Raw genomic sequence first — 57,671 nt, 5'->3', positions numbered from 1 at the left:
GGAATTTATTTTAAGGATTTGCTCTGAAAAAGTATCTGTCATAGGTCCTTAAAAAATAAGTATATTTAGACCTGTCTAACTTATTGATAATTAATGCTTAAGTATTATACGTCATTCTTGTTTTTTTTCGCCGTAGTAATTTTTCCATTGTGGTCACAAACTACCACGCTTACTAGTGATACCTATTTTAAACAGTACGAACAGATTAGTGATTCCATGGCATCTGTGTTTCCTGAAAATGATATAAAAACGTATCGACGCGTCTCGTTTTCTGATGCTGAAATGCAGCGCTATTTATCACTTCATTTTAAACGTTTAGATCTCTTAAATCATATTGAAGGGCATGCCAAATTCGTTTTAGACAGTTATTTGCATTCTGGCAATTGGTTTAGAGAAGTGGGTTTCCCGAAGGAATCTATAAAATCATATCTTGACTTTTTTAGGTATTATGAAGCTCATGAAACTGAACTAAGCCTCACAGAACGCAACAAATTTATGGAGATGCGTAGTTATGCCCGAAGTATACTTGCTGAAAATTATGCTAAGCTAGGTTTATTAGATAGTGCAGCAATTCAGCACAAAGTGAATATATTGTTTTCAAAGAACCTGAATTATATTTACCATCCATCGTCCATAAATAATTATGGCCTCTTTTTTTATTGGCACAAAAAGGATCTGGATTCTGCCATGTATTTCTTTAAACGTGCTTATGCACTTACAACGTCTAAATTCCCTAAGCACACTTTAAATGGGAGTATACGCGATAATGTTGCTGATATTTATACCGACCAAGAGGATTATGAAAAAGCCCAGGCCTTATATCAGCAAAATTTTGATTTTTTTAAAACAGCCATTAACGAAGAAACGTTAGAAAATGACATTCCAAGGTTAATTAGTGCAGGATCGCAATTGGTGACGACCAATACGCATTTAAACAAACTAGAGGCAGCACAGCGCACTTTGAATTTCTTAGACAGCATCATAAAGCTTCAAGAAAGCAATAATAATCTGAGCTCTAGTTCTAAATTAGAATATTTAAGAGCTAAAGAAGTACTCTTACGTGCTAAAACTAATATTCCAGCGGCATATACAACTGTTAAGCAAATTGAACATATTTCGGACAGTCTTCAAACGATATTGAATCATGCTGATAAAAAATGGCAAGAGGAATTGAATGATATTACGATAGATAAAATTGAATTAAATTTTAAAATCGACCGGATTCAAAAGGAAAACATGATTAAAAACCAACGTGCTAAACTTTGGTTTATAGGACTTTTGTCTTCGATTTTTATAATTGTCTTAGTTTCACTAATTATTAGTAGACGGCAGCACCTTATAAATGCTAAGAACAAACAATTATTGGCAGAACAACTCCTTGAAAACTCTGCCTTAAAGGTAGAACAGCTTAATTCTGAGATTAAATCTAAAGAACGTGATTTGTCTGATTTTGCCATTAAACTCACGCAAGATCAGGATTGGGCTAAATCGCTCGCCGACCAATTAGAAGTTATAAAACAAGCGAATTCAGAAGCGCGTCCGGAATTAATTAATGACCTTGATTTAGCCATTTCAAATAAAATAAGCGTTGATAGCGATACGCAAGAATTTTTTGAACGCTTAGATAAACTGAGCGATGCGTTTTACAGTAAATTGACAAAGCGCTATCCAAATTTAAGCAAAAACGAGATTAGACTGTGCTCGTTAATTCGATTAAAAATTGAAAGTCGAAGTATTGCGACCCTTCAAAATATCACCTTAGCGTCCTTAAACACCAGTCGCTATCGCCTAAGAAAAAAACTTGAACTCTCAGAAGAAACGGATTTGGATTTCTTTATTCAAAATCTATAAATTGTTTATTACTAGGTAATTATAATTCAAATTACGGAACTGTCTATTAAATGTCTATCGCCTGTACATCAGTGGTCTATATCGATTATGCGGTTGTGCCTTACTTAACTTTTACTTTAGCAGTGTTCTATTTATACAACGTGTTTATTTAGAATAATGCTATTACCACTTTAATTATTAAGTACCACTCTAAAACCGTATCACTTATGAAAACATGTCTTCTTGGTTTAATTTTTTTAGGACTTGCCAACCTTAGTTCAGCGCAAAATGATTTAGCAATGGAAACGTCTCAGTTTAACGACAAGGATTATACACCGCGTTCCATTTCAGTTCTCAACGAACAGTATTTAAATTTAGAACTTACCGCAGCACAACCTTTAGCGGTTTCTATTAAGAAATTACAAAAAGTAGCGGCCGATTTTGATGTCTCAAAAGATCCTGTTTATAGTAAGAACAAGTCTATGACGTACACTGTTAATTTTCAATCGAGCGACAATTCTATCACTGCCATTTATGATACTAAAGGTGTTATTTTGAGTTCTGAAGAATACTACGAAGATGTACGAATTCCATTAACAATAAGCAGTCAACTAGCAAAAGATTATCCAGGATGGGCGTTTCTTAATAGCAGCTGCACTGTTAATTATGAGCATACTAATGGAGCGGAGATTACTTACATTATAACCCTAAAGAAGGAAAATAAATCGAAATCTATTTCCCTAACGCTATAGATTAGATATCTTATTTTCTGAGTTGAAAACAGCCCTTTTATGGTGCTGTTTTCTTTTGTGGTAGAGACTTTTATGTCTTTTAGAGTCTTTTAAATAAGTGAGCTTCTCGATACAAAATTCCAAGAAAAAGGAATTTCACCCGAAGCGACAATTGTTACATATCGAGAACACCAACAACCAAAAACCATCAACCAAAAACTAACCAACTACAAATCCAACAAACGCGATCTCAAAATCTTCTGAATATCCATATTGTTTTTCTGAGGAATCAGGAAGGTATCTAAATCATCAATGTGGTTAATAGTCTCTTCTTTATCAACAAAACCATAACCTAAATAGTCGCCGTTTTTCACCATAACGAAGGCTTCCTCATTATCGTGTCTGCCTTTTTCTCTTACAATGATATCGCTCTTTTGATCTGACATATCATGAATAGCCTCAAGAACTCTGTTATTGTAATCTTCTACAGTTTCCTCATCTTTACAAATCCCTTTACAGTTTTTGATGTTGAAATGCGAACATTCCGAAACCGACTCTTGTAAATGGCAGTATTTAGGACATAAGTTATGCTTCTCACACATCTTTTCTAAATAGGCACGCACTTCTCTTATGCTAAATAATGTCACGATAGGATTAGGCACTAAACGGCTTTTATTACTAGCTAAATGTAGAATTCCTTTTCGGTCTTCATACGAGAATATGGCAAAGGATTGTATAGTGCGTTTCGCGACTTTATTGTACCTCGGAAAATGGTGCTTAATGGCGGCATCTTCCATAAGTAGTGCTATTAATTCGCTACCAGAACTTTCAAAATCGATATCGCGCGTTTCTCTCACCATATCTTGCGCCTTTTTTGTTTTACTATAAAAATGGCTAAGCACTCTTTTTTTAATGTTTATGGCTTTACCGACATAAATGACAATTCCTTTCTTATCCTTAAAATAATAGATGCCTGCGGTATCTGGCAAGGCTTCAAACGTTTCTTTAGGTAGGTTAGGAGGTAAGGTGGCTTCTTTAGAATTCTTGTTTAAAAATTCCTTAAAAACATCTGAAGCTTCAGGTTGTTGTAATAGTAATTCGAATAAAATAGTGGTGGCTTCGGCATCGCCTCTGGCTCTGTGTCTGCCCACCAAATTAATCTCTAAAGCACTACATAATTTCCCTAAACTGTAAGACCGATGTCCTGGTAATAAGCGTCGCGATAAACGAACCGTACAGAGTTTCTTTCTGTTGAATTCTAAACCAATTCTACTGAATTCCCCACTAATCACTTTATAATCGAAATTCACGTTATGCGCCACAAATATGGCTCCTTCAGTAATGTTTATAATATCGTCTGCAACCTCTGCAAACCGCGGAGCGTCAGCAACCATATGGTCATCGATCCCTGTGAGTGCTGTAATATGCTGTGGAATATAAGTTTCCGGATTTATTAGTGATGTAAACTCGTCTATTACGGTATCTCCGTTAAATTTAAAAATTGAAATCTCAGTCATGCGATTGCTTTGTCCTGTGGTTTCAACATCAATAATGGTGTAAATCATGCGTTTTTACCTTCTTTTATTTTTTGCATCAATTTATTAATGGATTGTGCTAATGGGTGTTTAAGACTTGCTGTAAATTTACAGTAGTAGATCAAAGTGATTTACTTTATTAACTTAAAAATACAGAAATTATGTCTAAACCATGGCAAGATAAAGCAAAAGGCAATTGGAATATTGCTAAAGGAAAATTAAAACAAAAATGGGGAGAACTTACTGACGATGATCTAGATTACCAAGAAGGTAAAGAAGATGAAGTTGTTGGCCGAATTCAGAAGAAAACAGGCGAAACAAAAGAAAACGTCAATAGTTTCTTAAACGATTTAAAGTTCTAAAACTCCCTCGTTTTAAAACAACAGAAAATCCTGATTAACGCAGGATTTTCTGCGCTCCGGGCCACACCTTATTCAGCTTGCTTCCAAACTTCCTTAAGAAACTGTAAATCATTGGTCATATTTTTAAAAACCTCTTCTTTACTGATGGTTAAAGTAGAATGCCCTTTTTCGGCACCACCTAAATCATATTCGAGATGTAGAGACACAGGCACATTGATTTTATATTTTTTTAATATTGAGAAATAGCGCTTAAAATCTACCATTCCTTCACCAAGTGGTACATTTATAAGCGTCCATTTTCCGTCTGTAAGGCCCCATTTAAAATCTTTAATCACTATAGTATTAATAAATGGTTTAATACGTTGCAAACCTAACTCCCAACTACCAGCGCCTTCAACAACCGCATGCCTAATATCATATTGACAACCTAGAAATTCACCCTTTGTAGCTTCTAAAATAGGGAGCAAATCCCAAACGGCTGCACCCACATGTTTACCCGAATGGTTTTGATAACCACCAATTAATCCTAATTCTTCGTTAAGTTGTTCTAAAGCTTTGGCTTGTTTGGCATAGTGTGCTTGACTCTCTTGTATGGATTGATTTTCTGGATATGTTAACCAATCGGTGCGATAATGCGTAAACCCTAATTGGCTTGCTGTTTCTAAAACCACTTTGTTTTTATCATCGTTAACATCCCAAACGTTTGTGGACATTAGTTGTGGTTGTAATCCATATGCTTTCATGGCTTCAACCGCTTTTGGTAAATCGTCTTTTACCTGTTCTGGAAGTACATGGCCTTTTCGTCTAACAGTTAAATCGAGTCCATCAAAACCCATGTTCGCAGCAGCTTCAGACATATCTCTATAATTTAAAAACTGTAAGTGTTTAGAAAACAAATGAACCTTAAGGTCATTTTCTGTTGCAGAATTTATTGGATCGAAAGCATTTTGAAACCCCAAAAAAGGCAATGCTGCGATTCCTAATGTTGAAAGTTTGGCAAAATCGCGTCTTGAAAAGGTATTAATTGGCTTACTCATCCTAGTGTATCATAATTGCTGTATGAAAGGTAACTATTTATATCTAAAGTTTCTAAAGTTGCAATTAGCATCGAATTACCGGAGATTTAATTTCATTTCAGAAAATTATAACGCTAATCAGTCAGCTTTAACACAAGCTTAACCTCGTTTAGTCGTGGAATTGTAAGTAATTCACTACATTATAAATACCTCAAATAATAGTCCCTCATAACTAATAAACTTTATCAAATCATATGATACCCCAAACAACATATAGTCTAAATAATACGAAAGGTCTATCATTATTTTAATGCACTTCTGAATTCATAAATACAGACTCCATTAACATAATAATTAAAATTTAACCATTTTAAAACCTATAGGATCATGAGAATTCAATTTAATACGACGCAACTTAACTCTAATAAAACCATACATATTACCGAAAGAGACACGGCTTATCTTACGGCGTTATTTGAATGTCGATTAGAGACCTACAAATTACATATTACCGATATAAACGTTCATTTATCTAATGAAAATTATGAAAGAGAAGGACGTTACGGCAATCACTGTTCATTAAGTACTAATATCACAGGAAAAAAGCTACAACCCATTAATTTTGAAGCTGATAATGACAATATTGTACTGGCGATAATACATGCCATTGATAAACTTACAGTTTTATTAATGGCACGACTCAAAGTAGGAGAAGATGCGCTACAAAATGATAAACGTGTTATTAAAATCCGAAAGCAACTTGCGCAAGTCCTTTTGCCTATGTAATGCTCTAACCATTAGTAAATTTTAGTGCTATCAACCGTACATCTAGGAATCTTCAATTACCTCTTTAAAGACCGTTGCATTGGCCGACTCAAAGTAATTCCGATTACATTCGTTGTGAAGCTTTGGGTTTGTTTTAAAGTAAAAGCTTAGCGATATCTTCCCAAGTAGCCACTCTGTTGTAGCCTGTATCATTCACATTATGAGGAGAATTAAACAATAATGTATCTCCTTGAAACTTCTCTAAATTATACGATCTATCATCAATAAGAACATCTCCATTTAAGATAAACTTATCTCCACACATAATACGGTGTTGCCACGTAATGAATGGCATATGCTCATCTAACCACTCGCTCTTTTCTAATAAGGAATTTGGAAACTGAGTTGCTGCCGTAGCAATATAAACTTCATGTCTATTATACAGCGCTTCCATGACCAATATACTATCTTCAATAGGTTTTAAATCTCTAAAAAAGCCAGGTTGTAACGCGTGTTGCCTAATACTTTCTTGGTGTGCTTTTGGGACATTATGCCATATTTCACCAGAAGAAATTTGCGACATGCGTAAGTCTTGCTGATGTTCTTTGTTATATAATTCTATGTGTTTGCCGTAAGTGTCGGCTAACACATCGTCCATGTCTACAAATATTGTCATTGGGTTGTTTTTTTGCGAAGGTCTAAATAATAGTGGGAAATGGCAAGGAGAGATGTTTTATTTAATGGTTAATTAATGTTTTGGTGAATTACGGTATTCCTTAAAAACTAATTATCAAAACTGTTCATGTTATAAAAGCAAAAAGCTCATAAATAAAGTATTTACAAGCTTTTCACAATGTTTACCAAAATGAGGGTTTTGGCTCACATACATTTTAGTTCGCTGAAGTCCCAGAAGCAGATATGGTTTGCAGTGCTTGAGAAATCATTTCTAAAGTGTCGTTATTTCCAGTTATACCATGTCTTTCTCCTATATAAAATGGATTATTATATATAATATTGACATCACCATCACTATTTTCATAAATCAACATTTTTTGGGGTAAGTCTAAAGCTATAGTTCTTAATTCTGACATTAACGGTGTTCCTAATGCTGGATTTCCAAAAATGATTAATTTCGTAGGCAATAACTCCATGGCAACACTTTGAGCATTAGCTTGATGATCTAACTCTGCGATAACTGACACGGCGTCTAAACTGTTTAAGGTATCTAAAATTAGATTATAGGTTGTATTGAAGTCGTTCGTGCTCGTCACAGAAATAATTCCGTCGTTTAATATGGGACTAGATGAATTTAACACAATATCTTTCTCTGTTGCGCTATTTACAATGGTAACAAGTGCATTGGCTATCATATCTGTTGTTGAAACATCGCTCAAACTATGTCTGTTAACTAAGTAGTCTACTGAATTGTATGCCACAATAGCATCTCCAATTTCATCAGTAAACACGGTAAGGCGTTGGGGTAAATCTAATCCGGCAGAACTATTATTTTGCATTAGTGGAGTTCCAAGTGTCGGATTTCCAAAATATACGGTACGTGTAAAATCTAATTCTAAACCGACGTTCTGAGCATTTTCAGAATGGTTAACTTCTGCAATAATACCAATGTTCTCGTTACTATTTAACTGAGAAACAATGTTGTCGTAAATACCAGAAGGAGACGCATCGGTTTCTACGTATCCAATACCTTCCGTATTTGGAGTATTATTTAGATTACTTTTAACGTCATCCTTGCAGGCCGAAACCAATAGTAACGTACTAAATAAGATGGAACTAAATTTAAATATTTTCATAATGATATGGTCTATTTTTGTGATGATCTAAGTTTTTGTTGCAGAGATGCTAGGCTATTTTACGTGCACGATTAACAGTTAGTCTTTTCCAGAACCTTTACTTAATCATCCAAATTTATCACCACATATTATATCATCTACTTCCTTCTTATTTCTAATCAATCTTTCTATGATAGTTCACATTAAAATTGATTCAAACTTAAGGGTTAAAACCTATAGCTCTTGACTTATAACAACAAAGTATTGATGCGTTTAAGAAAGGTTAAATCTATCTTAATTGCTATCTATTCGCCAAATTGGTGTTTGAAAATCGTAACTTTATACTTCAAATTAACACAAGTAAAACACCTATGAATACGCAACATTTATTAACTCCCTATCATAAAAATATCACTTTAAAAAACCGTGTTGTTATGGCACCTATGACGCGTAGTCGTGCGGATAACAAAGAAAAAGTCGCTACAGACGATTTACAAGGTTTATATTACGAACAGCGTGCTTCGGCAGGTTTAATTATAACAGAAGGTTCTCAGGTTTCTAAGGAAGCTGTGGGCTATATCAATACTCCTGGTATTCACTCTAAAGCGCAAGTGGACGGTTGGAAAAAGGTTACCGAACGTGTACACTCCAAAGGTGGTACTATTTTTATACAGTTATGGCATGTTGGCCGTATTTCGCATCCCGATTTTCATGATGGTGAATTGCCTGTTTCTGCATCAGCGATTAATCCTAAAGCTCAGTCTTATACTCCAAACGGATTTAAGGAAACCGTAACTCCAAAAGCGATGACGGCTGGAGATATTAAACGTACCGTTAACGATTTTAAAAATGCGGCTGCGAACGCTGTGGAAGCGGGTTTTGATGGCATTGAACTGCATTCGTCTAATGGGTATTTGTTTCAGCAGTTTTTTAATGGCTGTTCTAACACCAGAACTGATGACTATGGCGGCAATATTGAAAATAGAACACGTTTCTTTTTTGAAGTTTTAGACGCTATGAAAACCGTGATTCCACAAGAAAAAATTGGAGTGCGTTTTAATCCATCGTTACATGGCTTATTTGGCATTACGGTAGATGAAGAGACCATTCCGACGTTTGAATATATTATTAAAAAACTGAATGATTATAATTTGGCTTATGTGCATTTATCAGAACCGTTTACCGATGTTTCTAAGGTGCCCTTTGCTGTAACTGATATTGCTAAGCATTTTCGTCCGTTGTACAATGGAACATTGATGATTAATACTAATTTTGATCAGGATAAAGGGAATAAAGTGCTTGCTGATGGTGATGCGGATTTAGTGGCTTATGGTAAGCCTTTTGTTTCTAATCCGGATTTAGTAGAGCGTTTTGAACAGGATTTAGAATTAGCGGAATGGGATAAGGATACGTTTTATACTCCTGGGAAAAAGGGGTATACGGATTATCCGTTTGCTTCTGAGTAATTTTGGTTATTTTATTGATATTAGGATTGGCATTGTAGAGCTTTTGTTTTGCGATGCTTTTTTATTTGTTCTTTTAAGCTAATGTTTGTTTTAAAGAGCTTCGTCAGTTCGAGTGAATTTTACGATTGCAATGAGTGAAATTAGTATCGAGAACCTGTATTCTTATTTGTGTTTTAGTGTTGATCGTGGTTCTTATAATAATTCGATTAGAAGATTGGGATATTTGATCTGTTGATTTAATACGTTCATTTTTGAAGGACCAAAAACGAACCAAAATGTCCTTTACTGTCGAAGGTATTTTTAATAGCACTTTGGTGCTCTTAAAACCATAATAAAAATCCTAAATAGCTTCCAAGGCTTCAGCTATTTTTAACGGATTTTGATTATATATACTGCCGACAGCGATTCCGACGCTGTCGGAATTTGGGTGTTGCTTGTTTGCTTGTGGTTTGTTTTTTCTTTTTTGATATGTTCTTTTGTTGAAGATCGTCAGTTCGAGTGAATTTTGCGATTGCAATGAGTGAAATTAGTATCGAGAACCTGTGTTTTTATTTGTGTTTTAATGTTGATCGTGGTTCTTGTAATAATTCGATGAGAATATCGGGATATTTAATCTGTTGTTTTTCTGTGTTCATTTTGTCTTGACACAAAACGAACCAAAAAGTCAAAACGATTTGTTAGGAAATTACTCATGGGTTTTTATTGTTTAGGTTTGAATTCGTGAATGCTATCGCATTTGTCTGCGCGCCATTCGCTAATACATTAATAATTTGAGGTTTTTATAGACCTGTATTTTCAATACTTGATATTATAGATTAACTTTATTCTTAGCTCATTATTTCTGAAAATCGTTGGTTCCGACGCTGTCGGAATTTGGGTGTTGATGGTTTACTTATGGTTTGTTTTCTTCTTGTCTCTTTTCAATCTAACGAACCAAATAGCTATAATGTAAAAAATCAAAATCCTGAATAGCTATTATGATGTCTGCTATTGTAATGGATTTTGATTGTTTATGTTTTTATAATAGCTTAACCTTGTTTAGATTTTGGTCAGGCTTTTAAACTATTTGCTGTTTTCAATATCTAGCTCAAGGTTTTCATTATGATCACTTCCTAAGCTATAGTGCTGATTTTCTTCATCAGGCTTTCTATTATTAGATAATGGTTTTGAATTTTTACTACCAGGAATATCTAAATCTTTTGCGGCGAAATCGGGTTCGGTTTCACGGTTTCTTAAAAGTTTGTCATCACCATTGTCTTGCCTTAGGTTTCCAGATTTGTCTCCTAGAATCTTTTCGTCTTCTTTTGTAATATCTGAATTGTATTGTTCTTTTTTGTCTTCGCTTTTCATAACTTTTAATTTTTAAGATGTACTCAAATTTAGAAATTTCAAACAGTGGGTATTAACTGAGAAGAATAAAATCTTAATGTTTTTGCTAGCTTTAGAGGTTCTCGATACATTCCGACGGAAAAGTCGGAATACTCGAACTGACGTTTTACGATTGTTTATTAGGCTTAATCCTTTTTAAATCCAGTAATTATTGTCTGGACGTTTAATTTTTTCCAAATAGCTTCGGTATATGGTTTTGGGGATATTTTAAAAATTATAATAGTTTCTTCTGTTGCTTGGTTAAATATTTGCTGTCCTAAAATGTAAGTGGTTATGACTTTACCAGTATGAAAACCATCAAAGAACGTGAGTTGTGCTTCATATTCAGTTCCTTTTTCGGTTGTCATTGGTGCTTTAAATTCCGCTTCAGGCAAAGGAAACTCTTGTGCCCAATAATTTGGTTTCATCAGATGATCGAAGTAGTGGAGTAGGTTGTATTCTAACTCGTATAATGGAATCTCTTGGTTTGTTTTCACCCTCCATGTCATAATTATAGACCAAAAGTCGTCGTGATTTTCTTTAGACCATTCTGGTGCAAAAGTTAATTCTTCGTAACCTTCTAAAGTGAGTTTTGGTGCCCATTCTATTGGGAATTTTATGATTTCCTTTCCCCAAGTACTATCGGCTTGTATGATATATGCTTCTTGTTGTTCTTGACTGTGTACGGTGTGAAGTGTTAATAGCAGGAGAAATAAAAGCGTTTGTTTCATGATGTTTTATTTTTTCTAAAGTTATTGGAAATGCTTTTTAAAACGGCGTGCAGATTGTGAAAAAAGTGTGAAATTTTGATTTTGGTCGTTTTTCTATAGATTCTTGATACATCCCGAAGAAAACCTCGGGACATTCGAACTAACGTATTTTTAATGTCTGTTTTGAACATTCATTTTGCCTTGATGCAAAACGAACCAAAAAATCAAAACGATTTGTTAGGAGTTACTCATCCATTCTTATTGTTTAAATAGGTTTTCGTGAATGCTGCGCATTTGCTAAAGCTCCATTCGCTAATAGATTAATAATTTAAGGTTTTTATCAAATCTAAGTTTCCAATACTTGATTGTGTAAATAAACTTTATTTTTAGCTCATTATTTCTGAAAATCGTTGATTCCGACCGTGTCGGAATTTGGGTGTTGATTGCTTACTAACTATTTTCTTTCTTTCTTTCTTTCTTTCTTTCTTTCTTTCTTTCTTTCTTTCTTTCTTTCTTTCTTTCTTTCTTTCTTTCTTTCTTGGTATGCTCTTTTGGTTTTGAATACAAAGAGTTTAGTCACAGGTATTAGTTTAAAAACATGATTGATAATCTAAATCATTAAAAAATACTCATTTCAGAATGTGTCGTAACCGTTTCTAGTAATTTCATGCCTTTAAAAGAGTTTCCGTTAGGATTTAATTTTGGACTCCAAACGGCAATCGTAAAGTTATTAGGGTATAAGGCTACAATACCACCACCAACACCACTTTTTCCTGGCAGTCCCACTTTAAATGCAAATTCACCTGACTCGTCATAGAATCCACAAGTGAGCATTAAAGCATTGATTCGTTTTGCCTGACTGCTCGTTATGATCCGCTTACCATCGCTTAATTTTCTACCTCCATTGGCTAAAAACGAAAAGCTACGAGACACTTGTTCACAATTCATTTCTAAAGAGCACATATCGAAATAAAAATCTAACACTTCGGCTGGATCGTTTTTAATATTATCTAACGATTTTATAAAGTTACATAAGGCTACATTTCGGTAACCCGTAGCTTTTTCAGAATCAGCGATGTCATCAGAATAGTTTAGATCTGGAATATCACTTAAATCTCTAACAAACTCAAGAAACTCCTCACGTGCATTTTCTAAATGTGTGATTAAAATGTCGCAAATAACAATAGCTCCAGAATTAATGAATGGATTACGAGGAATGCCTTTATAAGTTTCTAGCAAAAGAAGCGAATCGAATTTTGTACCAGAAGGCTCAACGTCAATACGCGTCCAAATACGCTCTCCTAGAAACTTAACAGCTAACGAAAGTGACAAGACTTTAGCAATACTCTGAATTGAAAATTTCTCTAAGTGGTCTCCAATTCCGAAGTTATTACCATCTATTTTAGTGATGTGCACTCCAAACTTATCTGGATTTACATTTGCTAATTCGGGTATGTAAGTCGCTAGTTTTCCGTGGTCTTTAATTGGCTTAACGAACTTGTATGCGTTTTCTATAATTTGAGTGTAATCTGAATTCATTCGGTTTAATCGTTTAAAAAATTATAGCAAGTTAAGTTTTAAATTGGTATTACTAAACCCGTTTTTTATCACTACTTTATAGTTTTCACAATTTAATGAAGCATAACAACCAAGAGTCTGATTCAGTTGTCTTAATGTTAAATACTCCTTTTTAATTAGAATATAAAATTAGAAAAACTCCAACCATAATTCCTGCTAAGGGGACTAATTTTTTACGCTTATTCTGTTCTTTAAAGACTAAACCACCAACGACTACGGCAATTAATATCTGACTTCGTTTAATGGCAGATAACAACATAATTAAGGCATCAGGATCTTGCAAGGCTTTAAAATAGAAGTAATCTGCGGCTTGCAATAAAATACCGACGGCGATAATGGACCAACGGAATTTGAAGGCTTTTCGTTTTTCGGCATGAGGAAACCATGTAATCGATAGGATAATAAGTAGAATCAATATGGTGTAAAGGCAAAACCAGAATTGTAAGGTTTGCGGGTTGAGACTTAGATTTTGAATTAAGAATTTATCGTATAAACCACTGGACGCGCCTAAAAACGTCGCTCCGATAATGGCGAAAATCCATTTGTTGCGTTTAAAATTTATACCTTCTCTTTTACCGATTTTAGAGTAAAGCATTACTGAGAAAATGATGAGGAAAAAGCCAATCCACTGCAAAGGACTAGGTTGTTCTTGGTAAATTAAAATCGCACCAATAAAGGTAAAAAACGGTCCTGCAGAACGAATAGGTGTGACAATCGTAATCGGCAAGTGCTTTAACGCTTGGTAAGCTAATATCCAAGAACTCGCCATAATCGCTGATTTTATAACGATAAAACCATGGATTTGCCACGAAATCTTTTGAAAGTTATAACCGTGCTCAAGCGCGTAATCTGGATAAAAGATAGACAACCCATAAAACGCAGCGACAAATAAAAAGCCACTAGATACCGTACCTAAAAGGACAGGAAACACTTCGTTGCCTTGTACAGCATGTTTTTTACATAAGTTGTGTAATCCTAAAAAAAGAGCGGCTAATAAGCCTAAATACATCCACATACTGGACTATATATTTAAGTAGTTAATTGAAGGAAAGAAGTAAGGTTTATTTATTCAAACGTGTGACGAATCTCACCCGTTGCTGATGCTTTTAATAAAAGATTGAACTGTTTTATGCTGTCAAAATTTTCAGTGATAGCATCAGATACCGCAACGCCCGAAATACCAGTTTCTAAAATAGCGGTCACGTCATCTGTAGTGATATCGCCAAAACCTATAATTGGTTTTTCTGTTATTAAAGCATTACTGATAGCCGTATAGCCGTCCAAACCTAAAGCTTTAGTTGAACTATTTTTAGTCGATGATTTAAAAGGTTCTAAAATAATATAATCGCTATTTTTGGCGATTAACGATTCGCAATCTTCCAAAGTATTTGCCGTACCACCAATAATTTGCCAGCTGTATAAATCTGGTCTAACTACAGTAGGGCAGATGTCTGATTTTTCTAAATGCACACCTTCTGCTTTTACGTCTTTTGCTATTTTATAATTAGAATTAATGATTAATCGTGTTTGAAAATGAAAGGTAATTTCTCGAGCAGCTTTAGCTATTTCCAAATATTTAGCATCCGAAACATCCGTAAGATGTAATTGCACTAATTCCGCACCAGATGTACATGCCTTTTGAATGTTTTCTAAATGTGCTTCAGGAGTATTTCCTTGAGATATGTAATGAAGTTTAGATATAATCATGTAGTGGTGTCTTAATATTAGGCCTTCTCTTTAAATGCGGCGCAAAAATACAAATGTTTGGTGGTGTAGGTCATTAATATCGCATAGAAATAGAAAGCTTCTGAGATGCTTAAAACTCTGAATCTTAATTCAACATACAAACAGACTTATGCAAACAATTAAAAAAGCCTGCAAACATTACGTTATACAGGCTTTCCGCTATTAATCAACTAGGGTAATTATTTCAATGTTTCCAATAACTTTTCAGCTACTAATTCTGATGATGCCGGATTTTGACCTGTAATAAGATTGCCATCTTGTACAGCATAAGGTGCCCATTTATCTCCATTAGAGTAGAACGCTCCATTTTCAATCAACATATCTTCAAGTAACAATGGTACAACTTCGGTTAAACCAACTGCTGCTTCTTCTAAATTAGAAAATCCAGTCACTTTTTTTCCTTTTACTAAGGCTGTTCCATCTTCATTTTTAACGTCCTTCAATACAGCTGGTGCATGACAAACAAAAGCGATAGGTTTATTTTGGCGATCGAATTTTTCAATCAAGGCTACTGAATTGGCATCATTAGTTAAATCCCATAAAGGACCGTGACCACCTGGATAAAATACAGCATCAAAATCATCTGGATTCATATCTGCTAATACTTTGGTGTTTGCTATTTTATCTTTTGCATCAGCATCCTTGTTATAACGGTCAGTAGCTTCGGTTGCCGCATCTGGCGAATCACTACTTGGATCTACTGGTGCAGCTCCACCTTTTGGTGTCGCGATTGTAATGGTTGCTCCTTTATCTAATAACGTGTAATATGGACTTGCGAATTCTTCAACCCAAAATCCTGTTTTCTTTCCTGTATCTCCTAATTTATCGTGAGATGTTAATACGAATAATACCTTCATGTTCTTTTCTGTTTTTAATTCTTTTTGTCCTTCTGAAACGGTTTCAGAAGTTGTATTCTCTTTACAACTTGAGGCTGTAATTAAAGTTAGAATAACTACTATAGTTTGTAGTGTTTTCATTTTTATAAAATCTAATGTCTGTTTGAGTGTTGAAAAAATTGATCTTTATACATTCCGACGTCAACGTCGGGACACTCAAACGGACATTTAGTTAAAATTAATACGCCATTTTCACAATTTTCTCTACCTTATCTGGTGAAAGCGATTGGTGTTCACCTAATCCCAACCATCCACGATCAGTAAAACGTTTTGCTATTTTTTCAGCAGTACCTTCATAATCTTTAGTGTAATCTGATAACTTAGTATCAATACCTAATTGATGAAAGAAAGCTGTTGTTTTTTCAATCCCAGCATAAGCCTTATCGTCTGTGCTACCTTCGGTAACATTCCAAACACGCTCTGCGTATTGTGCTAGTTTTTCTTTCTTCGCTTCAAAATTAAACTTGTAATGACTTGGTGCAATTACCGCTAAAGTACGTGCGTGGTCAATACCAAACAATGCCGTTAATTCGTGTCCCATCGCATGAACAGCCCAGTCTGAAGGCACTCCTTTTTGGATTAAGCCGTTTAAAGCCATAGTACAACTCCACATAAAGTTAGAAGCGGCTTTATAATCTGTTGGATCTTTCATCACTATTGGCGCCACTTCAATTAAGGTTTGTAAAATGCTCTCTGCGAAACGATCTTGTAATAAGGCACCAACAGGGTACGTCATGTATTGTTCTAAAACATGTGTAAACGCATCTGTTAAACCGTTTGCTAACTGACGTTCTGGAATAGAGGTGATCACTTGAGGATCTAATATAGAGAACTCAGGAAATAAACCAGGTCCGCCCATCGCTAACTTCTCTTGTGTCTCAGCTCTTGTAACTACAGCACCAGAATTCATTTCAGATCCTGTAGCAGGAAGCGTTAAAACAGTTCCGAAAGGCATTCCTTTTTCAGTTCTAATATTTTGGGTTAAAATATCCCAAGGAGTCTCACCATCATAAACCGCAGCTGCTGATAAAAACTTAGTCCCATCAATTACTGATCCACCACCAACGGCTAATAAGTATGTAATGTTCTCATCTTTTATCACTTTTAATGCTTCCATTAACTTAGCGTATTCCGGATTTGCAGGAATACCTCCAAACTCAACAACATCTACTTTAGATAAGGCTGTTTTAACCTGATCGTAAATACCGTTTTTCTTGATACTTCCTCCACCATAAAGCAATAATACTTTGGCGTCTTTAGGAATTTCGTTTTCTAGTTTTTCTATCGTGTCCTTTCCAAAAATTATTTTGGTAGGGTTTTTAAATTCAAAGTTATTCATCTTTTTTTCTTTTTATCTTATTTATAATTCAACTACCATTTTCCCTTTGTTTTTACCTTCAAATAAATCGATAAAAGCACTCGGAATGTTATCAAAACCTTTAACTATGGTTTCTGAATAGGTTAGTTTGTCTTCTGCCAACCATGTTGATAATTGCTTCATAGCTTCTGGGAATTTGTCCGTATAATTAGAGACAATAAACCCTTGCATTAACGCACTGTTTTTTACTAAGAACGGTTGAACACTCAAGCTTTTTGGTGCCTCTGTATTGTTATAAACTGAAATAGCTCCACAAACAATGATTCGTGCCAATCTATTAATATTCACTAAAACCGCATCTGAAATTGGACCTCCAACATTATCAAAATAGATATCTACACCATTTGGTGCTGCTTCTGCAATGGCAGCTTTCATGTCTTTTGTGGTCTTATAATTGATACCAGCATCAAAACCAAACTTGCTTTTTAGAAGCTCTATTTTTTCATCTGTTCCGGCGATACCAATCACTTTCAGGCCTAGGATTTTTCCAATTTGTCCTACAACAGATCCAACGGCACCAGCTGCACCAGAAACGACTAATGTTTCGCCTGCTTTCGGTTTTCCAATTTCGGTTAATCCTGTGTAAGCTGTTAAACCTGTCATACCTAGAATACCCAAATAAGCAGATAATGGTGCTTTAGACGAATCAACTTTAGTTAATCCTTCAGCTTTAGAGACCTGTTTTGTTTGCCAGTTGAGCATGCCAGAGACAAAATCGCCAGCCTCAAACTTGTCGTTTTTAGATTCTAATACTTCAGCAATTACGCCAGACTGAATTGGCTTATCAAGTTGAAATGGTGGCACATATGATTTGGCATCACTCATTCGTCCTCGTAAATAAGGATCTACCGAAACATATTTAGTTTCTAATAGTAATTCTCCTTGGTTTACTGTGTTTTCAGATTCCTCTGTTTTAAATTCGAAATCTGACATTGAAGGTTTTCCTTCAGGTCTATTTTTTAATAAAATTGTCTTTGTCATGATTCTTTGTTTTTTAGTTAATTACAGTTACTAAATCTTCCATAGGTTTTCTCACCTTAACAAGATCTACTAGCCAATCTTCATTTTCTTTTCTGTAGCCAACAGGTAATAATACGGCACTACGTAATCCTTTTTCTCTAAGTCCTAAAATTTCATCAACTGCAGCCGGATCAAAACCTTCGAGTGGAGTGGTATCTACACCTTCAAAAGCCGCTGCAGTTATCGCTTGTGAAAATGCGATATATGCTTGCTTAGCGGCATGGTTAAAGTTTTCTTCCGCATCTTTTTGTGGATATGAGCTTAGTAGCATTTGGCGATAGTTTTCCCAACCTTCGTTTTTAAAACCACGAATCTCATTAGTTAAATCGAACATATAATTAATTCTGTCTTCAGTGTAAGTATCCCAAGCAGCGAAAACGAGTAGGTGAGAGCAGTCTGTAATTACCGACTGGTTCCATGCTACAGGTTTAATCTTTTCTTTTATATCTTGATTTGTAATCACCATAATTTCAAAAGGTTGTAAACCACTTGATGTTGGCGCCAAACGTGCTGCTTCTAAAATGCGTTGTATTTTTTCTTCTGGTACCACGTTTCCATTCATTGCTTTAGCGGCATATCTCCAATTTAATTTATCTAATAATTCCATATTTATAATTTCTTTTTTAAGCGTTGTTTCCTAATTTATTAATATCATCTGACGTTATAATCACATCAGCATAATGGTTTGTATTTGCTAAGTGTATCATAGCTTGCGCTATGGTTTCGGCATTCACTATTTTATATTTCTTTAATTTACCGATGAATAAAGGCTGAATTACTTTAAAAATCACCAATCCTATTTTTTCTAATCGTCTAGATTCTTGTCTATCACCACCAATTAAAGATGGTCTTAGAATAAATGTCTTTTTAAGCTGTTGCTTTAAGACGTTGTGTTCCATTTCTCCTTTCGTCTTATTGTAAAACACAGTACTATTTTTATTAGCTCCCATTGCTGAGACGACTAAAAAAGTAGGGATGTTATTTTCTTTTGAAAGCTTTGCAGCGGCAACCGGAATTCCGAAATCTATTTTCTTATAAAGTGTTTTGTCTGGTGTCTTTTTCGCCGTGGTACCAATACAACAATACACGTCGTCTGCTGTAAAGTCTTCTTTAAATTGGTTAAGCTCTAATAGATCGCCAATAAATTGTTTGACTTTATTTGGTAAACCTTTAATTTTTGAGCGTGAAAACAATTTAATGGTATCGTAACGGTCGTCTTCAATTAATTTTTGAAGTACTAAACCACCAGTTAAACCAGATGCGCCTAATATGATTGCTGTTTTTTTCATACTATTTACACATTTTTATACTGCTCCAAGCAGATTGATAGGCCTCTTCTAAATGTGCTTTATCTAAGGTAAATGATCCTCGTTTTTGAGTCATCATTAAAAAAGATAAAGGGTTGATAGCGTAAGCATATAATATATAATCTGAAAGCGGTTTTATAACCCCTTCTTTTTTACCACGTTCCCAAAGATCGAGTAGTGGTTGTAAGTGCTTAATACCTTCTTGTCTACTTTCCTCATCTATCATTGGAGTATTATCACACTGTGCTAAAAACATAGCATGCTCGCATTCGTTCAGTTTAAAATCGGCGATGCGTTTCCATATCATTTCAAAGCCTTCTTCAATGGGCATGTTAGGATCAAAATCGGCAAATGCATAATTGGTGTATTCCGCCTTAACATCTATATACGTTTGATTAACTAAGTCTTGTTTGTTTTCAAAGTATAAGTAAATGGTTGCCGGCGACACATTAGCCATTTTAGCAATCTTACTCATAGGAGTCGCATGAAACCCGTTGTTGTTAACCAACTCTATGGTTGCCTTAACGAGTGCATTACGTTTATCTATACTTTTTTGAAGTTTTGCCATTGTGTTTTAATTCTGATACAAATATACGGCAAAAATGAACGTTCATTCTTTTTTTTAACAAAGGTTTATGTTTAACCACTAAACAAGCACCAAAATATTCTAATAAGATGAGTGAGATCTGTTTAACCTAATCCGTTTTAGAGTTTACGTTAATTTTAGAATTGCTTCTGAATCCAATAAATAGAGTAGTAGACAATAATAGCAACACTAAATACCATGTATTAGATACCAAATCGATATACGTAATATTACCCTTCGCGAAACTTAAAATCATTAATACTTGCGCGCCATATGGTAAAAGTCCTTGTGTAATACAGGCAAACACATCTAAGATTGACGCTGTTTGTTTATTGTCCAGGCCATATTCATCATTAATAGATTTAGCTATAGATCCTGAAATAATAATCGAAACCGTATTGTTCGCAATAGCCGTATTAATGGTAGAAACTAAAGCTGCAATGCCGAATTGCGCTGTTTTCTGATTTCTAATCAATGTTTTAATTTTGACTAAAATAAATTCGATGCCTCCATTGAAAGCTACCAAAGCTGCTAAACCACCTGTTAATAAAGATAGCAGGAAAATTTCTGTCATGTTGGTAAAACCTGTATAGCTGATTCTTGTAAATTCAATGATTGAAAAATCCCCATAAAACACTCCTAGAATTCCCGCTGAAATCACCCCCAACATCAAGGTTGTAAAAACGTTAATACCTATTATAGATAAAACAATCACAATAACATAAGGAGCAATCTTTAATATGGAATACGAATAGGCGACGGTTTCTGTACCATCCGTTTGCAGACTTAAGCCTTGATAAATAAGAATTCCAATAGTTACAAGCGCTGCAGGTAAGGCAATCTTAATGTTGGCTTTAAATTTATCACTCATTTTACAGTCTAATGATTGGGTAGCTGCAATGGTCGTATCCGATATTACCGATAAATTATCACCAAACATGGAACCACCTAATAAGGCGCCACATAAAATACCCAAAGAGAAATCACCAGTGTCCGCAAATCCAATCACTATAGGTGCCAAAGCTACAATAGCACCAACGGAGGTTCCCGTTGAAACGGATAAAAAGGCAGCGATGATAAAAACTCCAAAATAAATGTATTGGCTATTAATGAGGTCTAATCCTAAATGAACAATCGTATCTACACTTCCCGTAGCTTTTGTGACGGCCGCAAATGCACCAGCCAGTAAATAAATTAAGCACATGGTGAGTATTTTAGGATCTCCACAACCTTCTAAAAGTGTGCTGATTTTAGAATTGATAGACTGCTTAAACATGAGAAATGCCACTAGGATTCCTGCAATAACAGCAATAGGAGCAGGTAAGGCATAAAAGTCATTTTGAATAATTCCAACGCTTAAAAACGTAATGATGAATACTAAAAATGGAAGTAAGGCTTTAAAACTTGGGGTAATCGGTTTAATTGACGACATGAATCTGTTTTTTGTCAGAATCGCAAAAAGTAGACAACAAGTAAATACGTGGGAATTAGTGTAACGTTTTTTCCAAAGTATTTGGCTTATCTTATTTAGCACCTTGCTCGTTACTGCAGGTTGCTATCTCTTTTTGAGATTCTTGATAATTAAGTGGGCAAACTTAAAAGGTTTTTAAATACTAAAACTTAAAATTGTGTTATTTTTTTAAACTAAACTTTAAGCTGTGTTTTTAAAATTAAATATTAATCAAGTAATTTTTATGATACATTTTTTTATAAATGTCTTTACTAAACATGTATAACTGTGCTGGTTTTTTAGACACGCCAACTTGTTTTTCATCTAAAGGAATGATGTATTTTTTATTAATCAGTTTTCGTCTGAAGTTACGATTGTCAATCTCTATTCCTAAGATGGATTCGTAAAGATCTTGCACGTCATTAATGGTGAATTTATCCGGAAGTAATTCGAATATAATAGGTTCAGCTAAACATTTTGTTTTTAAATCGTCATGCGCTTCTTCAATAATCTGTTGATGATCGAATCCTAATTCTGGTAATTCTCTAAGCGGAAACCACTTGGCCTCATACTTATTATTATCAACATCAACATCTTCTGTTTTTAACAAGAAGTAATACGCTATAGTAATCGTTCTAAGATTAAATTCTTGATTTTGAACCCAGATAAGATCTTTTTCATTTGATAAACGATCTGGATTTCCAAAGGCCTTAAACTGTTTTTTATACTGATTGGTCAAACCTGTTAGCTCCTTCAATACACGAGTTGCTGATTCATCTAAAGTTTCATCGTCATACACATGATATCCTGTAAGTACATAATCATCGACCAAGACATCCTTAGTCGTTTCGAACGATTCAGATGGAGAAGGTATTTTTCAATTTATAAAAGAAAATGGAGTTGCTGTTGATGATATTCAAATAGATTCAGAATTAAAAACAGGTGAAGTGGCCGTTTCATTAAATGATGAAGGTTCAGCTTCTTATACTATAAATTACCCAAGTGCTTGGGATCATATTCAATTGACAAAAAGCGCTAAGGCTATTACTTTAGCTTCAGATGCTTTTATATATGGAAGTCTGAGTGCAAGAGATCATAATACTAAACAAACGCTTTATTCCCTTTTAGAAATTGCTCCTTATAAAATTTTTGATGTTAATCTTAGAGCTCCATATTACACCAAGGAGGTTTTAAATCATTTAATGGAGTCTGCAGATTTTATTAAGTTTAATGATGATGAAATTATTGAAATAGTGACACATCTTATAATGAAAGCTGCAGATTTTAAAAAGTTCAGCAATCATGAAATTTCAGAAATCATAGATAAACGAAACTCAGATACTCAGAATTTAGAAGGCTGTATAAAATTTATTGCGCAGCAGACCAACACAAAATCAATTTGCGTCACATTGGGCTCAAAAGGAGCGATACTCTTTTATAACGACACGTTTTATTACAATAAGGGTCATAAAATCAATGTCGTAGATACCGTAGGTGCTGGGGATTCATTTTTAGCTGCTTTAACGGATAAATTACTCAAAGGAGAAGCACCACAAACCGCTATTGATTTTGCTTGCGTCGTTGGAGCTGTTGTAGCGAGTAGCGAAGGAGCTAATCCTAAACTGAACCCGAATGACATTGAGGTCTTATTAACTAAACATATAGATTGCTAAACTCTAGACCCCTAACTAGTAGCAATTTCAGAAAAGCTTTGTGATGTAATCATAAAGCTTTCTTTTTTGATTAAAAACAACCGATACTATGCCAAAAAGAAGCCTTATATAATTAGCCGTTTTCTATATAAAGTTTCAATTTTGTATCTTTTCAAACACAATAAAATAACAGCGATTAAATATTAAAAAAATAAAATTAGTTTAGAGATAAAGAATTAGTTTTGCGTTTTTTTTTGAAATCAAAATATTCCCTTAAATGGAAAACTTAATAACGTTTTGTATTACCGTATTTACCGGGTTTTTTGCGATAACCAATCCTATTTCTAATATGACGGTTTTTTTGTCACTTACTCAAGGTGCAGATAAAAAAACAAAAGATGACATAAATAAAAGAGCCAATATTATAGCCTTTATTATCGTCACCGTTTTTGTGCTTTTAGGAAAGTATATTTTTGAATTGTTTAATATTAGTATTCCAGCATTTAAGATTACAGGTGGTATCTTAATCTTCTATATTGGTTTTGAAATGTTACAATCCAAAAAGTCTGACGTCAAAAATATTAAACATGTTAATATTGATGAAAATATCGCTGTTTCACCATTAGCTATTCCAATTTTAGCAGGTCCCGGAACCATTGTTACAGCAATGAATTTTGTATCTAAAGTTGAAGTTTTACATATCATCTTAGTCATTGCCATATTTGGTTCCATGAGTCTAATAACCTATTATACATTTAAAATGAGTGACCTTATTGTAAAAGTCGTTGGCAATAATGTTATTTCTGTTATTGGAAAAATAATGGGTTTAATCATTGCCATTATAGGTACTGGTATGATTATTCAAGGGATTAAAATTTCTTTTAATTTAATCACAAGTTAATTCTCAAGTCGTCTCCATTTCGATGACATTATGATCCGTTTTTAACTCTAAATGGATAGTAATTTATAATAAATAATCACGATAACGTTTTCGTAACTACCTGCTTTGCAGTTTATTTCATCAAAATATTAAGATTTTGATATTAATAACATCATTTATTCTAAACAATAAGCAAAAACACTTCAGTTTTAGTAAAATAAGCTTCTTTTTTTGCGCTATTACTAAATATAACACCCTTAAAATAGAGATTTCATAAATCGTCGGTTCTTATTTTTATAAATAAAGACCAACTTCCCATACGATTATTTCTTGTAAGTCAACAACTACGCAACTCTTCGCGCTTTAGTGCTTCCCAACACAAAGAAAACGAATAATTATCGTCTCTTATAATATGATTTCTGTCATAAAATAGAAAACCGTCCTAAAGTAAATTTGTACAAGAAATAAAACAAACATCATGAATATATCACACATAGAGCATTTAGGAATTGCTGTCGAAAACTTAGAAGAAGCTATAGCATATTATGAACAGGTATTAGGTATGAAATGCTATTCTATAGAAGAGGTTGTCGATCAAAAAGTGAAGACAGCCTTTTTTTTGGTAGGTCATACAAAAATTGAATTACTAGAGAGCACATCTCCAGATGGCCCAATAGGAAAGTTTATTGCAAAAAAAGGACAAGGCATTCATCATATCGCATTCGCTGTAGACAATACGACAGAAGCTCTAAAAACCGTGGAAGAAAGAGGTGTCACTTTAATTGATAAAACATCCCGAAAAGGCGCAGAAGGGCTAGAGATTGGATTCTTACATCCAAAGTCAACCTTAGGTGTACTCACAGAACTGTGTTCACAACCAAAATAATTTGATATAATATTTAGATAAGTAAAGAAAATTATGGCAAATCAAGATAAAATTAACGAGCTCATAGAAAAAAGAGCAAAAGCGAAGTTGGGAGGCGGTGAAAAACGTATAGACTCACAACATGCTAAAGGAAAATTAACAGCTCGTGAACGCATAGACATTCTTTTAGACGACGATAGTTTCGAAGAATTCGACATGTTTGTGACGCACAGAACAAAATCATTTGGATTAGATAAACAAATATACCTCTCGGATGGTGTAGTGACTGGTCACGGTACAATTGACGGAAGAATAGTATACCTTTTTGCGCAAGACTTTACCGTTTTCGGTGGATCATTATCTGAAACTTACGCCTTAAAAATATGTAAGGTAATGGATATGGCGATGAAGATTGGTGTTCCTGTAATAGGATTGAATGATTCTGGTGGCGCTCGTATTCAAGAAGGTGTAAGATCTTTAGCGGGTTATGCTGAGATTTTCCAGCGAAACATAATGGCGTCTGGTGTTATTCCTCAAATTTCTTCCATTTTAGGACCTTGTGCAGGTGGCGCGGTATATTCTCCAGCATTGACGGACTTTACTATTATGACCGAAGAAACGAGCTATATGTTTGTTACAGGGCCAAAAGTTGTGAAATCGGTCACAGGCGAGGTCGTTACTGCAGAACAATTAGGTGGTGCTAAGATTCATTCAACACGATCTGGTGTGTCTCATTTCTTAGCGGCAAATGACGAAGAGAATTTAATGCTCATTCGTAAAATATTGAGTTATATGCCTTCTAATAATTTAGAAGAAGCACCAATTATTTCATGTAATGATCCTATAGATAGATTGGAAGATGCTTTAAATGAAATTATTCCAGAAAACCCTAACCAACCTTATGATATCGTTGATGTAATTTCAATCCTTACTGATAATGGAGAGTTTACTGAAGTGCATCGAAATTATGCAAGAAACATTTGTGTCGGCTTTGCAAGATTCAATGGGCGACCTGTAGGTATCGTAGCGAATCAGCCTAAATTTTATGCAGGTGTTTTGGATATTGATGCTTCTAGAAAAGCAGCCCGATTTGTGCGTTTTTGTGATGCCTTCAATATTCCTATCGTAACATTAGTTGACGTACCAGGATTTTTACCGGGAACAGGCCAAGAGTATGGCGGCATTATACTACATGGAGCTAAATTATTATTTGCTTATGGTGAAGCTACTGTACCTAAAGTGACTATTACGTTACGAAAATCTTATGGTGGAGCACACGATGTTATGAGCTGTAAACAACTAAGAGGTGATGTCAACTATGCATGGCCAACGGCAGAGATAGCCGTAATGGGAGCGAAGGGTGCTGTAGAAGTTTTAGAAGGATCTAATATTAGAAAAATAGAAGATGCCGACGAAAAACAAGATTACATTGACAAAAAAGAAGATGAGTACACAGAGCGATTTGCCAACCCATACCAAGCTGCTAAATATGGATTTATAGATGATGTTATTGAACCTAGAAATACAAGATTCAGAATCATTAGAGCTTTAGAATTACTTCAAAATAAAAAGGATGTAAATCCACCTAAAAAACACTCAAATATCCCACTATAATGACACAGATACTATTATACACAGATACCATCAGTGAAGGCTATGTTATTCTAATTACTGGTTTATTAATTGTTTTTGGAGCCTTAGTAACACTAGCATTGTTCTTTAATTACGGATTACCATTAATGCTATATGTCTACAAGATAATCACCAAAGGAAAAGACAAGAAGATTAGTGAAATTAAAGTAAAAGGAGATAGTGGTTTTACAGGAGAGATTTCAGCAGTTATCGGAGCGGCTGTTCATATGTATTTAAGCGAACAACACGACAACGAAAGTGGCATCTTAACCATAAAGCAAGTCAAAAAAGCATATTCGCCTTGGAGTTCAAAAATATATGGCATTCAAAATAGATTATAACACACAAAACAAGCTTGTTCAGTTTTTTCACTAAAAGAAATGGTTAATAGCGAACAGCATGTGGCCATAGAAAAACATTAAACATAAACCCATGAAAAATTATAAATTCAAAGTCAACGAAAACGGTTACTCGGTTAATATAAAATCACACGAAGATAATATTATCAACTTAGAGGTCAATGGCACATCTTACGAAGTCATTATGAGTACTGAAATTAAAAAAACCAAAACTCCTACTTTGGTGCGTTCAGCTTCAAAACAACCAGCAGCACCTTTACAAGTCACACCAAAATCTACAAAAACCAACATTGTAGCACCTATTCCAGGAGTCATCCTTTCTCTAAATGTAAAAGTTGGTGATACGATTAAAGAAAACGATTTATTATTAGTTCTAGAAGCTATGAAGATGGAAAACAACATCGTAGCCGAAAAATCTGGAGTCGTAGCCTCTATAAAAGTTGTAGTGGGACAACAAGTGTTGCAAGATGCTTTATTGATAGAGCTTGAATAACGTTGTGAATGCTATTCAACAAAGAAAACTAATCAGTATTTAAAATTAAAAAATGAAGAAATTAATAATAATATTTAGCACTATAGCTTTACTCGTTTTTATTAGACCAGTACTTGGCTTAGGCGCAAATATAAATACAGCCACTAATTCTTCAGTATCAACAACACAAGTTGATACTACTGAAGAAGAAAGTATTATCAACGAAGCCGTTGATGGTATAAAATCATTTTACAGTTATACAGGATTCGCAAATTCGTCTTCCGGAAATGTCATTATGATTATTATCGGAATTGTTTTTATCTACTTAGGTATTAAATACAATTACGAACCCTTATTATTAATCCCTATTGGAGCAGGTGTTATTTTAGGAAATATTCCTTTTGTTGCCGGAAACCAGACAGGTATTTATGAAACCGGATCTGTTTTAAACTACCTCTATTTTGGTGTTGTAAAAGGGATTTATCCACCACTAATTTTCTTAGGAATTGGTGCCATGACAGACTTTTCATCACTCATCGCCAATCCTAAATTAATGCTTTTAGGAGGTGCAGCACAAATTGGTGTATTCGCTACGTTTATGGGAGCTTTGTACCTCGGTTTTGCTCTTCCAGAAGCTGGTGCTATTGGAATCATTGGAGGTGCAGATGGACCCACAGCGATTTTCCTTTCGTCTAAATTAGCAAACGGAGTCAACCTACTTCCAGATGGTACAACAGTTAAAAACTTAATTGGCCCAATCGCCATTGCTGCGTATTCTTATATGGCATTAGTGCCTGTAATTCAGCCACCTTTAATGCGCTTGTTGATTTCAAAAAAAGATAGAAAAATCAAAATGAAACCACCAAGAGCGGTGACGCAAAAGGAGAAAATGATTTTTCCGGTAGTCGCTATGATTCTAACCTTGTTCATTTCGCCTAGTGCGTTACCGTTATTAGGAATGTTATTCTTTGGAAACTTATTAAAAGAATCTGGAAGAACTGAACGTTTAGCAGACACCGCAAGAACAAAATTAATTGACATTGTTACCATATTACTAGGTGTAACAGTTGGAGCTTCAACACAAGCCGATATTTTTATCACTAAAGATTCTATGTTAATTTTTGGACTCGGAGCCATATCATTTGTCATCGCGACAATGGGTGGTTTATTATTTGCTAGATTCATGAATCTATTCTTAAAAGGAGATAATAAAATCAACCCATTAATTGGTGCGGCTGGTGTTTCTGCAGTTCCAGATAGTGCGAGAGTCGTACATCATGAAGGTCTCAAATCAGACCCAACTAATTTTTTACTCATGCATGCCATGGCACCTAATGTTTCTGGTGTTATTGGATCTGCCATCGCAGCAGGTATTATTTTAAGCTTCTTGTCATAAGTATCATAAACCAACCTTAATTTTTAAATCTTAATAGCATGAAAATACCTAACATAATGACAGCCAATGAAGCTGTTAAGCTTATAAAATCTAACAATCGTGTATTAATACAAGGAGGTTCTGCCACTCCACAAGCCCTAGTAAAAGCTATGGTAGAGCGGGCTTCAGAATTAAAAAATGTTGAAATTGTTCATTTACACACCGAAGGAGAATGTGGATATACCCATCCAGATTTAAGAGAAAGCTTTCACACAAAAGCATTTTTCATTGGTGGAAATGTTAGAAAAATGGTAGGCAATACAGTCGATTATATTCCTATTTTTCTGAGCGATATTCCAAGTTTGTTTCGTGAAGGCTATATGGATTTAGATGTGGTATTGGTCAATGTATCTCCACCAGACAAGCATGGGTTTTGTTCCTTAGGAGTGTCTATAGACATTGTTAGTTCTGGCATCGAAAAAGGAAAAAAAATAATAGCTCAAATTAACCCTAAAATGCCACGAACGTTTGGAGATGCTTTGGTGCATTTAAACAGATTTGACGCTTGTGTTTTAGTCGATGAAGACATTTACGAAATGAAATTTGTGCCACCGAATAAGGAAGAACAAGCCATTGGTAAAAATATCGCGGAAATTATAGAGGATGGAGCCACACTTCAAATGGGAATTGGTGGTATTCCAAATGCCGTTTTAACCTATCTCACCAATCATAAAAACTTAGGTATTCATACTGAAATGTTCTCAGAAGGCATTGTAGACTTAGTAGAAAAAGGTATCGTGAATGGTTCTCAGAAAAAAGTAAACCCTTATAAAATAATTTCTGGTTTTGCTATGGGAACACGTCGTTTATACGATTTTATGGATGACAATCCAGAAATTGAAATGAATGATATTGCTTATGTTAATGACACGTCTATAATTCGTCAAAACCCTAAAGTAACAGCTATTAACTCTGCAATTGAAATTGATTTTACAGGCCAAGTTTGTGCAGATTCAATTGGCACAAGAATGTTCTCTGGTGTTGGTGGTCAGATGGACTTTATGCGCGGAGCAGCGCTATCTAAAGGAGGAAAACCTATTATAGCGATTACCTCAACAACGCTAAAAGGTGTTTCTAAAATTGTACCATCTTTAAAACCAGGAGCTGGAGTAGTAACAACGAGAGCACATGCAAGGTATGTTGCTACAGAATATGGTATTGCGGAATTATTTGGCAAAAGCTTAAAAGAACGTGCGCAATCATTAAGAGATATTGCACATCCTAACAGTAGAGAAGAATTAGATAAAGCTATTTTCGAAAGATTTGGAAGTAGTTTAATGGTAAAATAATTTGACTAATCAAACACATTATGAAAACTAAAAATAAACGGCTTTTTTCAGAATTTCAACCTGTTTCAACAGAACAGTGGATGGAAAGAGTGACAGCAGATTTAAAAGGTGCGGATTTTGATAAAAAGCTAGTCTGGAAAAACCTCAGCGGTATCAATATTCAACCTTGCTATAATAGTGAAGACAAAATCACACTGCTTAAAAACACAGGAGAGAATTCGCAGACATTAATCAATTATCGAACCGTTGCGGTTTGCTGTTCAGAAACAGGAAATGATTTAGCAAAAAAAGCCATTGAAGAAGGCATAAATGGTATCATTTTTCAAATTATTAGTGAGGTCAAAGTTGCAGAACTTTTAAAAGATATTGACCTAAATACCATTACCGTTTCCTTTGAACTGTATAATAATGCGATTGCATTCACCAAAGATTTAGTCGCGTCTGCAAAAAACAAAGACTTAAAAGGATACATTAACACAAGGATGATATCTAACTATGTGACAACAGGTTCGTTTGATGATAAAAACGTTGAGGTTGCCACAGAATTAATAAAACTAACAGCGGACTTCCCTAACTTTAAAGCACTCACCATATCTGGAACTGAATTTTTAGATTCAGGGGCGAACCAAGTCCAAGAGATTGCTTATACCTTAAATGCCCTAGTCTTTTTAACTGAAAAACTAAAAGCAAAAGGTGTTGCCGCTCAAGACATTTTTAACAACTTAAATGTTCTACTCGCCATAGGTTTAGAGTATTTTGTTGAAATAGGAAAGTTTAGAGCCTTCAACAATCTATTAGCTGAAGTTGCAGCTAAATATAGTGTAATAGATTTCTCTAATACCATAACCGCTAAAACATCGATTTGGAGTAAATCCATAACAGATGCAGAAACGAATTTATTGCGTTGTACCACAGAAGCCATGTCTGCCATCTTAGGTAATGTTGATGGAGTGCTAATTGATCCTTACGATAAAGAATTTAATAGTACTTCAGATTTTTCAACTCGTATTGCAGGTAACATTACAACCATATTACGAGAAGAATCCTACTTTGGTAAAGTCTCTAATCCGGTTGATGGCTCTTATTATATTGAAGAGGTAAGTACTAAAATTGCAGAAAAAGCTTTAGAGTTATTTAAAGCTATTGAAGCGGAAGGTGGGTTTTATAAGAGTTTTGAAAACGAAACCATTCAACAACAAATTGCTGAAATTCGACTTCAAAAACTAAAATTATTAAGCCAACGTCGTACAGCTATGGTTGGTATTAATAAATATCCTAACCTCATGGAAACCGTTGATGCAATACTGCTTTCTAAAGCAGATGCTGCAAATCCTAAAGTGTTAACTCCGAGAAGAGCATCTTTAGAAATTGAAGCGATGAGACGTGTCACCGAAGAATTAGTGGCAGAAACCAATGTACGACCAATTGTACAATTAGCGAGTTACGGTAATCTAACCATGCGAAAAGCAAGAGCAGCATTTGCTTACGACTTTATTGGGGTTAGTGGTTTTGACGTCCACCAAGAAGAGAGTTTTGAAAATGCAACTGTAGCAGCCTATGAAAGTGCAAAATCAAACTCACACGTCGTGGTGATTTGTAGTTCGGATGACGATTACGATGCCACAGCACTAGACTTTATAAACACATTTAGAGCGCTGAATAAAGACAAAGTATTATTGTTGGCTGGTGCTCCAAAAAATATGGACGAATTAACTGAAGCTGGTTTAGATGGTGTAGTTAATATGAGAACTGATGTTCTTGTGTCACTTTCTGCGATTCAGAATAAAGTTCAAAAAACCTTAAAATCTTTAGAAGTATGAAATCGCTTTGGCGATTCCATCTGACCATTGAAACCATTAAATAAAAACACATGAGACCCGATTTTTCAGATATAACATTAAATTCAACTGTTAAGCAAACAGTTGAAGCTTCAGAAAGCAAAGACATTTGGAATACACCTGAAGGTATTCCTGTAAAAAAACAGTTTACAAAAAAGGATATTGCCGCAGCAGAGCATTTAAGTTTTTGTGCTGGTGTACCTCCTTTTTTAAGAGGCCCTTACAGTGCGATGTATGCCATGCGTCCATGGACCATTCGTCAATACGCAGGTTTTTCAACCGCAGAAGAATCTAATGCATTTTACAGAAGAAACTTAGCTGCTGGTCAAAAAGGATTGTCTGTGGCTTTTGATTTAGCAACACACAGAGGTTACGATTCCGATCACCCTCGTGTTACTGGTGATGTTGGAAAAGCTGGTGTTGCCATAGATTCTATTTTAGATATGGAAATTTTGTTCGATCAAATTCCATTAGATAAAATGTCGGTATCTATGACAATGAATGGTGCTGTATTGCCCATTATGGCCTTTTATATTGCGGCTGCAAAAAAACAAGGAGTGCCATTAGATCAACTTTCAGGAACGATTCAAAATGACATCTTAAAAGAGTTTATGGTGCGTAATACGTACATCTATCCGCCGTTACCTTCTATGAAGATTATTGGAGATATTTTCGATTACACCACTAAAAACATGCCTAAGTTTAATTCTATTTCTATCAGTGGTTACCACATGCAAGAAGCTGGAGCTACAGCAGATATTGAATTGGCGTACACCTTAGCCGATGGCATGGAATACATTAGAACCGGTTTAAAATCAGGTTTAAAAATTGATGAATTCGCACCGCGATTATCATTCTTTTGGGCTGTTGGTATGAATCACTTTATGGAAATTGCAAAAATGCGTGCAGCACGTATGCTATGGGCAAAAATTATAAAATCATTTAATCCAACAAATCCAAAATCAATGGCTTTGCGTACGCATAGTCAGACCTCTGGTTGGAGTTTAAGTGAGCAAGATCCTTTTAATAATGTGGCTCGTACCTGTATTGAAGCGATGGCCGCAACTTTAGGAGGTACACAATCGTTACACACCAATGCTTTAGATGAAGCGATTGCGTTACCTACCGATTTCTCAGCAAGGATTGCACGTAACACCCAAATTTTTATTCAAGATGAAACGCAGATGACCAAATCTGTGGATCCTTGGGCTGGTTCTTATTATGTAGAATATTTAACTCAAGAAATCGCTAAAAAAGCGTGGACACTCATCGAAGAAGTAGAAGAACTTGGCGGTATGGCCAAAGCTATTGAAACCGGAGTTCCTAAACTGAGAATTGAAGAAGCGTCTGCACGTAAACAAGCACGATTAGATTCTGCTCAAGATATTTTAGTGGGTGTTAATAAATTTAAAACCACAGAAAAATCAAATATTGAAATTTTAGATATAGACAACACTGCGGTTAGAGAATCTCAAATTGCACGATTGAATAAGATGAAAGCGGATCGTAATTCAGATCTTGTTGCTGCTAATTTAAAAGCCTTAGAGAATTGTGCCGGAGGTGAAAAAGGCAACTTATTAGAACTCGCCGTTGAAGCGGCAGAAAACTTTGCCACTTTAGGTGAGATTTCAGATGCTTTAGAAGTACACTTCGGAAGACATAAAGCGGCTACTAAACTAATAAGTGGTGTTTATGGAAAAGAAGTTAATAACGATTCCATTTACGCAAGCGCTCAAAAGTTAGCAGATAAATTCGCGGAAATTGAAGGTCGAAGACCAAGAGTAATGATCGCAAAAATGGGGCAAGATGGTCACGATAGAGGGGCAAAAGTTGTAGCGTCTAGTTTTGCTGATTTAGGGTTTGATGTCGATATGGGATCTTTATTCCAAACACCCGAAGAAGTCGCAAAACAAGCGATTGAAAATGATGTGCATTTTGTGGGAGCATCGAGTTTAGCTGCTGGTCACAAAACGCTGATTCCGCAGTTAATTGGCGAATTAGAAAAATTAGGTCGACCAGATATAATGGTGTTTGCCGGAGGTGTAATTCCTGCTCAAGATTATGACTTTTTATTAGAACGGAAAGTGGTTGCTATTTTTGGTCCTGGTACGGTGATCTCAGAAGCAGCGATTACAATTATGGAAAAATATTTAGAACAGGAATAGAAAACTTGGTTAGTATATTGAAGAAAAGGCCCAAGCATAAATGTGTTTGGGCTTTTTTTTAACAATTCGTTAAAACAGTCCGTGAATATCCACGTCATTCCCCGGAAAAACGAAAACAACAAATAACATCTTACTGATTTACCAATTTCATACAATTCTACGAATATCCGCGTCATCTGCGTCATCCGCGGGAAAACCAAAACAATAAATAATACACTTACTAATTTACCATTTTCATACAAATGATTTAATTCCGCGAATATCCTCACCACATTCGGGAAAACAAAAACAGCAAATTATCAATACGCTTTCCAAATGGTAGTAGCAGTTGCGCAAACTTTATCACTGCCTTTAACCTTTATAGTATGCTGAAATGCATTTTTAGTTTCTAGTTCCTTTGTTAAAGATGTTACAGTATCTCCAAACTGTGCTTCCGCAATAAAACGGCCATCAATACGATGAAGAAAATGGGTATTTACAATCGCTTCAGGAATAGATTCAATAACCCATTGTAAATACCGAATATTATTAACGTGCTTATTCATATCCGTATCAAACCGATTAACTTGAAAGTGCCCTTTATAATCGGTATCTTCTACAGCATTTATTTTTGACTTAATATTGATATCTATTGAACTTTCATTAAACGAAGACCACTTTTCTTTAATCTCATGAAAAATAGGGGTAGGCCTTCTTTTTTCAATATCAAAGAATACCCATAAACCTTTGGCACGACCAATTATATTTCGATCTTCATCAAAAATGAGGTTCTCTCTATACCCTTTAATTGTGGAGTAGCTCGATAGCCATGTTCTAATCGTAATTTTTTCTTTATAATTTGGGTATCGATCCATTTGCAAGACACCAGAAAACAAGACCCAACCTATATTCTTTTTAAACAAATCAAACAAACTATGGTCTATAGAATAACAATGATCTGCGGCAGTTTCTTCTAACAAAGCTAACATTATGGCTGGCGTGGCTAGCCCTAATTCATTCATTTCAAAATAGCGTAATTCAAACTGCTTATCGAAATAATTATTAAATGGCATCATCTGTATGTTTTGAAAGTTAAATTACGATGTGTTTTAAAATGAATTTTTAAATTTTTCAATAATCTGAAGTGCTGCTTTTACTGGTGAGATTTCAGAAGACACAATGTCTTTCTCTAATTGAGCGAGTTCACTGGTAATACGTTTAGAACCATAAAACATCTGTTTTAATTCTTCATTAATATTATTATACATCCATTTTATTTGTTGATGGTTTCTATTCTTAACGAAATAACCATTAGCCTCAACCAAGGTTTTGTATTTTGAAACTTCATCCCAAACATTAGAAATTCCAATATTATTAGTGGAGGATGCGGTACTGACTACCGGACTCCAGCCAGATTCTGATAAAGGGAATATATGCAACGCATTCTGATATTGTCTTTTGGCTATTTTACTATTGGTAATATTGTCGCCATCTGCTTTATTAATTACGAGCATATCTGCCATTTCCATAATCCCTTTTTTAATCCCTTGTAACTCATCACCAGCACCAGACAGCATTAAGAGTAAAAAGAAATCCGTCATGCCATGCACTGCAGTTTCAGATTGTCCAACACCAACGGTTTCAATTAAAATTACGTCATAACCAGCGGCTTCACAAAGTAACATGGTTTCTCCTGTTTTGTTGGCAACACCTCCTAAAGTATCACCAGAAGAGGAAGGTCTAATATAAGCTTCTTCTAAATTGGCCAATTCTTCCATCCTAGTTTTATCACCAAGAATACTACCTTTAGTACGCTGACTACTTGGGTCTATCGACAAAATAGCAACTTTATGACCTTGTTTTACAAGATACAAACCAAAGGCTTCAATAAACGTACTTTTTCCAACACCAGGAACTCCGGTGATACCAATCCGAATTGATTTTCCGGAACTTGGTAATATCGACTGAACAATTTCTTTTGCTAAGATTTTATCACTATCTAAATTACTTTCAATAATGGTAATTGCTCTAGATAATAAAACGCGATCACCATCTAAAACACCATCAATATAAGCCTGTGCAACTAATCTGTTTTTGGGTTTGTAATTTTTCATGGTAATGATATAAAAATGAGTCTATTTCTCAGCAGTTATCGGCTACTACAAAGATACTGATAATGCAAAACACAGCATAGCATAACCTAAGTTTTTCTACGGTTTTTTCTAATTTAAAACACCTCGAAATATGACTTCTAATATTCAAAAATATTAATGTATAATACCGTACGAATGGGTGATGTTTCTGATTTAAAATTGAACTCAATGGCGCTGCTTATACCATAGACTCAAAAGGCATCAATGCAAGACATAGTCAATCATTAATTCTACTAAAACTCAAGTAATTCTATCAATTATTTTACATTTACACGAGGAAAATCAACAAAGAAAATCGATAATATATGACCGGAAGCTTACTTTTTGTTGCCATTGTGTTATTAGCAGGAGCCATTATTTGTGTTTCCATAGCCAAACGATTGGGCTTAAGTTCTGTGTTAGGCTATTTATTGGCTGGTGTACTAATTGGTCCTTATGTATTAGGTTTTATCGGGGAAGAAGGCCAAGACATCATGCATTTTGCAGAGTTTGGAGTGGTGATAATGCTGTTTTTAATAGGACTAGAAATTGAGCCTAGGAATTTTTGGAACATGCGCAAAACCATTTTAGGAATGGGAGGCATACAAGTTGCTGCAACCATGTTCTTATCCTATCTGCTCTTTACAGCATTTGGTTATGAATCTACAGTGGCATTCGTCATTTCTATGGCTGTAGCCTTATCATCGACGGCAATTGTACTACAAACCATAAAAGAAAAAGGCTTAATGGCTACGACGTCTGGGACCTCAGCCTTTTCTATATTATTATTTCAGGATATTATAGTCATATTTATGATAGGTGCTATTCCGTTGCTATCTGCATCAGACACGGTATCTACCAATGATCCTCATGGCGAGCAAGTCAATTTGTTAGATGGTTTACCAATGGGATTACATACCCTTACTATTATTCTATCAGTGGTTTTAATAATCGTAGCAGGTCGCTATTTAATTGTTCCTATGCTACGTAAAGTCGTGAAATCGGGAGTTAGAGAACTCTTAATTGCCGCCGCATTTTTAATTGTTTTAGGCATTTCATTTCTAATGGAATATGTAGGATTAAGTCCTGCTTTAGGAGCGTTTTTAGGTGGAGTAGTACTATCAAATAGTGAATTTAAGCACGAGTTGGAAAGTACCTTAGAACCTTTCAAAAATTTAATGTTAGGCTTATTTTTTATTGCAGTAGGTGCTTCCATTAATTTTATAGTAATTTCTAATAGCCCGTTAACCATTGGTGGTATTTTAGTTGCTGTAATACTTATAAAAGCCATTGTTCTATTTATAACAGGACTCATTTTTAAACTTAAGATTGACCAAAACTTATTGCTAACGTTCAATTTATCACAGATTGGGGAATTTGCATTTGTACTATTATCGTTTGCGTTTCAGTCTCGTATTTTAGAACAAGAGCAATTGGATATTATGCTTGTTGTAACAGCCTTAACCATGGCTATTACACCTATTATTGGCATGATTAACGAACGTTTAATTTTACCCAAAATTGGCACTAAAGAATGCATTGACAGACCAATGGATACACATCATAAAAAATCTCAAAAAATCATATTAGTCGGTTTTGGAAGTTTTGGAAGTACAATTGGGCGATTTTTAAGATCGCACGATGTCGAGGCAACTATTCTAGATCACGATTCAAATCGTGTGGATTTTCTAAGAAAAATAGGATTCGAAGTGTATTATGGAGATGCAACGCGTATCGATTTATTAGAATCTGCGGGTATTGCTGATGCTAAAATTTTAATTTGTGCTATTGATAATCCTGATGCGACCAAACAGATTACGAGACTCGTTAAAGAAAAATATCCACATGTAGAATTAATGATCCGAGCCAGAAACAGATATGACGCTTATGATTTAGTCAACTTAGGCATGGAAAACATTTATCGCGAAACTTTGGAAACATCATTAACAATGGCTAGTGATGTACTGGCTAAAGTTGGTTTTCAAAAGGAAACTTTAAAAACTCAAGTCCAAAACTTTATTAAATACGATGAAGAAAGCTTAAGACGTTTAGCTGGTGAACCTAACCGAGATGACAACTATATTTTTAAAGCACGACAAGAGTTAGAACAACAGGAAAAGCTTCTAAATGAGGATTTTAAAAGAGGAGTTATTAATGAGAACCTATCAAAGACTGAACCTTCTGAAAATAACATAAAAAAATAGCTATAAATCTTTGTAAATATCAAGAGATAAAAACGACTACATGTTATAAATTTGCGATATATACCCCGATTTTATAACTGAATATATTTATGAATCCTAAACATACAGCATATTCCATATTAGACCTGGCTTTAGTTTCTGAAGGTCAGACCCTAAAACAAACCTTTAACGATGCCTTAAAATTAGCACAGCACGCTGAAACCTATGGTTATAAACGGTTTTGGTTAGCAGAACATCATAATGCAGAAAATATTGGAAGTAGCGCCACTTCTGTTTTAGTTGGCTATGTGGCTCAAGGCACAAAAACCATTAATGTAGGTTCTGGCGGCATAATGTTACCCAACCATTCTCCTTTAATTATTGCCGAACAATTTGGTACGCTAGGAACCTTATACCCAAACCGAATTGATTTAGGGCTAGGACGCGCACCAGGAACCGATAAAGAAACAGCCGAAGCCATTCGTTCTGATTTTATGCAAGCAGCACAGGCCTTTCCAAAGGAAGTAGAAAAAATACAATCTTATTTTTCTATAGAAAATGAAGATGCTAATGTTCGTGCTACGGTAGCAGAAGGAGTACATGTCCCTATTTATATTTTAGGGTCTAGTACAGATAGTGCACATTTGGCGGCTAAAAAAGGATTGCCTTATGCGTTTGCCAGTCATTTTGCAACCACGCATTTATGGGATGCTATCGCTATTTATCGTAAAGAATTTCAACCATCAAAAGGATTAGAACAGCCCTATGTTATGGCCGGTGTTAATATCATTATAGCGGATACAGATGAAGAAGCCGAACGCTTATCAACCTCATTAATACGAATGATTGTTGGCATATTTACAGGAAGACGTGCTAAAGTTCAGCCTCCAACAGACATGACGGAAGAGCTTAGAGATATCATGCGAAATCCACAAGTACACCAAATGCTTAAGTATTCTTTTATTGGAAGTAAAGCTAAGGTGAAGGCTCAGGTGAAAGAATTTTTAGATCAAACTAATGCAGATGAACTTATTGCAGTAACGCATCTATACGATATTAACGACAGAATTAAATCGTATAAAATGTTTGCGGAAATTATGGATGAGTTACTTTAAAAAAAGCATAAAAAAACTCCTATTTTTTATAATAGGAGTTTAGCATGACCATAGTCTATAGAATTATTTTTTAGAGTCTGAACTAGCTCCTTTAAATTTATAAATCACTCCAAAATTAATTCCGAAGGAAGAATACGGCACTTTAACGGCTAATTCTTTTGACGAATCGGTATTATCACTAGGTAATTCATCCACATAAGTGGTTGTTTTATTGGTCCCTGCAGGTAAGTTATCTAAAGAATAGAGACCACGTACAGCAACCGTACCATCTGGTAAAACAACGTTAGTGTTAAATTCAGTGATTTCAGAATCTTTTCGTTTTAAACTAATCCCGTAATACTCAGCTTCGGCAAACACACTAAAGTGCGTATTCAGAGGATATTCATAACCCAAAGCAGCAACAAAACCTAAAGGAAATTGTCCGTGATAATCTTCTACATAGTTAGTTTCAGAATACGATCCTAATGGCACACCGATAGCATCGGCTTCAGCCTGCGAAAATGTCGCTTTCTGATACACAACAGCTTCGGTCTTACCTCCTAATTTAACAAGCGCACCAAGACGCGCATAAACATTTGAATCAAATTTATAAACGATAGAGGCAGCGGCACCAAAAGCACGTGCTCTGGCAATTGCATCAACCTCAAAACCTGTAAAATTCACTTTAGATACCGTTTGGTCAGATCCATGAAGATACCCCAAGCTCAAATCAACACCAATACGGTTATTAAAAAAATAGGTCCCTCGTAATTGAGCATTTAAACCCTCTCCATAACTTCCATAAGAGTTTTCAATACCGCTAGAAGTTTGTGTCTCACCAAGTTTCATTCCAGCACTACCTATGGCATAACCACCACTGGCCGAAACTTGAAATTGTGCATAAGTTGTTGTGCTTAGCAATACTGCTATAGCGACTGTGATTGTACGTTTCATAATTGAAGATTTTTTAGTATAAATTGAAGATTTGGACTTCAAATGACAATGATTACAAAGGTACTTGTTTAAAAATTTTTAGGCTGTTAAGTTTTACTTAATTCCTGAAGAAAAATGGATAACTGTATTGTATTTCTAGACGGAATGAATACAACTGTTTATATATAATATGAGTTAGGAGATAGCGCTAATCATAGGTAAGCTCAAATTAACCTCATGTATCGCATCCGTTAACGTCAAAATAGTAAATTTCTGGGTATACAAATGTCATCAGTAACACCCCATAATTGGGGATGCTCAATGCTATAGTCAAAAAACAAAAATGAATTCTTATGCTACAACGGCACCTTTATCTTCTACAACAGATACACCCCAATCTGCAATAGACTGAATAACCGGAATGAGTGTTTTTCCCAAATTGGTTAACGAATATTCTACTTTTAAAGGCGGCTTAGAAGTATATACCTTTCGTTTTACAATGCCATCTTCCTCTAAAGTCTTTAATTGTAAACTTAAGGTGCGCTCTGTAACAGAAGGCATTTCTTTTCGTAATTCATTGTAGCGAAGTGTGCCACCTATTAAATGATATAAAATAACCGTCTTCCATTTACCACCAATAATGCCCATAGTTAAACTTGCGCAACAGGGGTAGTCTTTTCCTTTATATTGATACATCATACAATTAAAAAATTATAGTATTCATACTTTATGTGAGTGCAAAGATATACTACTATATTAAATTACACAACTATACTTTTTATAGTAATTTATTCAGCATCTATAATGCTGATTTGCAATTATTTAGAAAATTAATTTTATACTATCCTTTTTGACCGTTATTGTGAGAAACTAAAACTATATATACTTTTGTCACTATACTTTTGATAGTATAAGTTGTAAATCAATTAATCAGATAATAATATATAATGATGAATACACCAAACATTGCCAAAACAGACATCTTAAACGCCTTTAATTTTAGACATGCCACTAAGGAATTTGACCCTACTAAAACAATTTCAGATGAAGACATGAAATTTATCCTAGAAACAGCACATTTATCACCGAGTTCATTTGGTTTTGAACCTTGGCATTTTATTGTAGTTCAAGACAAAGAATTACGTGAGTTATTAAAACCTGTAGCTTGGGGAGCACCTTTAAAATTAGATACAGCAAGTCATTTTGTATTAGGTTTAAGTATGAAAGCACCTATGGTTAAACATGATGCCGACTATATTATGCACATGATGAAAGACGTCAAACAATTACCACAAGAGGTTATTGATATATATTCTACATTTTACAGAGAGTTTCAAGAGCGTGATTTCGATTTAGATACCGACAAAAAGTTATTCGATTGGTCGTCTAAACAAACTTACATCGCTTTAGGAAACATGATGACCGCTGCAGCATTAACAGGAATTGATTCGTGTCCGATTGAAGGTTTTCATCAAGAAAAAGCAGAAGCGCTATTAAAAGAGAAATTTGGAGTCGACACAGATAAATACGGTTTATCATTTATGACGGCTTTTGGCTATCGAAAAGCAGATCCAGAGTTCGGAAAATCAAGACGAAACTTTGAAGATATCGTAACATTCAAGTAAGCAATTCCACCTAAAACACACAAAACATGAAAGCCATAGGATATAAAGAGAATCTTCCAATAGAAGATATTAACTCACTACAAGACATAGAATTAAACACACCAAAATCAACTGGTAGAGATATTTTAGTAGACATAAAAGCAATTTCAGTAAACCCAGCAGATTACAAAGTCCGTGCAGGTATGCCGATAGAAGGTGACGATTGGAAAGTAATTGGTTGGGATGCAACCGGAATAGTAAAAGAAGTAGGAGAGGACGTTTCTTTATTTAAAGTTGGTGACGAAGTGTGGTATGCTGGCGATTTTACACGTCAAGGCAGTTATGCAGAATACCAAATAGTAGATGAACGTATTGTGGGTAAAAAGCCTACAAGTTTAACTTTTCCTGAAGCTGCTGCTTTGCCATTAACAACACTTACAGCGTACGAAATGTTATTTGATAGATTACAAGTTGCAAAAGAGGATGCTAGCAAGTCGATTTTAGTCATTGGTGCTGCTGGAGGTGTGGGTTCTATTTTAGTGCAATTGGCTAAAAAGCTAACAAAACTAAATATTATTGGTACGGCTTCTCGAGAAGAAACTACAGCCTGGTTAAAAGACTTAGGTGCAGATTCAGTTATTAACCATAGACTTAAATTAAGTGAAGAATTAGAGAAACACAACCTTCCTGCTCCAGATTATGTAGTGAGTTTAAACGGAACGGAGCAACACGCAGATGAGATCGTTAAACTAATTAAACCTCAAGGTAAATTCGGATTTATTGACGATCCAAAAACGTTTAATATTATGCCGTTTAAATTAAAATCGGTTTCAACACATTGGGAATTTATGTTCACGCGATCTATGTTTCAAACCGAAGATATGATAGAGCAGCACAATATTTTAAACAAAGTGGCTGAATTAATTGATAACGGAACCATCAAAACCACCTTAGGTGAAAATTTCGGAATTATCAATGCAGAAAACCTTCGTAAAGCACATGCATTCCTAGAAACAGGAAAAGCAAAAGGTAAAATTGTTTTAGAAGGATTTTAATCTTTTTAGAAAGTATCCTATAAAAAATAAGTGTCACTTCGAGTGCATTTCGAGGTACGAGAAATTAGTATCGAGAAGCTTATTAATTCTTATGGTTCTCGATACATCCCGACAAAAAAGTCGGGACACTCGAACTAACGAAAGCAACTCATAAAAAAATCAAACCTTATGAATTTAGAACAAAACAAGCAAAATGCCATTGCCTTTTATAAAATGGCTTACGAAGGGAATCCTAAAAAAGCCATAGCACTTTATGTCGGTGATACCTATATTCAACATAACCCAGCAGTTGCTAATGGGACACAAGGATTCATTGATTATTTTGAACGTATGCTATCAGAATTCCCTAATAAGTCCATAAACTTTGTACGCAGTGTTGCTGAAGGCGATTTAGTATCCTTACACACGCATCAAATTTGGCCCGATGATGACCAATATATCACCATGGATTATTTCAGATTTGATAAGAACGGAAAAATAGTTAAGCATTGGGACGCTATTCAACAGATTCCTAAAACAGCAGCGAATGAAAATAGGATGTATTAAATTTTAAGATGTTTTATTTTTGGTGAAACCAATCAATGCAAACGATTATAATAAAATAAGCCGTTTTGCAAATCTTATTTTTGTAATAAGCATGGAAATAGTATATTCGAAAAAGGAATGATACACCACCTTAAATTACGCCTTGTCCCATGAAAAAAGAAAGCCAGCAGAATTCAGAACACGATTTTAAACAATTAGAAAAAGATAAAATCATAGAAAGACAGCTGCGGTTTCAAGACTTATTAATTAGTGTGTCTACAACCTATATCAATTCAGACTTATCTGATATCGATAAACTCATCCGAGAATCATTACAACAAATAGGGGAGTTTGTAGAGTGCGATCGCAGTTATATTTTTAATTACGATTTTGTAAACAATACCACTTCCAATACCTACGAATGGTGCGCTAAAGGCATAGAACCCGAAATACAAAACCTGCAAAACATTCCTGTAGATTATATTACACAATGGATAAACGCCCATAAAAACGGTGAAGCCTTTTACGTAGAAGATGTTAGTCAACTACCAGAAGATGGTGAAATGGGCCTTCGTGCCGTTTTAGAACCACAAGGCATTAAGAGTTTAATCACCATTCCAAAAATTAAAAACAACGAATTAATTGGCTTTATAGGTTTCGATGCCGTTAAAAAAATAAACAAGTACACCGAAAACGAGAAAGACATCCTCTTTGTTTTTGCTAATATGCTGGTTAACGTCATTCAGAGAAAAGAAAACGAAGAACGCATCAAAGCCCAGAAAAAGAAAAAAGAAGAGCTGCTGCAAAGTTTATCACTTCAAAATGAAGAACTCAACGAGTATGCCCATGTGGTGTCGCACGATTTAAAAGCACCACTCATTAATATTCACACCTTAGTGGGCTGGTTTATGGATGATCATAAAGACACCTTAAGCGAAACCGATCTTATACCACTGCATCAAGTGTTGTTTAACGTCGAGAAAATGGATTTTCTCATCAAAGGTATTTTAGATTATTCCACCATCGATAAATTAGAATCAGAAGACAAACAGGTCAATTTTAATACACTCGTCCATGAGGTTATACAAACCCTTCTCGTACCAAATCACATCAGTATAACCATACAAGACAACCTACCAAGCATTTTGGGGAATCCTTGGCGCTTTAAGCAGGTGTTTCAAAACCTTATTCAAAACGCTATTAATTATAGCGATAAAGACAACAGCCTTATTGAAGTCGGTTTTACAGAAAACAGCGACCATTACGAGTTTTTCGTCAAAGACAACGGAGTGGGCATTAAACCGGAGTATTTCGAGAGAATATTCAAAGTCTTTACCAAATTAGAAAGCACCAGTTCCTCATCTGGTATCGGACTCTCTATCGTAAAAAAAATTATTACTTACTACAAAGGTAATATCTGGTTAGAAAGCCAAGAGGGTAGTGGCACGACGTTTTATTTTACTTTGTTGAAGACGTAATCAAACGGAACACCAACCGTCAGTTCGCGTGTTCCAACCATTCCCACAACAACACGTCAAAACCCCTAACGTCAGTTCGAATGTCCCAACCTTTTCGTCGGGATGTATTGAGAACCTTCTAAAATATGACTATTGTATGACTTTTGGTCAAGGAGAAATAATAAAAGGTAAGACTGCTTTTTATTTTTAGAATTGATTTAATAAATTCATGAACAACCAAAATCCACCAAAATTTCTCGTTAGGTACTTTTTTTATTCTAATTTTAGAGGCACAATTAACCCTACTATAAAAATTAATCTTCCAAAATGCATACCTTAAAGTTCATTTTTGGCTTCATAGCAGTCTTGCTTTTGCAACATAGCCTGTGGTCTCAAAATTTAGATTCGCTGACTAAAGTACTCGAAACGAAGATGAGCAATCATAATGTCTATGAGCTTGAAAAAGAAGAACGCATCAAAAACTACCTTGCCCAAAGACATAATACTAAAGATCTTAAACAGCAATACGATATAACAAACACCATTTTTCAAGAGTATCAATTTTACAGCTTTAACGACGCCCTACAACATATTGAAAAAAACATAGAGTTAGCAGAAACACTAAATGATGATCTATTAGTCAATGAAGCCATCTTAAAAATGGGATTACTTTTAGTAAATACTGGTCGATTTAAAGAATCTATTGACGCTCTAAGCGAAATAGACAGAAACGCCCTCCCAGAATCCTTAATTAATGATTACTTTATTGCCTATGAAGAAGGCTACTCTGGGTTAGCATACAATACCGCTGTAAAACGAAGCCAATCTAATTATTCCCAATTATACACGTCTTACAAAGATTCATTATATGCCAGAATACAACCAAATACAGAAGAAGCCTTACGAATAAAAGAAAAAGAACATAGAGACAGCCGTAACTTAGATAGCGCTTTTACTGTGAATTCACAGCGCTTAAAAATGGTAGAGATGGGATCGAGAGGCTTTTCACTTGTTACTTTTGAACGCTCTTTGTTGTACCAATTAAATAACCAAATCACAAAGCAAAAAGAATATCTCATGCTTTCTGCTATTTCAGATATTCAGGCTGCTGTAAAGGATAATGCCTCTATGGGAACCTTAGCCAAACTCTTATTTATAGAGGGTGATATCGATAGAGCCCATCAATACATCAATTTTTCATACGATGATGCCGAGTTTTACAATTCGCAATTACGCTTTGTAGATATCGCTAATAACATGCCTTTAATAACGAAGGCCTATGAGCAAAAAAGTACCAAACAGAAAAACAAACTTCAGAAGTCATTAATCTTTATAAGCATCTTAGCGACTTTTTTATTAGTGGCTGTCTACCTTATTTTTAAACAGGTAAAAAAAGTATCTATTGCAAGAAATAATTTAAAAACAGCAAACGAACAACTGAAAGTATTCAATGAAAAACTAAACACCTCTAACGAAGATTTAAAGCGTTTATATTCTGAACTGTCCGAAGTCGACAAAGTAAAAGAACATTACATTGGCAGTTTTTTAAATCTGTATTCCGAATATATAGACAAACTAGATGTATACAGAAAGCTGGTTCGCAAATATGTAAACGCCAATCAAATGACGGCGCTTTTAAAACTGTCAAAGTCAAAACAGTTTATAGACGAAGAACTCGAGATTTTTAACCGCAACTTTGATAGTTCATTTTTACATATCTATCCTAATTTCTTAAACGACATTAATCAACTGCTTAAACCAGAACATCAAATAGACCTCAAAAACCAAAGTGAACTCAATACAGAGTTAAGAATTCTGGCCTTAATAAAATTAGGTATTAACAACAGTTCTAGAATTGCAAAAATCTTACGATACTCTGTAAATACCATTTATAATTATCGAGCAGCGATTAATAAATCAGCAATTGATAAAGAAAATTTTGAAGAGATGATAAAATCAGTCTAATAAATAGCGCTTTTTAATAAAAACCTAACCCCTTTATTGTTGATTTAGCAGTACAAGCTAGAATATCCGCCTTAAAAATCCACTTATTCCGCATTCAAAAACATTCACAAACACCTATTAAACAGATGTTTGTAAATAATTACGCGTTTCAAAAATCCACTATTTAGAATTTAGCTATTGGTCGTACAGACATATCGTAGTAATTTGCTATCGCTTATTAATTATGTATATCAACTAATATCTCTACATTCAAATGATCTATAAAAAAATAGTTTTCATCACAGCAATTTTAATGTCTTTATGGTGTGCTAATAAAAGTATGGCACAATCTAAAGTTATTGGAACCGTAACCGAAAACGGAATCATGCCTTTACCAGGTGTTTCTGTTATTATTAAAGGAACCACAATAGGAGTCAGTACAGACTTTGACGGTAAGTATGCCTTTTCGGAAGGTATTAACGACAACTCCATATTGGTGTTTAGTTATCTCGGATTTAAAACCCAAGAGATTCTAGTCAACGGTCAATCAGTAATCGATGTACAATTACAAGAAGATGCAAGTCTTTTAGACGAAGTCGTACTTGTCGGTTACGGATCACAACTAAAAAAAGATATCACAGGATCTGTATCCACTATAAATAGTGAGGCTTTTGAATCACGACCAAATACGCAAGTCGGTTCCTTATTACAAGGGCAAACGGCAGGTGTACAAGTCATATCAGGTTCCGGAAAACCGTCGGGCGGATTTAGTGTACGTATTAGAGGAACCAATTCAATTAATGCCAGTAGCGAACCATTATATGTGGTTGATGGTGTTCCAACAACAGATACCAGAGCTATTAATCCAAGCGATATCGATACCATAACAGTCCTTAAAGATGCCTCGTCTGCTGCAATTTATGGTGCACAAGGTGCTAATGGTGTTGTTTTAATCACCACTAAAAGAGGGACCACAGCAAAACCAAAAGTAAGCTTAGACGTCTATACTGGTGTCTCTCAAGTTTGGAATACCCTACCAGTTTTAAATGGTGATCAGTATAGAGATTTAATGACCGAAATGGGCCTAACTACCGATTGGGACAGCTATACAGAACGTACCGACTGGCAAGATGAAATTTTCCAAAATGGATTCTCACAAAACTACCAAGCCTCAGTGTCTGGTAAAACGGAAGGGACTAACTATTTTGTATCTGCAGGGCATTTGTCACAAGAAGGTGCTGTAAGAAGTTCAGAAATAGCCCGAAGTAATTTTAAAATCAATTTTGATCAAGACATCAATGATTGGTTAAAAATCGGAACTAGAATAGCTTATACCTCATACAAAGATGTAGATGTCAATGATAATAATAGCGTCAATCAAGGTGGTGTGCTTTTAGGTGCATTAACCACACCATCCATAATTGGAGTATACAATGATAATGGCATGTTTACAAGTAACCCGTTTCAAAACTGGGAAAACCCATTAGCAAGTACAGATGGCTTAGATAGAGAGTATAATAACGAACGCTTTTTAGGAAACATCTATTTAGAAGCCAAGTTTCTAGAAAATTTCAAATACAGATTCAATTATGGTATCGACAACAGCCATGGTGTTTTTGATTCTTTTCTAGACCCATTTAGAACGGGTTATGGTGTCGCAATAGGAGGGCAAGGCATCAACAATACAGATAAAAAGTCCTACTATATTGTAGAAAACACCTTAAGTTTTAATAAACGATTTAACAAGCACGCTGTTGAGGCTTTAGTTGGTTCTGTGGCGCAAAAATTCAGTTATGAAAACAGTTCTATACAAACAAGAAATTTTGCTAGTGCATCGGTAACAACACCAAATGGTGGATCGGAACTATTTGATGCCTCAGCATGGAAATCAGAAAGAGCCAATGCCTCTTTTTTAAGTAGAGTGAATTATAGTTTTGATGACAAATACTTACTAACTGCCAACTTTAGAGCAGATGGTTCTAGTGTATTCGGTCCAAATCAAAGATGGGGTTATTTTCCATCCTTCTCTGTGGGTTGGAGAGTGTCTAACGAAAATTTCATGAAAGAAGGTAGCTTTATAAATGATCTTAAAATTAGGGCAGGCTGGGGAATTGTAGGTAACGACAATATTAATGCTTACAGTTATTTAGGACGTGTAGGATCTGGTGCTAATTATCCTTTTGGTGGAGCTGCGCAACCTGGTACATACCCAGCATCGATTGAAAATCTTGAATTAAAATGGGAAGAGTCTGAACAAACTAATATTGGTTTCGACCTTACCATGTTCGATAACAGAGTGAATCTTACGGCGGATGCTTACATCAAAAAGACTAACGATTTACTGCTAAATGCTCCTTTACCAACCGCAACAGGTTTCGATAATGCCATTAGAAATATTGGTGAAATCCAAAATAAAGGAATTGAATTCGCTTTAAATACAGTGAACATCCAAACTGAAAGTTTATCATGGAAAACAGGATTTAATATCTCATTCAACCGCAACGAAGTAATTAGTTTGGTGGGTCAAGAACTCTTGCAAGGTGGTATAACAGGTGGTAGAGGTGAAGCCAGCTTAGTTAGAGAAGGGGAGCCTCTAGGGTCCTTATATGGCTATATTTTTGGAGGTGTAGATCCTACAACAGGAGATGCCTATTATATAGATAAAGACGGGAATTCAACCTTTACACCAAGTGCTGATGACCGTACGATTATCGGAGATGCTAATCCAGATTTCTTTTATGGAATTACTAGTAATTTAAATTATAAAGGCTTTGGACTATTTGTATTCCTTCAAGGGTCTCAGGGTAATGATATGTTAAACGTAACACGTATTGACACGGAAGGAATGATAGATCCTAAAAATCAATCTATAGCAGTATTAAATCGCTGGAGACAACCGGGAGATATAACAGATATACCTAGAGCAAGTTTCGGAAATAGTGATAACTCTAGAGTTTCAACACGCTTTATCGAAGACGCATCCTATTTAAGATTCAAAACGATAACCTTAAGCTATGATTTACCTCAAACTATAGTTGATAAGCTAGGAATAACAGCATTAAAGATTTATGGCACTGGCGAAAATATGTTTACCATAACAGACTATTCAGGCTTTGATCCTGAAGTAAATGCCTTCGGTGGAAGTAACACGGTTCAGGGTATTGATTTCGGAACCTATCCGCAAACAAGGAATGTGATTTTCGGAATCAACGCAACTTTTTAAGGGATCATAAAATAATTAAATAAACATAAACCATGAAAATATTTAAAACAGCAATAATAGGATTACTTCTATCTGCAACTATGGGTTGTGAGGATTATTTAGACCTGCAACCAATTTCAGAGGAAACGAGTAGTAATGCTTATGACACTGCAAGCCAAATAGAAGCGGCATTGGTGGGTGCTTACGAGTCCTTTCAATCGTCAGAGTATTATGTTTGGGATAATGTATTATTACAAGATGTACGTTCAGACAACTGTTATGCAGGTGGTGATAACCCAGAAATATTCCAATACGATTATATCGATATTGCACCAACACATTCTAGATTATTTACGCACTGGTCTAACCTCTACAACGCCATTTCAAAAGCCAACTTAGTTATAGAACGTGTCGATGGGATCAATGACCCCTTACTTACAGAAGAACGCAGAAACCAAATTAAAGGGGAAGCCATCTTTTTAAGATCATACCACTATTTTACTTTAGTTAAACTTTGGGGAGGTGTACCATTAATTACCAACACCATAACATCTACAGAAGCTGCAAGCGTAAATATCCCAAGAGCATCTATAGAAGCAGTTTATGCGCAAATCACAACAGATTTAGAGTTAGCCGCAACGTTATTACCAGACGTTTATGGTAATGATGCAAGTGTTAACAAAGCAAGAGCAACTGCTGGTGCCGCGCATGCATTGGCAGCAAAAGCCTATGCACAACAACCATCTCCAGATTATGACGCCGTATTAGCACATATCGAAGCTGTTGAAAGTAGTAGTGCCAATTATACCCTGATTCCTTACGACCAACTATTTAATGGTAATAATTACAACAATGCAGAGTCGATAATTGAGGTGCAGTACCTTGGAGGTAACGAAGGAAATTACGGACCACAACTACTGTTACCACCGTCTGTAAGTGGTGACTCGTGGAGGAAATTTGTAACACCATCTGTCGACTTGATTAATGCCTTTGATGCTGAAGGAGATACCGTAAGAAAAAATGCTAGTGTCCTATTCGAGTCGGTGCAATGGGTCGATGAGTTTTGGGAAAACACCCAAGGGGCAACAATTCCTTTTAGTTACAAATGGAAAAATGCAAGTGGTTTCGCTAGTGCCGACAATACGTACCTCATAAGATATGGTGATATCGTATTACTTAAGGCCGAAGCCTTAAATGAGACCAACCAACTACAGGCTGCTATAAATGAAGTCAACAAAATAAGAACTAGAGTACAATTGCCAGACCTCACCAATGCGCAAAGCAGTTCGCAACAAGTATTACGTCAATCCATATTAAAAGAACGTCGCTTAGAGTTATTTCAAGAAGGACAACGTTGGGACGATTTGGCTAGAAATAATGCTTTAGTCGCAACAATGAACGCACTCGTAGAAGTCGATTTAAGAACAGGGAACACCGTAGATTATAATATGACGGAGGCTAAAAAGTTACTGCCAATACCACAACAAGAATTGGATAGAAACCCAGCATTAGTTCAAAACCCACTATAACATTTAGAAACTATGAAAATGAAAAGACTATTGTTAAAAACAGGCATCCTCATATTCGCGCTTGCGTTTACAGCGTGCGAAAAGGAAGATAACTTACAACCAGAAGGACAGTGGGACCTAAGTGAAGCAATCATATTAGCTCCTACAGCAGACCAAACGATTATCTTAGATGAAGATACACCCAATGAAACCATAACCTTTAATTGGGACCCAGCAGAGTCCTCTGCAGGCTATGCCGTAACTTATGAAGTACTCATAAAACCTTCTAATGCAACTGATTTTTCAGCACCGATATTTGCTTCAGAATCTTATAATAACGGTACAGCAACAGCATTATCTGTAAGTTATGCAGATATGGATGAGGCATTGGCCTTTGCAGGCTTCCCTGCGAACCAAGAAGCAGAGATCACATTTGCAATTAAAGCAATAAGTTTAAGTAAAACGAGTATGGCAACCTCAGAATTAAAGGTGACGCGTTTTGAAACAGAAGCCTTGCCACAAACATTATACATCTCAGGTACTGCAACAGAAAACAGTAACGATTTATCTCAAGCCATAGCCTTAAAAAGACTAACAGATAGTAATGGTGCTTTATCTAATAATTATGAGGTCTATACCAGTTTAGTGGCTGGTGAAACCTATATGTTTTATAGTGAGCGCTCTCTGCCTGCGTTGCAGTTTGGTGGTAGCGACGGTAGCATAGAGCCTTTTGGAGACGCCATTGTTGCAGAGAACTCTGGCGTATACAGAATAGCTGTGAATTTAGATAACAACACATACCAGTTACTTCAAATTGACTTTTGGAGTATGGTAGGCACCCCAATCAATGGGGGTTGGGGCGGAGACGAACCTCTAGATTACAAAGGGAATGGAATTTGGCAAGCGTCTATCAATCTCATAGAAACAGGCGGATTTGTCTTTAGAGCGAATGGGGATTGGGGGTATTTATTAAAGCGCGTTGTAGGCACACCAAATTCTTTGGTTTTGGAAAGCGATGCGGGCAATCAAGGAGTAACTGTTGAAGACATTCCAAATAATCAAACCGGACTATATATCGTAACCTTAGATTTATCGGCTGAAAATTACAATTACGCTTTTGAAATGGATGATACCGTCGTAGCACCGATTGAAACTCCAGCTCAATTATTCCTGTTCGAGAATGGGACAATGATCCAAGAGTTAGCATTAAACGGCGATGTATTTAGTACCGATAGATTTATTCCTATGCAAGCCAGTAATAGTTATACGTTAAATAGCGCATCTGATGGGAGTGGAGTCGCTTATTCAGTTAACGGCCTATTGGGTGATAGCCTTATACCTGATGGTGATTTGGTATCAGATGCTCTAACCTTAGTTGAAAACAACAATACCTTTACATTGGTATCCGATAGAGCCATACGTTTTAGTATAAACTTTAGCACGCCAGAACTCAACTGGAGCTATTATAACTTTAAATTATTCCATTGGCAGAATTGGGATGATAGAGTAGAATTACCAATGACATACAGTCATCCAAACACCTTTACCATAACCGCAGATCTTATAGCGGGCTCAGAAAGTAAATTTATCAGTCCTTGGGATTTTGATATGGGAAGCGACAGTCCTACAGAGTCAACAGGTAACCTAATCAACGGAGGAGGATCAAACTTAGTAAACATCAATAGCGATGGATCTTATACCGTAACCATAATTCTAGAGGACGATTACCAATCTGGGACTTACGAATTTGCGCAACAATAAAACACATCGAACTCATGAATTTTAAAAATAGACATACATTGAAATTTTATTTAACACTTGCGGTAATAATAGCGCTTCAAGCCTGTGACAAAGAAGACACAAAAACATATGCACCACCTGTAGTGGGTGAAGTTAATGTTGACTTTTACCTCACCACACCAGATGAAGCTAATCTTTTAACTCCAACAACTAGCGGTATATTCCCATTAGCGACAAACACTAATTTTACAATTAATGTTTCAGAAAATACAAGCTATCAAGAAATGGATGGTTTTGGATATACATTAACCGGTGGTAGTGCCACGTTAATGAATAACATGTCATCATCTTCAAGAGCAGACCTATTACAAGAGCTTTTCGGATCAAGTGACACAAGTATTGGACTCAGTTATTTAAGAATCAGTATTGGGGCATCCGATTTAGATGCGACAACCTTTAGCTATAATGATTTACCAAACGGACAAACCGATGTCAATCTAGATAACTTCTCCATAAATCCTGATATGGCGAATCTGATTCCTGTATTACAAGAAATCCTAGAGATTAACCCTAACATCAAAATACTGGGTTCTCCTTGGTCAGCACCAACTTGGATGAAGTCGAATAACTCTACTATCGGAGGAGAGTTATTACCACAGTATTACGATACCTATGCCAATTATTTTGTAAAGTATATCGAAGCAATGGCAGCACAAGGCATCATTATCGATGCCATCACCATACAAAATGAGCCAGAAAATCCATATAACAACCCAAGTATGGTAATGAGTGCAGAGCAACAAAAAACATTTATCCGCGACCATTTAGGGCCTACTTTTCAAACAGAGAATATAGCAACAAAGATTATTCTTTTCGATCATAATTTAGATCATCCAGAATACCCTATTTCAATATTAAATGATGCCACAGCAAAAAATTATATAGATGGTTCTGCTTTTCACTTGTATGCAGGGCAAATTGATAATATGTCGCTAGTGCATAATGCACATCCAGACAAAAATGTGTATTTCACAGAACAATGGATTCAAGCACCAGGAAATTATGAAGCAGATCTAAAATGGCATGTTAGAGAACTATTGGTCGGAGCACCAAGAAATTGGAGCAAAAACGTATTGCAATGGAATTTAGCCGCAGATCCAAACAACAATCCACACACCGATGGTGGCTGTACAGAATGTTTAGGTGCTATAACAATTGATGGCAATTCAGTACAAAGAAACGTAGGCTACTACATTATGGGCCATGCCTCAAAATTTGTACCTGCAGGCGCTGTAAGAATTGAATCTAATACCGCCTCTGAGTTCCCTAATGTAGCCTATAAAACACCAGATGGTAAAATCGTTGTCATCGTTTTAAACAACTCCGATGTACAAAATGCTCTAAATATTAACGCCGCAGATAACCCTATAACCGTAACCATGCCAGCAGGTGCCGTAGCCACTTTTGTTTGGTAATTAAAAAATTAAGAAATGATTAAAAAGTGTTTATATACCCTAGTCCTCGTCGCAACGTTCACAGCGTGTAAACAGAAAGAAAAGAATACCGAAATTAAAATGGATGCTGTTGAGACTAAGACCAAAGCAAAAACAAAGGTCTTAGGTAAAACTGTTGAAGTATACACCACAGCAGAAGGAACAGACAAAAGACTCTCGTCGGAAGCCCCAAAAACCTTTACTGAGGCACAGCAACCTTTAGAAACGGAAGTCGCTATTTTTGTGAATCCTGAAAAACAATTTCAAGAGTTTTTAGGCATCGGTGGCGCTATTACAGATGCTTCTGCAGAGGTGTTTTCTCAACTGAGCAATGATAAGCAAGAGGAATTTTTAAAGGCGTATTTCTCAGAGGAAGGAATTAACTATAACATCATTAGAACCAGCATTCACAGTAGTGATTTTGGCTTAGGTAGTCATACCTATATCGAAGAAGGGGATAAGGAACTAAAAACCTTTACAATTGAAAAGGATAGAGAAAAGCGCATCCCTTTAATTAAACGTGCGCAAGCACTTATTAAAGACGATTTGGTATTCTACGCGAGCCCTTGGAGCCCACCAGCTTTCATGAAAACCAATAATCACATGCTACAAGGTGGTAAATTATTACCAGAATATTACCAAACTTGGGCGGACTATTTTGTAAAATTTATTGAGGCTTATGAAGCGGAAGGCATACCGGTTTGGGGTGTCACTATCCAAAACGAACCAATGGCCGTACAGCGCTGGGAATCGTGCATTTACACTGCCGAAGAAGAACGCGATTTTCTAAAGAATAACTTAGGCCCAACATTCGAAAAGAATGGAATGGCAGATAAGAACATTGTGGTTTGGGATCATAACAGAGATCTTATATCACATAGAGCCAATACCATTTTCGAAGACGAAGAGGCTATGAAATACGCATGGGGAATTGGATTCCATTGGTATGAAACCTGGGCAGGTGGAGAGCCTAAATACGATAACTTAAAAAATATTAAAGAATCGTTTCCAGACATGAATTTATTATTCACAGAAGGCTGTCAAGAAAAATTCGATCCTACGCAATACCAACGTTGGTCTAACGCAGAGCGTTACGGCAATTCTATGATTAATGATTTTAATAGTGGCACAGTGGGTTGGACCGACTGGAACATCCTATTAAATGAAAAAGGTGGACCTAACCATGTGCAAAACTTTTGCTTTGCTCCGATTCATGCAGACACGCAAAACAATGAACTAATTTATACACCAACCTATTATTATATCGGTCACTTTTCAAAATTCATCAAGCCAAAAGCAAAGCGTATAAGTACAACGACCAGCAGAAGTACTATAGAAAGTACAACCTTTCAAAATCCAGACGGACAAATTGTTACAGTCGTAATGAATACAACCGACGAGCCTATTGATTATAAAGTAATGGTTGGGGATTCTGAAATCAGAAACAACATCTTGCCCCATGCAATGCAAACACTAATTTATTAATTAAAACACGTTTTTATTATGAAGAAAAATGACATTAAGAAACTAATGATGCTACTTATGCTAGTAGCGTTTCAAGCAAATGCTCAAGTAGATGTCACGCTTAAAGTAGACATGTCCGCAGAGACCGTCGGTGCAGATGGCGTTCATGTGGTGGGTACTATTAATGGGTGGTCTACAGATGCCACAATGTTAACGCAAGAAGGAGCTACAGGTATTTATTCGGCAACCATACAATTAAACGAAGGTTGGCATCGGTATAAGTTCTTAAATGGAAATGCTTGGGGCACCGAAGAAGCGGCAAGTTACCCTTGTGCTCCTTCAAACGGAGATCGCTTTTTATATATCAATAATTCGGGTATGCCGCTTATTTTAGAAACAGTACCGTTTAATGGATGTAACCCTTCTGGTACAGGGTTCGAAGTCACCTTTAATGTCGATATGGCAAGCGAAGGCACCATTCCTACAGGCAATGTCCATATGGCGGGTTGGTTTACGGATTGGAATCCAGAAGTCTTAAACTTCCCAAATGCTAACGGAGATATCCATAGCGGCACCTTACGTTTTCCAACACCAGCAAACTATCCCATAGAATTTGAATATAAATACTTAAGTGCTGCAGGTTGGGGTAATGAGGAAACACCAGGACCAGAGGCTTCATGCCCTTCAGTAACAGGTGCCAACAGATTAATTACAGTTAATACATCTGGCGAAAACATATACGATGTATTCAATGCCTGCACCTATGCCTTAAGCACAGAAGACGTTATGGCGAATACCTTCACAACGACGTATAACAAAGCAACACGACAAGTGAAGATGTCTAGCATAGCATCACAAGCTGAGGTAGCAACGCTAAGCGTTTACGACCTTAATGGCAAATCGGTACAAACTAATAATAACTTAAATACATTGAATGAGATCACTGTTGATTTTCAAAACCAAACTAACGGTATCTATTTTATAAGAATAGAATCTGGAGCCAAACAATGGGTAAAGAAAATTATAGTATACTAAAGTCAAAACACAAGTAACGTAGCCTAAAGCGTTCTGTATAAGCAATTATACAGAACGCTTTTATATAAACAACTACCGATTACAATAGCAAATCAAAAAACCTCTACGTCAGTTCGAGTGTCCCGACCCTTTAGTCGGGATGTATCGAGAACCAATGTCAGTTCGAGTGTTTATTAATTCGAAGTGCAACGAAGAATTAAGA

50 protein-coding genes and 1 riboswitch are annotated in these 57,671 nt (G+C 35.5%); of the genes, 28 read left to right on the top strand and 22 right to left on the bottom strand.

What is annotated here, in order from left to right:
- Positions 1–93: 93 nt before the first annotated feature.
- Entirely contained in the window at positions 94–1,851 is a 1,758-nt protein-coding gene (locus tag BLT80_RS10910) for a transcriptional regulator (protein WP_139181053.1), read from the top strand.
- A gap of 206 nt (positions 1,852–2,057) precedes the next feature.
- A complete protein-coding gene (locus BLT80_RS10905) occupies positions 2,058–2,582 on the top strand; it encodes a hypothetical protein (protein ID WP_092467839.1) in 525 nt (174 codons plus the stop codon).
- A 206-nt stretch (positions 2,583–2,788) separates the two neighbouring features.
- On the opposite strand, the gene BLT80_RS10900 is transcribed toward BLT80_RS10905, so the two are convergent.
- Positions 2,789–4,126 (bottom strand): exonuclease domain-containing protein, encoded by a 1,338-nt coding sequence (locus BLT80_RS10900; RefSeq protein WP_092467837.1) that lies wholly within the window; start codon positions 4,124–4,126, stop codon positions 2,789–2,791.
- 131 nt (positions 4,127–4,257) lie between these two features.
- Here BLT80_RS10900 and BLT80_RS10895 point away from each other — a divergent pair, with 131 nt between their 5' ends.
- Positions 4,258–4,458, top strand: a complete 201-nt coding sequence (locus tag BLT80_RS10895; RefSeq protein WP_092467835.1) for a CsbD family protein — start codon at positions 4,258–4,260, stop codon at positions 4,456–4,458.
- A 68-nt stretch (positions 4,459–4,526) separates the two neighbouring features.
- On the opposite strand, the gene BLT80_RS10890 is transcribed toward BLT80_RS10895, so the two are convergent.
- A complete protein-coding gene (locus tag BLT80_RS10890) occupies positions 4,527–5,495 on the bottom strand; it encodes a sugar phosphate isomerase/epimerase family protein (protein ID WP_245710225.1) in 969 nt (322 codons plus the stop codon).
- Positions 5,496–5,861: 366 nt separating this feature from the next.
- Between BLT80_RS10890 and BLT80_RS10885 the strand changes: the two genes are divergently transcribed.
- Positions 5,862–6,260 carry a hypothetical protein gene (locus BLT80_RS10885; RefSeq protein ID WP_092467833.1) on the top strand — a complete coding sequence of 133 codons (399 nt, stop codon included), beginning with the start codon at positions 5,862–5,864 and terminating at the stop codon, positions 6,258–6,260.
- Positions 6,261–6,393: 133 nt separating this feature from the next.
- On the opposite strand, the gene BLT80_RS10880 is transcribed toward BLT80_RS10885, so the two are convergent.
- Together BLT80_RS10880 and BLT80_RS10875 are read right to left on the bottom strand one after the other, a co-directional pair.
- Complete coding sequence (locus BLT80_RS10880; RefSeq protein ID WP_092467831.1) at positions 6,394–6,915, bottom strand: 5' nucleotidase, NT5C type; 522 nt, start codon at positions 6,913–6,915, stop codon at positions 6,394–6,396.
- Between the two features lie 214 nt (positions 6,916–7,129).
- Positions 7,130–8,050, bottom strand: coding sequence for a DUF302 domain-containing protein (locus tag BLT80_RS10875; RefSeq protein ID WP_092467829.1), 921 nt, complete (start codon positions 8,048–8,050; stop codon positions 7,130–7,132).
- Between the two features lie 350 nt (positions 8,051–8,400).
- Between BLT80_RS10875 and BLT80_RS10870 the strand changes: the two genes are divergently transcribed.
- Positions 8,401–9,495 (top strand): alkene reductase, encoded by a 1,095-nt coding sequence (locus BLT80_RS10870; RefSeq protein ID WP_092467827.1) that lies wholly within the window; start codon positions 8,401–8,403, stop codon positions 9,493–9,495.
- Positions 9,496–10,557: 1,062 nt separating this feature from the next.
- Here BLT80_RS10870 and BLT80_RS10865 read toward each other — a convergent pair.
- The 14 genes from BLT80_RS10865 to BLT80_RS10805 all read right to left on the bottom strand — a co-directional run bounded on the left by BLT80_RS10865 (position 10,558) and on the right by BLT80_RS10805 (position 22,366).
- Positions 10,558–10,845 (bottom strand): hypothetical protein, encoded by a 288-nt coding sequence (locus BLT80_RS10865; protein ID WP_092467825.1) that lies wholly within the window; start codon positions 10,843–10,845, stop codon positions 10,558–10,560.
- Positions 10,846–11,009: 164 nt separating this feature from the next.
- Entirely contained in the window at positions 11,010–11,594 is a 585-nt protein-coding gene (locus BLT80_RS10860; protein WP_092467823.1) for a hypothetical protein, read from the bottom strand.
- A 433-nt stretch (positions 11,595–12,027) separates the two neighbouring features.
- The gene (locus tag BLT80_RS20405) at positions 12,028–12,153 is read right to left on the bottom strand and encodes a hypothetical protein (RefSeq protein WP_262508031.1); all 126 of its coding nucleotides are present in this window, start codon (positions 12,151–12,153) and stop codon (positions 12,028–12,030) included.
- A gap of 38 nt (positions 12,154–12,191) precedes the next feature.
- Entirely contained in the window at positions 12,192–13,112 is a 921-nt protein-coding gene (locus BLT80_RS10855) for a glutaminase (protein ID WP_092467821.1), read from the bottom strand.
- A 151-nt stretch (positions 13,113–13,263) separates the two neighbouring features.
- Positions 13,264–14,166 carry an EamA family transporter gene (locus tag BLT80_RS10850; protein ID WP_092467818.1) on the bottom strand — a complete coding sequence of 301 codons (903 nt, stop codon included), beginning with the start codon at positions 14,164–14,166 and terminating at the stop codon, positions 13,264–13,266.
- Positions 14,167–14,216: 50 nt separating this feature from the next.
- The gene (locus BLT80_RS10845) at positions 14,217–14,858 is read right to left on the bottom strand and encodes a thiamine phosphate synthase (protein ID WP_092467816.1); all 642 of its coding nucleotides are present in this window, start codon (positions 14,856–14,858) and stop codon (positions 14,217–14,219) included.
- 218 nt (positions 14,859–15,076) lie between these two features.
- Positions 15,077–15,874, bottom strand: coding sequence for a type 1 glutamine amidotransferase domain-containing protein (locus BLT80_RS10840; protein ID WP_175455591.1), 798 nt, complete (start codon positions 15,872–15,874; stop codon positions 15,077–15,079).
- 97 nt (positions 15,875–15,971) lie between these two features.
- A complete protein-coding gene (locus tag BLT80_RS10835; protein WP_092467814.1) occupies positions 15,972–17,132 on the bottom strand; it encodes an iron-containing alcohol dehydrogenase in 1,161 nt (386 codons plus the stop codon).
- Between the two features lie 21 nt (positions 17,133–17,153).
- Positions 17,154–18,152 carry an NADP-dependent oxidoreductase gene (locus BLT80_RS10830; RefSeq protein ID WP_092467812.1) on the bottom strand — a complete coding sequence of 333 codons (999 nt, stop codon included), beginning with the start codon at positions 18,150–18,152 and terminating at the stop codon, positions 17,154–17,156.
- A gap of 13 nt (positions 18,153–18,165) precedes the next feature.
- Positions 18,166–18,798: an NAD(P)H-dependent oxidoreductase gene (locus BLT80_RS10825; RefSeq protein WP_092467810.1), complete on the bottom strand. Its 633-nt coding sequence runs from the start codon at positions 18,796–18,798 to the stop codon at positions 18,166–18,168.
- A gap of 16 nt (positions 18,799–18,814) precedes the next feature.
- A complete protein-coding gene (locus tag BLT80_RS10820; RefSeq protein ID WP_092467808.1) occupies positions 18,815–19,480 on the bottom strand; it encodes an NAD(P)H-binding protein in 666 nt (221 codons plus the stop codon).
- A 1-nt stretch (position 19,481) separates the two neighbouring features.
- Complete coding sequence (locus tag BLT80_RS10815; protein ID WP_020897202.1) at positions 19,482–20,066, bottom strand: TetR/AcrR family transcriptional regulator; 585 nt, start codon at positions 20,064–20,066, stop codon at positions 19,482–19,484.
- A 127-nt stretch (positions 20,067–20,193) separates the two neighbouring features.
- Complete coding sequence (locus BLT80_RS10810) at positions 20,194–21,516, bottom strand: Na+/H+ antiporter NhaC family protein (RefSeq protein ID WP_092467806.1); 1,323 nt, start codon at positions 21,514–21,516, stop codon at positions 20,194–20,196.
- Positions 21,517–21,572: 56 nt separating this feature from the next.
- A riboswitch (SAM-I-IV-variant riboswitch) is annotated at positions 21,573–21,670 on the bottom strand.
- A gap of 84 nt (positions 21,671–21,754) precedes the next feature.
- On the bottom strand, positions 21,755–22,366 hold the full coding sequence (locus BLT80_RS10805; protein ID WP_245710224.1) for an NUDIX hydrolase: 612 nt from the start codon (positions 22,364–22,366) through the stop codon (positions 21,755–21,757).
- Between the two features lie 40 nt (positions 22,367–22,406).
- Here BLT80_RS10805 and BLT80_RS10800 point away from each other — a divergent pair, with 40 nt between their 5' ends.
- From BLT80_RS10800 to scpA, 10 genes are all read left to right on the top strand, one after another.
- Entirely contained in the window at positions 22,407–23,207 is an 801-nt protein-coding gene (locus BLT80_RS10800; protein ID WP_092467804.1) for a carbohydrate kinase family protein, read from the top strand.
- Positions 23,208–23,463: 256 nt separating this feature from the next.
- Entirely contained in the window at positions 23,464–24,087 is a 624-nt protein-coding gene (locus BLT80_RS10795) for a MarC family protein (RefSeq protein WP_092467802.1), read from the top strand.
- Positions 24,088–24,544: 457 nt separating this feature from the next.
- Positions 24,545–24,952 (top strand): methylmalonyl-CoA epimerase, encoded by a 408-nt coding sequence (gene mce / locus BLT80_RS10790; protein ID WP_092467800.1) that lies wholly within the window; start codon positions 24,545–24,547, stop codon positions 24,950–24,952.
- 33 nt (positions 24,953–24,985) lie between these two features.
- The gene (locus tag BLT80_RS10785; RefSeq protein WP_092467798.1) at positions 24,986–26,545 is read left to right on the top strand and encodes an acyl-CoA carboxylase subunit beta; all 1,560 of its coding nucleotides are present in this window, start codon (positions 24,986–24,988) and stop codon (positions 26,543–26,545) included.
- Positions 26,545–26,904 (top strand): OadG family protein, encoded by a 360-nt coding sequence (locus tag BLT80_RS10780; protein WP_092467796.1) that lies wholly within the window; start codon positions 26,545–26,547, stop codon positions 26,902–26,904. Before BLT80_RS10785 ends, BLT80_RS10780 begins: the two co-directional genes overlap by 1 nt.
- Positions 26,905–26,995: 91 nt before the next feature.
- Positions 26,996–27,415 carry a biotin/lipoyl-containing protein gene (locus BLT80_RS10775; RefSeq protein ID WP_092467794.1) on the top strand — a complete coding sequence of 140 codons (420 nt, stop codon included), beginning with the start codon at positions 26,996–26,998 and terminating at the stop codon, positions 27,413–27,415.
- A gap of 52 nt (positions 27,416–27,467) precedes the next feature.
- Positions 27,468–28,790: a sodium ion-translocating decarboxylase subunit beta gene (locus BLT80_RS10770; RefSeq protein ID WP_092467792.1), complete on the top strand. Its 1,323-nt coding sequence runs from the start codon at positions 27,468–27,470 to the stop codon at positions 28,788–28,790.
- Between the two features lie 38 nt (positions 28,791–28,828).
- Positions 28,829–30,118: an acetyl-CoA hydrolase/transferase family protein gene (locus BLT80_RS10765; RefSeq protein WP_092467790.1), complete on the top strand. Its 1,290-nt coding sequence runs from the start codon at positions 28,829–28,831 to the stop codon at positions 30,116–30,118.
- A 20-nt stretch (positions 30,119–30,138) separates the two neighbouring features.
- Positions 30,139–31,938, top strand: coding sequence for a methylmalonyl-CoA mutase family protein (locus BLT80_RS10760; protein ID WP_092467788.1), 1,800 nt, complete (start codon positions 30,139–30,141; stop codon positions 31,936–31,938).
- 50 nt (positions 31,939–31,988) lie between these two features.
- Positions 31,989–34,121 (top strand): methylmalonyl-CoA mutase, encoded by a 2,133-nt coding sequence (scpA, locus tag BLT80_RS10755; protein WP_092467786.1) that lies wholly within the window; start codon positions 31,989–31,991, stop codon positions 34,119–34,121.
- A 299-nt stretch (positions 34,122–34,420) separates the two neighbouring features.
- Here the strand turns inward: scpA and BLT80_RS10750 are convergent, their stop codons facing one another.
- A complete protein-coding gene (locus tag BLT80_RS10750; protein ID WP_092467989.1) occupies positions 34,421–35,173 on the bottom strand; it encodes an acyl-[acyl-carrier-protein] thioesterase in 753 nt (250 codons plus the stop codon).
- A gap of 36 nt (positions 35,174–35,209) precedes the next feature.
- Positions 35,210–36,214, bottom strand: coding sequence for a methylmalonyl Co-A mutase-associated GTPase MeaB (meaB, locus tag BLT80_RS10745; protein WP_092467784.1), 1,005 nt, complete (start codon positions 36,212–36,214; stop codon positions 35,210–35,212).
- 344 nt (positions 36,215–36,558) lie between these two features.
- Between meaB and BLT80_RS10740 the strand changes: the two genes are divergently transcribed.
- The gene (locus BLT80_RS10740; protein ID WP_092467782.1) at positions 36,559–38,436 is read left to right on the top strand and encodes a cation:proton antiporter domain-containing protein; all 1,878 of its coding nucleotides are present in this window, start codon (positions 36,559–36,561) and stop codon (positions 38,434–38,436) included.
- 89 nt (positions 38,437–38,525) lie between these two features.
- The gene (locus BLT80_RS10735) at positions 38,526–39,530 is read left to right on the top strand and encodes an LLM class flavin-dependent oxidoreductase (RefSeq protein WP_092467780.1); all 1,005 of its coding nucleotides are present in this window, start codon (positions 38,526–38,528) and stop codon (positions 39,528–39,530) included.
- A gap of 63 nt (positions 39,531–39,593) precedes the next feature.
- On the opposite strand, the gene BLT80_RS10730 is transcribed toward BLT80_RS10735, so the two are convergent.
- Both BLT80_RS10730 and BLT80_RS10725 read right to left on the bottom strand, forming a co-directional pair.
- Entirely contained in the window at positions 39,594–40,463 is an 870-nt protein-coding gene (locus tag BLT80_RS10730) for an outer membrane beta-barrel protein (protein WP_092467778.1), read from the bottom strand.
- A 330-nt stretch (positions 40,464–40,793) separates the two neighbouring features.
- Entirely contained in the window at positions 40,794–41,138 is a 345-nt protein-coding gene (locus BLT80_RS10725; protein ID WP_092467987.1) for a winged helix-turn-helix transcriptional regulator, read from the bottom strand.
- A gap of 254 nt (positions 41,139–41,392) precedes the next feature.
- Between BLT80_RS10725 and BLT80_RS10720 the strand changes: the two genes are divergently transcribed.
- From BLT80_RS10720 to BLT80_RS10670, 11 genes are all read left to right on the top strand, one after another.
- Complete coding sequence (locus BLT80_RS10720; RefSeq protein ID WP_092467776.1) at positions 41,393–42,067, top strand: NAD(P)H-dependent oxidoreductase; 675 nt, start codon at positions 41,393–41,395, stop codon at positions 42,065–42,067.
- A 26-nt stretch (positions 42,068–42,093) separates the two neighbouring features.
- Complete coding sequence (locus BLT80_RS10715; RefSeq protein WP_092467774.1) at positions 42,094–43,101, top strand: zinc-binding alcohol dehydrogenase family protein; 1,008 nt, start codon at positions 42,094–42,096, stop codon at positions 43,099–43,101.
- A gap of 168 nt (positions 43,102–43,269) precedes the next feature.
- Positions 43,270–43,647, top strand: a complete 378-nt coding sequence (locus BLT80_RS10710; protein ID WP_092467772.1) for a nuclear transport factor 2 family protein — start codon at positions 43,270–43,272, stop codon at positions 43,645–43,647.
- A gap of 149 nt (positions 43,648–43,796) precedes the next feature.
- Positions 43,797–45,104 (top strand): sensor histidine kinase, encoded by a 1,308-nt coding sequence (locus tag BLT80_RS10705; RefSeq protein WP_092467770.1) that lies wholly within the window; start codon positions 43,797–43,799, stop codon positions 45,102–45,104.
- 411 nt (positions 45,105–45,515) lie between these two features.
- Positions 45,516–47,048, top strand: coding sequence for a DUF6377 domain-containing protein (locus BLT80_RS10700; RefSeq protein ID WP_092467768.1), 1,533 nt, complete (start codon positions 45,516–45,518; stop codon positions 47,046–47,048).
- Positions 47,049–47,367: 319 nt separating this feature from the next.
- Positions 47,368–50,250: a SusC/RagA family TonB-linked outer membrane protein gene (locus BLT80_RS10695; RefSeq protein ID WP_245710221.1), complete on the top strand. Its 2,883-nt coding sequence runs from the start codon at positions 47,368–47,370 to the stop codon at positions 50,248–50,250.
- A 32-nt stretch (positions 50,251–50,282) separates the two neighbouring features.
- Positions 50,283–51,758: a RagB/SusD family nutrient uptake outer membrane protein gene (locus BLT80_RS10690; RefSeq protein ID WP_092467764.1), complete on the top strand. Its 1,476-nt coding sequence runs from the start codon at positions 50,283–50,285 to the stop codon at positions 51,756–51,758.
- An 18-nt stretch (positions 51,759–51,776) separates the two neighbouring features.
- Positions 51,777–53,498: a SusE domain-containing protein gene (locus tag BLT80_RS10685; protein WP_175455590.1), complete on the top strand. Its 1,722-nt coding sequence runs from the start codon at positions 51,777–51,779 to the stop codon at positions 53,496–53,498.
- Positions 53,499–53,512: 14 nt separating this feature from the next.
- Positions 53,513–54,952, top strand: a complete 1,440-nt coding sequence (locus BLT80_RS10680; RefSeq protein WP_092467760.1) for a glycoside hydrolase family 30 protein — start codon at positions 53,513–53,515, stop codon at positions 54,950–54,952.
- A gap of 15 nt (positions 54,953–54,967) precedes the next feature.
- Positions 54,968–56,455, top strand: a complete 1,488-nt coding sequence (locus BLT80_RS10675; RefSeq protein WP_092467758.1) for a glycoside hydrolase family 30 protein — start codon at positions 54,968–54,970, stop codon at positions 56,453–56,455.
- Positions 56,456–56,473: 18 nt separating this feature from the next.
- The gene (locus BLT80_RS10670) at positions 56,474–57,469 is read left to right on the top strand and encodes a T9SS type A sorting domain-containing protein (RefSeq protein ID WP_092467756.1); all 996 of its coding nucleotides are present in this window, start codon (positions 56,474–56,476) and stop codon (positions 57,467–57,469) included.
- Positions 57,470–57,671 lie beyond the last annotated feature (202 nt).

Source organism: Winogradskyella thalassocola (genome assembly GCF_900099995.1).
GTDB lineage: Bacteria > Bacteroidota > Bacteroidia > Flavobacteriales > Flavobacteriaceae > Winogradskyella > Winogradskyella thalassocola.
This window is presented reverse-complemented; position numbering and strand designations above follow the sequence as displayed.

Bases quoted from the DNA above. Each gene is read 5' to 3' on its own strand.
- BLT80_RS10910 (WP_139181053.1), top strand. From the start codon at position 94: ATGCTTAAGTATTATACGTCATTCTTGTTTTTTTTCGCCGTAGTAATT.
- BLT80_RS10905 (WP_092467839.1), top strand. From the start codon at position 2,058: ATGAAAACATGTCTTCTTGGTTTAATTTTTTTAGGACTTGCCAACCTT.
- BLT80_RS10900 (WP_092467837.1), bottom strand. From the start codon at position 4,126: ATGATTTACACCATTATTGATGTTGAAACCACAGGACAAAGCAATCGC.
- BLT80_RS10895 (WP_092467835.1), top strand. From the start codon at position 4,258: ATGTCTAAACCATGGCAAGATAAAGCAAAAGGCAATTGGAATATTGCT.
- BLT80_RS10890 (WP_245710225.1), bottom strand. From the start codon at position 5,495: ATGAGTAAGCCAATTAATACCTTTTCAAGACGCGATTTTGCCAAACTT.
- BLT80_RS10885 (WP_092467833.1), top strand. From the start codon at position 5,862: ATGAGAATTCAATTTAATACGACGCAACTTAACTCTAATAAAACCATA.
- BLT80_RS10880 (WP_092467831.1), bottom strand. From the start codon at position 6,915: ATGACAATATTTGTAGACATGGACGATGTGTTAGCCGACACTTACGGC.
- BLT80_RS10875 (WP_092467829.1), bottom strand. From the start codon at position 8,050: ATGAAAATATTTAAATTTAGTTCCATCTTATTTAGTACGTTACTATTG.
- BLT80_RS10870 (WP_092467827.1), top strand. From the start codon at position 8,401: ATGAATACGCAACATTTATTAACTCCCTATCATAAAAATATCACTTTA.
- BLT80_RS10865 (WP_092467825.1), bottom strand. From the start codon at position 10,845: ATGAAAAGCGAAGACAAAAAAGAACAATACAATTCAGATATTACAAAA.
- BLT80_RS10860 (WP_092467823.1), bottom strand. From the start codon at position 11,594: ATGAAACAAACGCTTTTATTTCTCCTGCTATTAACACTTCACACCGTA.
- BLT80_RS10855 (WP_092467821.1), bottom strand. From the start codon at position 13,112: ATGAATTCAGATTACACTCAAATTATAGAAAACGCATACAAGTTCGTT.
- BLT80_RS10850 (WP_092467818.1), bottom strand. From the start codon at position 14,166: ATGTGGATGTATTTAGGCTTATTAGCCGCTCTTTTTTTAGGATTACAC.
- BLT80_RS10845 (WP_092467816.1), bottom strand. From the start codon at position 14,858: ATGATTATATCTAAACTTCATTACATATCTCAAGGAAATACTCCTGAA.
- BLT80_RS10840 (WP_175455591.1), bottom strand. From the start codon at position 15,874: ATGAAAACACTACAAACTATAGTAGTTATTCTAACTTTAATTACAGCC.
- BLT80_RS10835 (WP_092467814.1), bottom strand. From the start codon at position 17,132: ATGAATAACTTTGAATTTAAAAACCCTACCAAAATAATTTTTGGAAAG.
- BLT80_RS10830 (WP_092467812.1), bottom strand. From the start codon at position 18,152: ATGACAAAGACAATTTTATTAAAAAATAGACCTGAAGGAAAACCTTCA.
- BLT80_RS10825 (WP_092467810.1), bottom strand. From the start codon at position 18,798: ATGGAATTATTAGATAAATTAAATTGGAGATATGCCGCTAAAGCAATG.
- BLT80_RS10820 (WP_092467808.1), bottom strand. From the start codon at position 19,480: ATGAAAAAAACAGCAATCATATTAGGCGCATCTGGTTTAACTGGTGGT.
- BLT80_RS10815 (WP_020897202.1), bottom strand. From the start codon at position 20,066: ATGGCAAAACTTCAAAAAAGTATAGATAAACGTAATGCACTCGTTAAG.
- BLT80_RS10810 (WP_092467806.1), bottom strand. From the start codon at position 21,516: ATGTCGTCAATTAAACCGATTACCCCAAGTTTTAAAGCCTTACTTCCA.
- BLT80_RS10795 (WP_092467802.1), top strand. From the start codon at position 23,464: ATGGAAAACTTAATAACGTTTTGTATTACCGTATTTACCGGGTTTTTT.
- mce (WP_092467800.1), top strand. From the start codon at position 24,545: ATGAATATATCACACATAGAGCATTTAGGAATTGCTGTCGAAAACTTA.
- BLT80_RS10785 (WP_092467798.1), top strand. From the start codon at position 24,986: ATGGCAAATCAAGATAAAATTAACGAGCTCATAGAAAAAAGAGCAAAA.
- BLT80_RS10780 (WP_092467796.1), top strand. From the start codon at position 26,545: ATGACACAGATACTATTATACACAGATACCATCAGTGAAGGCTATGTT.
- BLT80_RS10775 (WP_092467794.1), top strand. From the start codon at position 26,996: ATGAAAAATTATAAATTCAAAGTCAACGAAAACGGTTACTCGGTTAAT.
- BLT80_RS10770 (WP_092467792.1), top strand. From the start codon at position 27,468: ATGAAGAAATTAATAATAATATTTAGCACTATAGCTTTACTCGTTTTT.
- BLT80_RS10765 (WP_092467790.1), top strand. From the start codon at position 28,829: ATGAAAATACCTAACATAATGACAGCCAATGAAGCTGTTAAGCTTATA.
- BLT80_RS10760 (WP_092467788.1), top strand. From the start codon at position 30,139: ATGAAAACTAAAAATAAACGGCTTTTTTCAGAATTTCAACCTGTTTCA.
- scpA (WP_092467786.1), top strand. From the start codon at position 31,989: ATGAGACCCGATTTTTCAGATATAACATTAAATTCAACTGTTAAGCAA.
- BLT80_RS10750 (WP_092467989.1), bottom strand. From the start codon at position 35,173: ATGCCATTTAATAATTATTTCGATAAGCAGTTTGAATTACGCTATTTT.
- meaB (WP_092467784.1), bottom strand. From the start codon at position 36,214: ATGAAAAATTACAAACCCAAAAACAGATTAGTTGCACAGGCTTATATT.
- BLT80_RS10740 (WP_092467782.1), top strand. From the start codon at position 36,559: ATGACCGGAAGCTTACTTTTTGTTGCCATTGTGTTATTAGCAGGAGCC.
- BLT80_RS10735 (WP_092467780.1), top strand. From the start codon at position 38,526: ATGAATCCTAAACATACAGCATATTCCATATTAGACCTGGCTTTAGTT.
- BLT80_RS10730 (WP_092467778.1), bottom strand. From the start codon at position 40,463: ATGAAACGTACAATCACAGTCGCTATAGCAGTATTGCTAAGCACAACA.
- BLT80_RS10725 (WP_092467987.1), bottom strand. From the start codon at position 41,138: ATGTATCAATATAAAGGAAAAGACTACCCCTGTTGCGCAAGTTTAACT.
- BLT80_RS10720 (WP_092467776.1), top strand. From the start codon at position 41,393: ATGAATACACCAAACATTGCCAAAACAGACATCTTAAACGCCTTTAAT.
- BLT80_RS10715 (WP_092467774.1), top strand. From the start codon at position 42,094: ATGAAAGCCATAGGATATAAAGAGAATCTTCCAATAGAAGATATTAAC.
- BLT80_RS10710 (WP_092467772.1), top strand. From the start codon at position 43,270: ATGAATTTAGAACAAAACAAGCAAAATGCCATTGCCTTTTATAAAATG.
- BLT80_RS10705 (WP_092467770.1), top strand. From the start codon at position 43,797: ATGAAAAAAGAAAGCCAGCAGAATTCAGAACACGATTTTAAACAATTA.
- BLT80_RS10700 (WP_092467768.1), top strand. From the start codon at position 45,516: ATGAGCAATCATAATGTCTATGAGCTTGAAAAAGAAGAACGCATCAAA.
- BLT80_RS10695 (WP_245710221.1), top strand. From the start codon at position 47,368: ATGGCACAATCTAAAGTTATTGGAACCGTAACCGAAAACGGAATCATG.
- BLT80_RS10690 (WP_092467764.1), top strand. From the start codon at position 50,283: ATGAAAATATTTAAAACAGCAATAATAGGATTACTTCTATCTGCAACT.
- BLT80_RS10685 (WP_175455590.1), top strand. From the start codon at position 51,777: ATGAAAAGACTATTGTTAAAAACAGGCATCCTCATATTCGCGCTTGCG.
- BLT80_RS10680 (WP_092467760.1), top strand. From the start codon at position 53,513: ATGAATTTTAAAAATAGACATACATTGAAATTTTATTTAACACTTGCG.
- BLT80_RS10675 (WP_092467758.1), top strand. From the start codon at position 54,968: ATGATTAAAAAGTGTTTATATACCCTAGTCCTCGTCGCAACGTTCACA.
- BLT80_RS10670 (WP_092467756.1), top strand. From the start codon at position 56,474: ATGAAGAAAAATGACATTAAGAAACTAATGATGCTACTTATGCTAGTA.